This is a genomic window from Vibrio sp. CB1-5 (assembly GCF_059412285.1).
On sequence record NZ_JBJHPB010000035.1, the window covers coordinates 1 to 49,083 of the forward strand.

The 49,083-nt window shown below is 44.3% G+C and carries 42 protein-coding genes and 2 pseudogenes; 20 read left to right on the forward strand and 24 right to left on the reverse strand.

The window, feature by feature from the left end:
* The 4 genes from ACJB0T_RS19340 to ACJB0T_RS19355 form a co-directional block, all read left to right on the forward strand.
* Positions 1-1,391, forward strand: a 1,391-nt coding sequence (locus ACJB0T_RS19340; protein WP_495292924.1) for a site-specific integrase, incomplete at its 5' end; no start/stop codon positions are given.
* A gap of 32 nt (positions 1,392-1,423) precedes the next feature.
* Positions 1,424-1,672: a hypothetical protein gene (locus tag ACJB0T_RS19345; RefSeq protein ID WP_063345074.1), complete on the forward strand. Its 249-nt coding sequence runs from the start codon at positions 1,424-1,426 to the stop codon at positions 1,670-1,672.
* A gap of 197 nt (positions 1,673-1,869) precedes the next feature.
* Positions 1,870-4,872, forward strand: coding sequence for an RNA-directed DNA polymerase (locus ACJB0T_RS19350; protein WP_479289167.1), 3,003 nt, complete (start codon positions 1,870-1,872; stop codon positions 4,870-4,872).
* Between the two features lie 14 nt (positions 4,873-4,886).
* The gene (locus ACJB0T_RS19355) at positions 4,887-5,354 is read left to right on the forward strand and encodes a hypothetical protein (RefSeq protein WP_239910740.1); all 468 of its coding nucleotides are present in this window, start codon (positions 4,887-4,889) and stop codon (positions 5,352-5,354) included.
* A gap of 271 nt (positions 5,355-5,625) precedes the next feature.
* Here the strand turns inward: ACJB0T_RS19355 and ACJB0T_RS19360 are convergent, their stop codons facing one another.
* The 3 genes from ACJB0T_RS19360 to ACJB0T_RS19370 all read right to left on the reverse strand — a co-directional run bounded on the left by ACJB0T_RS19360 (position 5,626) and on the right by ACJB0T_RS19370 (position 8,060).
* The gene (locus tag ACJB0T_RS19360; protein WP_479289163.1) at positions 5,626-5,934 is read right to left on the reverse strand and encodes a hypothetical protein; all 309 of its coding nucleotides are present in this window, start codon (positions 5,932-5,934) and stop codon (positions 5,626-5,628) included.
* 124 nt (positions 5,935-6,058) lie between these two features.
* Positions 6,059-6,991, reverse strand: coding sequence for a MobV family relaxase (gene mobV, locus ACJB0T_RS19365; protein ID WP_479289162.1), 933 nt, complete (start codon positions 6,989-6,991; stop codon positions 6,059-6,061).
* 169 nt (positions 6,992-7,160) lie between these two features.
* Positions 7,161-8,060 carry a RepB family plasmid replication initiator protein gene (locus ACJB0T_RS19370; protein WP_479289160.1) on the reverse strand — a complete coding sequence of 300 codons (900 nt, stop codon included), beginning with the start codon at positions 8,058-8,060 and terminating at the stop codon, positions 7,161-7,163.
* Between the two features lie 637 nt (positions 8,061-8,697).
* Between ACJB0T_RS19370 and ACJB0T_RS19375 the strand changes: the two genes are divergently transcribed.
* On the forward strand, positions 8,698-9,720 hold the full coding sequence (locus ACJB0T_RS19375) for a tyrosine-type recombinase/integrase (protein WP_479289158.1): 1,023 nt from the start codon (positions 8,698-8,700) through the stop codon (positions 9,718-9,720).
* A 390-nt stretch (positions 9,721-10,110) separates the two neighbouring features.
* The gene (locus tag ACJB0T_RS19380; RefSeq protein WP_479289156.1) at positions 10,111-10,605 is read left to right on the forward strand and encodes a peptidylprolyl isomerase; all 495 of its coding nucleotides are present in this window, start codon (positions 10,111-10,113) and stop codon (positions 10,603-10,605) included.
* Positions 10,606-10,794: 189 nt separating this feature from the next.
* Here ACJB0T_RS19380 and ACJB0T_RS19385 read toward each other — a convergent pair whose 3' ends face one another.
* From ACJB0T_RS19385 to ACJB0T_RS19395, 3 genes are all read right to left on the reverse strand, one after another.
* The gene (locus tag ACJB0T_RS19385; protein WP_479289155.1) at positions 10,795-10,992 is read right to left on the reverse strand and encodes a DUF2986 domain-containing protein; all 198 of its coding nucleotides are present in this window, start codon (positions 10,990-10,992) and stop codon (positions 10,795-10,797) included.
* An 81-nt stretch (positions 10,993-11,073) separates the two neighbouring features.
* Positions 11,074-11,568 (reverse strand): NUDIX domain-containing protein, encoded by a 495-nt coding sequence (locus ACJB0T_RS19390; RefSeq protein WP_479289153.1) that lies wholly within the window; start codon positions 11,566-11,568, stop codon positions 11,074-11,076.
* Positions 11,565-12,476 carry a histone deacetylase family protein gene (locus tag ACJB0T_RS19395; protein WP_479289152.1) on the reverse strand — a complete coding sequence of 304 codons (912 nt, stop codon included), beginning with the start codon at positions 12,474-12,476 and terminating at the stop codon, positions 11,565-11,567. The genes ACJB0T_RS19390 and ACJB0T_RS19395 overlap by 4 nt, the downstream gene beginning before the upstream one ends.
* A 72-nt stretch (positions 12,477-12,548) precedes the next feature.
* On the opposite strand from ACJB0T_RS19395, the gene ACJB0T_RS19400 reads away from it, so the two are divergent.
* Positions 12,549-13,235, forward strand: coding sequence for an SDR family oxidoreductase (locus tag ACJB0T_RS19400; RefSeq protein WP_479289150.1), 687 nt, complete (start codon positions 12,549-12,551; stop codon positions 13,233-13,235).
* Positions 13,236-13,550: 315 nt separating this feature from the next.
* On the opposite strand, the gene ACJB0T_RS19405 is transcribed toward ACJB0T_RS19400, so the two are convergent.
* The 10 genes from ACJB0T_RS19405 to ACJB0T_RS19450 form a co-directional block, all read right to left on the reverse strand.
* On the reverse strand, positions 13,551-14,810 hold the full coding sequence (locus ACJB0T_RS19405; protein ID WP_479289148.1) for a tetratricopeptide repeat protein: 1,260 nt from the start codon (positions 14,808-14,810) through the stop codon (positions 13,551-13,553).
* A gap of 72 nt (positions 14,811-14,882) precedes the next feature.
* Positions 14,883-15,437: a hypothetical protein gene (locus ACJB0T_RS19410; RefSeq protein WP_479289146.1), complete on the reverse strand. Its 555-nt coding sequence runs from the start codon at positions 15,435-15,437 to the stop codon at positions 14,883-14,885.
* Positions 15,415-15,603 carry a hypothetical protein gene (locus ACJB0T_RS19415; protein WP_479289145.1) on the reverse strand — a complete coding sequence of 63 codons (189 nt, stop codon included), beginning with the start codon at positions 15,601-15,603 and terminating at the stop codon, positions 15,415-15,417. The genes ACJB0T_RS19410 and ACJB0T_RS19415 overlap by 23 nt, the downstream gene beginning before the upstream one ends.
* Before the next feature lie 3 nt (positions 15,604-15,606).
* Positions 15,607-16,002 carry a hypothetical protein gene (locus tag ACJB0T_RS19420; protein WP_479289144.1) on the reverse strand — a complete coding sequence of 132 codons (396 nt, stop codon included), beginning with the start codon at positions 16,000-16,002 and terminating at the stop codon, positions 15,607-15,609.
* A gap of 13 nt (positions 16,003-16,015) precedes the next feature.
* Positions 16,016-16,420, reverse strand: a complete 405-nt coding sequence (locus ACJB0T_RS19425) for a hypothetical protein (protein WP_479289142.1) — start codon at positions 16,418-16,420, stop codon at positions 16,016-16,018.
* A gap of 352 nt (positions 16,421-16,772) precedes the next feature.
* Entirely contained in the window at positions 16,773-17,369 is a 597-nt protein-coding gene (locus ACJB0T_RS19430; protein ID WP_479289140.1) for a recombinase family protein, read from the reverse strand.
* Positions 17,370-17,664: 295 nt separating this feature from the next.
* A complete protein-coding gene (locus ACJB0T_RS19435; protein WP_479289138.1) occupies positions 17,665-18,192 on the reverse strand; it encodes a hypothetical protein in 528 nt (175 codons plus the stop codon).
* Complete coding sequence (locus tag ACJB0T_RS19440; RefSeq protein ID WP_479289136.1) at positions 18,185-18,775, reverse strand: hypothetical protein; 591 nt, start codon at positions 18,773-18,775, stop codon at positions 18,185-18,187. The genes ACJB0T_RS19435 and ACJB0T_RS19440 overlap by 8 nt, the downstream gene beginning before the upstream one ends.
* A gap of 14 nt (positions 18,776-18,789) precedes the next feature.
* Positions 18,790-19,455, reverse strand: coding sequence for a hypothetical protein (locus ACJB0T_RS19445; RefSeq protein ID WP_479289134.1), 666 nt, complete (start codon positions 19,453-19,455; stop codon positions 18,790-18,792).
* 187 nt (positions 19,456-19,642) lie between these two features.
* On the reverse strand, positions 19,643-21,394 hold the full coding sequence (locus ACJB0T_RS19450; protein ID WP_479289131.1) for a recombinase family protein: 1,752 nt from the start codon (positions 21,392-21,394) through the stop codon (positions 19,643-19,645).
* 41 nt (positions 21,395-21,435) lie between these two features.
* Between ACJB0T_RS19450 and ACJB0T_RS19455 the strand changes: the two genes are divergently transcribed.
* On the forward strand, positions 21,436-21,594 hold the full coding sequence (locus ACJB0T_RS19455) for a hypothetical protein (RefSeq protein WP_479289130.1): 159 nt from the start codon (positions 21,436-21,438) through the stop codon (positions 21,592-21,594).
* A gap of 55 nt (positions 21,595-21,649) precedes the next feature.
* Here ACJB0T_RS19455 and ACJB0T_RS19460 read toward each other — a convergent pair whose 3' ends face one another.
* From ACJB0T_RS19460 to ACJB0T_RS19470, 3 genes are all read right to left on the reverse strand, one after another.
* Positions 21,650-23,614 (reverse strand): DNA topoisomerase III, encoded by a 1,965-nt coding sequence (locus tag ACJB0T_RS19460; RefSeq protein WP_479289128.1) that lies wholly within the window; start codon positions 23,612-23,614, stop codon positions 21,650-21,652.
* A 130-nt stretch (positions 23,615-23,744) separates the two neighbouring features.
* A complete protein-coding gene (locus ACJB0T_RS19465; protein ID WP_479289126.1) occupies positions 23,745-24,293 on the reverse strand; it encodes an NAD(P)H nitroreductase in 549 nt (182 codons plus the stop codon).
* 179 nt (positions 24,294-24,472) lie between these two features.
* Positions 24,473-26,476, reverse strand: coding sequence for a 2,4-dienoyl-CoA reductase FMN-binding domain-containing protein (locus ACJB0T_RS19470; RefSeq protein WP_479289123.1), 2,004 nt, complete (start codon positions 26,474-26,476; stop codon positions 24,473-24,475).
* Positions 26,477-26,764: 288 nt separating this feature from the next.
* Here ACJB0T_RS19470 and sppA point away from each other — a divergent pair, with 288 nt between their 5' ends.
* From sppA to ACJB0T_RS19485, 3 genes are all read left to right on the forward strand, one after another.
* Complete coding sequence (gene sppA / locus ACJB0T_RS19475) at positions 26,765-28,618, forward strand: signal peptide peptidase SppA (protein WP_479289121.1); 1,854 nt, start codon at positions 26,765-26,767, stop codon at positions 28,616-28,618.
* 106 nt (positions 28,619-28,724) lie between these two features.
* A complete protein-coding gene (gene ansA, locus ACJB0T_RS19480; RefSeq protein ID WP_479289119.1) occupies positions 28,725-29,738 on the forward strand; it encodes an asparaginase in 1,014 nt (337 codons plus the stop codon).
* Between the two features lie 416 nt (positions 29,739-30,154).
* Positions 30,155-31,363 (forward strand): NupC/NupG family nucleoside CNT transporter, encoded by a 1,209-nt coding sequence (locus tag ACJB0T_RS19485; RefSeq protein WP_479292206.1) that lies wholly within the window; start codon positions 30,155-30,157, stop codon positions 31,361-31,363.
* Between the two features lie 89 nt (positions 31,364-31,452).
* Here the strand turns inward: ACJB0T_RS19485 and ACJB0T_RS19490 are convergent, their stop codons facing one another.
* Positions 31,453-31,920 (reverse strand): low molecular weight protein-tyrosine-phosphatase, encoded by a 468-nt coding sequence (locus tag ACJB0T_RS19490; protein ID WP_479289117.1) that lies wholly within the window; start codon positions 31,918-31,920, stop codon positions 31,453-31,455.
* A 283-nt stretch (positions 31,921-32,203) separates the two neighbouring features.
* Between ACJB0T_RS19490 and ACJB0T_RS19495 the strand changes: the two are divergent.
* Both ACJB0T_RS19495 and ACJB0T_RS19500 read left to right on the forward strand, forming a co-directional pair.
* Positions 32,204-33,119, forward strand: a pseudogene (locus tag ACJB0T_RS19495) (IS5 family transposase).
* Positions 33,120-33,175: 56 nt separating this feature from the next.
* Positions 33,176-34,550, forward strand: a pseudogene (locus ACJB0T_RS19500) (IS1182 family transposase); the annotation flags it as partial.
* Positions 34,551-34,643: 93 nt separating this feature from the next.
* Here the strand turns inward: ACJB0T_RS19500 and ACJB0T_RS19505 are convergent.
* The 4 genes from ACJB0T_RS19505 to ACJB0T_RS19520 form a co-directional block, all read right to left on the reverse strand.
* Complete coding sequence (locus tag ACJB0T_RS19505; protein ID WP_418641635.1) at positions 34,644-36,911, reverse strand: glycoside hydrolase family 3 protein; 2,268 nt, start codon at positions 36,909-36,911, stop codon at positions 34,644-34,646.
* A gap of 561 nt (positions 36,912-37,472) precedes the next feature.
* Complete coding sequence (gene uxuA, locus ACJB0T_RS19510; protein WP_479289115.1) at positions 37,473-38,660, reverse strand: mannonate dehydratase; 1,188 nt, start codon at positions 38,658-38,660, stop codon at positions 37,473-37,475.
* A gap of 134 nt (positions 38,661-38,794) precedes the next feature.
* Positions 38,795-39,580, reverse strand: a complete 786-nt coding sequence (locus ACJB0T_RS19515; protein WP_446648048.1) for an FCD domain-containing protein — start codon at positions 39,578-39,580, stop codon at positions 38,795-38,797.
* A gap of 107 nt (positions 39,581-39,687) precedes the next feature.
* Complete coding sequence (locus ACJB0T_RS19520; protein ID WP_479289112.1) at positions 39,688-40,671, reverse strand: TRAP transporter substrate-binding protein; 984 nt, start codon at positions 40,669-40,671, stop codon at positions 39,688-39,690.
* 300 nt (positions 40,672-40,971) lie between these two features.
* Here ACJB0T_RS19520 and ACJB0T_RS19525 point away from each other — a divergent pair, with 300 nt between their 5' ends.
* The 7 genes from ACJB0T_RS19525 (at position 40,972) to ACJB0T_RS19555 (ending at position 48,962) form a co-directional block, all read left to right on the forward strand.
* Positions 40,972-41,484, forward strand: coding sequence for a TRAP transporter small permease (locus ACJB0T_RS19525; protein WP_112462242.1), 513 nt, complete (start codon positions 40,972-40,974; stop codon positions 41,482-41,484).
* Between the two features lie 16 nt (positions 41,485-41,500).
* On the forward strand, positions 41,501-42,802 hold the full coding sequence (locus tag ACJB0T_RS19530) for a TRAP transporter large permease (RefSeq protein ID WP_042474095.1): 1,302 nt from the start codon (positions 41,501-41,503) through the stop codon (positions 42,800-42,802).
* Positions 42,803-42,857: 55 nt separating this feature from the next.
* Positions 42,858-44,321: a fructuronate reductase gene (locus ACJB0T_RS19535; RefSeq protein WP_479289110.1), complete on the forward strand. Its 1,464-nt coding sequence runs from the start codon at positions 42,858-42,860 to the stop codon at positions 44,319-44,321.
* A 12-nt stretch (positions 44,322-44,333) separates the two neighbouring features.
* Complete coding sequence (gene uxaC / locus ACJB0T_RS19540; RefSeq protein ID WP_479289108.1) at positions 44,334-45,746, forward strand: glucuronate isomerase; 1,413 nt, start codon at positions 44,334-44,336, stop codon at positions 45,744-45,746.
* A 90-nt stretch (positions 45,747-45,836) separates the two neighbouring features.
* A complete protein-coding gene (locus ACJB0T_RS19545) occupies positions 45,837-46,352 on the forward strand; it encodes a YgjV family protein (protein ID WP_112462244.1) in 516 nt (171 codons plus the stop codon).
* 166 nt (positions 46,353-46,518) lie between these two features.
* Complete coding sequence (locus tag ACJB0T_RS19550) at positions 46,519-47,148, forward strand: glutathione S-transferase family protein (RefSeq protein ID WP_479289106.1); 630 nt, start codon at positions 46,519-46,521, stop codon at positions 47,146-47,148.
* A gap of 362 nt (positions 47,149-47,510) precedes the next feature.
* Complete coding sequence (locus tag ACJB0T_RS19555; protein WP_479289104.1) at positions 47,511-48,962, forward strand: YfcC family protein; 1,452 nt, start codon at positions 47,511-47,513, stop codon at positions 48,960-48,962.
* Positions 48,963-49,083: the final 121 nt, after the last annotated feature.

Below are 49,083 nucleotides of genomic sequence, written 5' to 3' on the forward strand. Positions count from 1 at the left end.
GGTGGGTCAATTTTAAATCGGCGTTAGTGGGTCATTTTTACATCGGCGCTGACATTTCTGAGATTGGCATGATCCAGACAGGTGATACGATCATGTTCTTACTCAGAGACAGAAACGCCACATACTACGCCCGCTATTATTTCCCTCAAAAACTTCAATCTATTGGTTATCCAAAAGAGCTAAGATTTTCTCTCTTGACTAAAACTCGCTCAGAAGCAATAGACAGGGGTTTGGCTGTTATAAGCATGATCAGACAGAACGTTAGGCATTTATCGCTCGACGAGTGTGTTGAGCATGTCCTGAGTCAATTGAGGGAGCAGATCACCTTCTATCGCAACAATCACTTTCCGACAGGTTTACCAAGAGTAACTGAGCTTTCAGTAGCACCTTTAGCCCACCTCGATAACCCAGCACCTAAAGCACAGGCAAAGGACACCAATTACCTTTCTGAATTTATCCAGTCAAAAAAGTTGGAAAAGTTACTCCCCCGCACTATTCAACAGCTTGAATCTAGAATCACTGCATTTCTTACCTCAAGCAGTCTGACAAAGTCACAACTGAAAGCTAGCTCGAAAGACGCTATGGCTTTTAGAGATAAATTGCTGATGTCGGGAAAATCCGAAAAAACTGTTTCTGAGTATCTTGCTGCGATAAAGCAGTTCTATGGATGGTTAAGTATACGAGGCGATATTGATGCTAATCCCATTGAAAAAGTGACTGTCAAACGTAAGAAATCAAGGGTATCTGATGAGCGATCACGATGGAGTACCACAGAATTATCAAAATTATTCCGACACAGTAATTTTTCAAGACTTAGTTCGGAAACACCGGATAGGCTCTATAGCCAAAAAGAACAAGAAGATTACTGGGTTCCACTCATCTTGCTTTACACGGGGGCTAGAGTCTCAGAAATTTGTCAGTTAAGCACCAGTGACGTAATAGAAAAAGAGGGTATTTGGAGCATATCGATCAATGAGGAAGGCAAGCACAAGCGACTAAAATCAGCAGCTGCAACACGAGTTGTTCCCATTCATGCCAAGTTAATGCAGCTAGGTTTTCTACAGTACGTTCAAATGCGTCAAGAACAAAAAGCGACTCAACTATTCTCTTTTACCCCATATGGCAGAGACAAAGACTGGTCTAAAGCCTTTATAGTCCGATTCTCGAAAGTTCTAGACGAAATAGGATTTACACGTGGTCTAAGGCCTACATTGCACAGCTTAAGGCACACTTTTATTGATGAGCTTCAACAAGCAGGAGTACAAGAGCATTATGTTGCTGACTTAGTCGGTCATAGTAAAAAGTCGATTACATACGCACGTTATGCTAAACAATTGAATCTCTCTGCATTGCATGACGTTGTTCAGGCAGTTGAGTATCGACTTGTTTAAAAGGGGGTGAAAATTGTACAGTTGTAATAAACATGAATTTATTACAAGAGCAAGAATTCAAGTCGCTTAGGAAGAGCGTCATAAAAGCAATGAATAAGCTTCATATTGCCCTCAGTAACGGGGAAGATAGAGCTGTGGTTCAAGCTGTTCAAAAAGAACTAAACAGGGCGATAGCAAGGTTGCAAGCTCTCATCCATGACGCACAAAATGACTATGAGATTAGCCCTGAATCACCGTTTATCGACAAAGTTCTTGTGGGAATAGCAAAGCGCTATCCATAAGAACAAAATATCGTTGAGCAGAGCAGATTTTATGCAAAAAATTGTCCAGTGTGGTGCCGTGTAACATAAATATGCACCATATTTGTTGCGCCTAGGTATGCAGCATGTGGCTACCCATATGGTTTGATATGTCTTACTTTACTAAATACCATAAATCTATACTATAAAAGGAAACAACACAGATACTTAGACTCAGTATGGCTAGGAAACAGTTTGCTAAAACCTTTATTACTCTTGCAGATATATACACTGCTTATAGGAAAGCTAAGTCTGAAGCTTTTTATGACAATTCTGCCCCAACATCATTAGATTTTGCGAAGTTTGAACAGAACATTAAGGAAAACATTGAGGCTTTATTTAAACAAGTCACTGAAGACACCTTTGCATGGTGGGAGAAAGAAAACTTCATTGGCGATCACTATTATGTTCCAAAAAGCCTTGATGACTCCGATTGGAGCAATGAACAACAAGTTCATTATCGCTCTGTTGACCCTTCAATAGACTGGCAATTAAGGTTCAGTGAAAGCGGCAACAAGAAGTTAGACGCAAAATACCGTTTAGTGATCAAACCAACGATTAACTATCAGATAGTGTCTGCGCTGTGGATACTTAAAGTTGGGCATGAATTCGAGTCAAAGCTAGATAAAAATTTATCTTACGGCAACAGACTTCGCAGAAAGCGCCATAGTCAACCCTATGATGATTCATTAAACGGAGAGTTAAACCTCGATTCTTCAGGGCTTTTTTCACCATATTTTTCAGCTTATAAGTCTTGGCGAGAGAAAGGTCTCTCTACGATGAGAAATCTTATTGAAAATGGGAAAAATGCTACAGCTGTAACAATGGATCTGGCTGGATTTTATCACAATGCTTCCCCTAATTTCCTATTGAAGCCCTCCTTCCTAACTGAAATTGGCATTCATTTAACTAAAGATCAAAGGAGGTTCACGCGACAATTACTAGCTTCAATGGGGCATTGGTATTCACTAACTCCTGATTTTATAAACAGACCTGAAGGTGCTCTACCAGTTGGTATATCAGCTTCAAAAGTAATTTCCAATGTACTCCTTTATCAACTTGATAAAGAGGTTCATTCTAGTCTCAAGCCAGCATATTACGGTCGATATGTTGACGATATATTTTTAGTTTTTGAGACACCAGAAGAAGCAAGTACTGGCAATGAAATTATTTCTCATATTAATAAGAAAGTAGATTGTATAAAGATATTTAGGCAGAAAGGAGAGCAACCAAGCCTAAGGCTTAGGTTTATATACGCGCAAGACTCTGATTTAACGTTTACAGCAAGTAAACAGAAAATATTTAGCTTATCTTCTGATCATGGTGAGGACTTCATCAATCAAATTGAAAGCCAAATTCGTGAACAATCTAGCGAGTATCGATTACTTCCAGAGGTTCCTCATTCTTCTGCTCTAATGGCAGAGAAGACACTACTTGCATCTCCTGATGCATCTTTGATAGCTGATGCGCTCAGAAAAGCTGATGTAGTTTCAGTAAAGAGAATGGGACTTTCCTTATTGCTTAGAGATATTGAAAGCTATACGTCTGATTTAGTATCAAAAGATTGGGTAGAGATCAGAAAAGAATTCTATGGTCTCGTAGAGCGTTATCTATTGACTCCTAAAGGGCTTTTTGACTTATCTGGTTACTTGCCTCGCGTATTCAGCTTGATGATTTCGAATCAAGATTTTGATGCAACAAAAGATTTTATTTCTGAGCTAAATGAATGCCTTGATCTTTTAGAGCGAACAACCAAGCCTAACTCAAAGAAACAGCTCACTTCGTGTCGCCAGTACTTATATTTATCACTGAAAGAAACTGCTTTGAAAGCTTCGACATCGAAAGGGTTTAATAGCTGGGAGTCGCTGTGTTCTAGTCTAGAAATGTTAGATGACATAACAACAAATTCAACAGGCAGGCATAGCTCTATTGAAGACATTAGAAGATATAATCGAATCTTACTTCTCTCTGATCTAGGAAGTCGACCATATAAAGACTATTGGTATTATGACCAAAACAGAGAATACAGAACTAAGCGTTTTCCTCGCGCTAAAAGTATTCAGAAAGTCTTGAGACTCAAGCTGATAAAGCGTTTTCGGGAAGAAGCTAATCTAAAGACACCACATTGGCCAGCGCTAGCATTCCCAACACGACCATTAAGTATTCAAGAGATAGCGATTGTATGCCCAACAGTGCTTAGCGACCCTAAGCTATTTAAAGATTCAATATTGGGGCTTAGAGGGGCTGGTACATATAGCCTCGATAATCTAGGGCTGAAGATGGATGAAGTAGATGGTGAATGCTACAACGTTCCTAAGCATAGCAAAAAAAAGACTATTGTAGCTCTTACAAACTTTGAGACTACTGACCAGCAATTTCTGAGTGCCTTAAAAGGAAATCCGGATAGGAGTGTAGGAAGATATGAGTCAGTAAATCATCTCATAAATAATATATTGAAAACCAACCCTAAGGCTGATTACATTGTATTTCCTGAATGTTCGATGCCGCGGCGTTGGGCCTTTAATATTGCCAGCCGTTTAGCTAGACAAAACATATCGTTTATCGCTGGTCTAGAGTACTACCAGCACAGGAATAAGAACAATATAGTTCGTAATGATTGCTTAATTTCTCTCACTACGCGTGTCACCGGATACTTAAGTAATTTAGTGTTTATGCAACCAAAAATCATGCCCGCTCATGAAGAGAAGATAACCCTAAGTAAAGAGCGAAAAAGGCTCTATGCGCCAAGTTGTAACGATGATGCACTGCCAATTTATAAGCATGGTCCCTACCAGTTTGGAGTTATTGTATGTAGCGATCTAACTAATCCACAAAACCGAGTCAGGTTTCAAGGAAAAGTGGATAGCCTGTTTGTCCTTGAATGGAACCCCGACGTAAAAACTTTTAGTTTTTTAGTTGAGGGAGCTGCACATGATGTCCATACATTCGTTGTTCAAGTCAACAACCGAAAATACGGAGATAGTAGAGTCAGAGCACCATATAGAATTGATTATAAGAGAGACTCTGTCCGCATAAAAGGAGGTATCGCTGACTACTTTGTTCTAGCTAAAATCGATTATGGCAGCTTACGAAATTTTCAAAATCAAACATCTCGTCGTACTAAAAACGACGAATTTAAGCCCCTACCTATTGGATTCAACATGTCGAAGAATCGCAAATAAAGAATGAGTAAACGATGATTAGCAATGAAGTTTGTATTAAGTTAACGGAGCATCCATTGGTTGATGCTGCATTATGGGATAGTATTCTTAGCGTACTTTCTGATGTCGCGACTATTACAGCAGTTATTATCGCAGGAGTCGCAGGGTATATTGCTTATCAACAGCTATTGGCGAGCCGAAAACAAAGTGCAGCAGCTCTTTACAAAGAATACTTGCAGTTATGTATCAATAACCCTGATTTCGCCGAGGGGAAGTACAGTACTAACAATAAAAGAGAGTATCTATGGTTTGTATCTCAAATTCTATTCACTTTTGAGCAGGTGGTAATAGCTAACCGAGGAGATAAACAGTGGTTTGATACAATAGAGAACCAATTAACTATCCACAAGACACACCTTACTACATCGAGAACAGCCAATAGTGGTGAGTGGGAAAAAGAATTAGCCAAAATCATCAAAAAAGTCATTACCAATACAAATTAAAGCTAGTACTATCATGTAGTTGCTAAACTTCTATCATGTGTAGTAGTAATGATAATTTTCCTATACTCAAATTAGTCAATGAGTTAGTGTATTCGTTGAATCACTAACTCACTTTTAACCAAAAAGTAACCCTCAACCGTAATCATATTAAAACTACAAAAGCATAACACTGTCGCTTACGTGGTTATGTATGCTAAAAAGCTTATCGCTATTCAAATATTCCCTAATCTAATCCCTTGAAATTGGAAGGGCGTAGCGTAATCATCAGCACTCATTGAAGCGCATCCTCTATCGTGTCACCCATGCAGTAAGCGAGAAACTGCACCATGTCATCTTGCATGTTTGCATGCAAAAACTCTTCCAACGCCTCTGCCTCATCAGGTCGCAGTTCAAACGCTTTACGATTACTATGCGCAGTCAAAATGCGCTGTGCTACCCCTTTAAGCATGGCACTATCCATGTCGTCGTACGCAGCACGATCTGAGAGCAACTTTAAGAGCATAGCCCGCTCACGTTGCTGCGCTTTGTGCATACGTTCTGCAAACTCAAAAGCTTTTTTTAATGTAAAATTACCTTTCATGATCATCCTATTTGTAAACTTGTAAACAACAGCTTTGAGTAAGCCGCTTATGGGGCATAGTTATACCGACAAAAAATAACATGTACAGCATTGGCGAGTGCAAAAGTCGATAAAATTCAGTGGTTTACATGTTTACTTTCAATTTTTTTGCTGCACCTTTGTTTACATGCTTACTTATATCGTCGACGATTTTTTGCTTTTTTTTAAATGCATTTTCCGCAAAATTTAGATCGTCATAGTTATATTCAAATGCATTATTCAAATCTATTTCTATTTTCTTTCTCTCCTCTCTCCACTTGTCACCATATTGCTTGGCTAAGTAACCAAATTGTTCTTTTAATATTTTTTCTTGTTTTTCGCAGTAAGCATCGAGAGGCGGTAACATACGTGCTAAACATTTATTAACAATACTACTTTGCTGTTCTTCTAGCTTATTAACTAAGGAGGATTTATATTCTTCTTTTAACTTTTCGTAGTCTTTATTTATTTCTTCATAAAACTGTTTAACTTTCTTGTGCGATGCTTTAGCACCATGTTTTGGTGGTACTAAATCAAAGAACTTAGACATGTGAGCATTAAAATCACGCTGAAGATCCGCAAGCTGCTTTGGTCCAAAAGCATCACGAGCAGAGAGCCTGACGCCTCCTTTCTCTCCGCTTTTCGATAGTAAAGGGACGATTTTTGCGTGAATATGAGGGGTTGATTCGTCAAGGTGTAACGTTATGTTACTGCACCTATTTCCAAATTTTGCATTTAAAAAGTCACTTGCTTTAGCTGCAAACAAGTTAATGTCTTTATTTGTTTTAAATGCATCACTCGACAAGCTTAATAGGGCATCCATGCATATAACCGCATTTTTCCGTGGCTTTATGTTGTATTTATCTAAAACCCTTTGAACGTCCTTGGATTCAACATTTGACCCTTTTAATATCCGATTGGAGTTGAATTTATTTGGATTAGCGTTAGGTGTTTCAGCAAATCGATGTACGTGAGAAGACGACTTATTTAAAGATGATTTAGATTTTATTTTTTCAAATCTAAGAATAGTTGTATTCATTTTTAATTTAAGAATATTAAAAATGAAGCTGAACTACAATTGCATTGTATACTCACTATACAAAGTACCTTTGTGTTCGCCCTTCGGGTAAATAAAAGCCTCCTTGCGGAGGCTTTTTTGTATAATCAATGAGACTGTCTAAGCTAACTAATTACCTTAACGTCAATCGTTAAAACTCAGGTAAGCAATCATACTCTTCACCTAGCGCAAACTCGTAGTTACTCTCAGAGATTTTCCTATTGATGAAGAATTTCACTTTTTCAATTGGCTTGCCTTTTTTGTAGCGGTTTTTAATTGCTTTAGCATCGACTTCCAGATCAGATTTTTCATTGACCTCATTAATACTCTTGATAACGATACGCTGCCAAAAGTGACGTGTACACGCCAGCTCATCCAATTCAAACCTATTCCTAAGCTCAGATATATTTATTTCAAATGATGCTGAAGGCTTAGAGCCAATTCGCAGAGAAAACCAGTGATAGTATCTAAGGGAGTACTTGTTTTTGAAGCTAATCAGAGTCGCTAAGTCAAGACTTGTATATCCTCTTAGGGATAACACATAGGGGATGAATTTTTGGCTAAATACCATGATCACATCATTGTTTTCAGCCTTTCCACAGTAATCCATAACTTTAATGTTCTGCTTTGACCTTTTCCCTGTGTAGTCGGGAACATCGATGTCCATTGTGAAGGTTCTCAGTTCCTCAATCGCTTTATCAAAGCATGCATAATTCCTTGAGCTAGTCTTAGTGTAATTCAACAGCATTTTCATTGGCAAAATTATGGTTCTGTATTCTTTGCACCAATAAAAATCTCTGTAGTCTTGATCAGTTAATCCTGAAAAATCTCTTTTACCATTAGTGTTGAGCAGGTTGTAGTTTTCACTTGAACTTAGAAAATCATTGATATCAAATAGTGACATTGAAATAAACAATAGTCTTTGCGTCTGAGTATTTAACGAAAAAGTTGCAAATGCAAATTCATTTCTCAATCTTAAGGCTTTTACCCCGTCTTCATGCGGCGGGTTGATCATATCAAAATCTAGTTCAAGTTTGGCAGTGTCAGTCATTCTATTCTCTTTTTCTTTCACAAATAACGTGCAGTAATGATCACAAATATTGTGTCATATCTTTTCTTTGCTTATCGAATGGTTATATTCTTAAAATCAACAAGTTAATTTGATTATTGATTTTTCTCTACTACACAATTTATGTGTCGTTAAATCACAAAACATGTATCGATAAGTTCATTATTAGTCCATCACATCAATGGCTTATGAATCGGTAATATATACCTTAATATATAAAGTAATATATAAATCATAATAGTTAGGTTTAGCCTAACGTTCGCTAATGCTCACTACTAGCCCTAACGGGCAATCGAAGTGTATGAGACTATAACAACGCTTAACATGTATATATGTTGTTGCTTGAGGCTTAAGTTATTAGAAGAACTAAAGATAGAGAAGATATTTATAGCAGTATGCTAATAATAGTCATGATTGGGAAGTTAATTCCTAAATGAGATGCAAATCTACGTGTTTATGAGATTAAAACCACCAGCGGCAAGCTATTTTTCTCAAATATAATAAGATGTGTTTTATTATTATTAACTTGCGTTACATTCTTAAGATGTAATTGCTATCCCAGTATTTCCTATGAAAAATGCATATCAGATTTTATGAATGTTTAATTAGGATTTAAGAAATGGTTCGTCAAACTCGTGTAACTATCGCAACAGCAATCAGAACAGCTCAAAAAGAACTTGAGAAAGACTACAATTCAGGCTTTATCAAAAAGTCTACTTACAAGGGAAACAAGAGTAGCTTTCGAACTCTATCGAAACTAATCGGTCGTTACAAGTTAACAGAGTTGAATGCTGCTGCACTTGAGAACTTTTTCAATGAGGAGTTGTTGGAAGTCGTGCATTCAAAAGGTGTTGGGTACAAAGATAAGACTCGGTTAAACATGCACACATCATTAAAGTATGTCTACGAACACTACTACAAGAGAGATATGATACGTGTAAACCCCTTCTTGAAAGGCGTTAAAGTCAAGAGAAAAAATGATGGCGAGCCAATACTGCCTTATCTTGCTAGCGAAATTAAAGCCCTGCTATCTGTCAGAGACGGAACTGGCATTGTTGAAGGGTTCTATTTCGCGTGTCGAGAAGGTCTTCGAGTTTCTGAGTTAATCGCGCTGACCGAGCAAAACAGTCAGATCTTTGATAAAGAGCCTTCAGTGCTTATCGACAAAGCACTGGTTCTGGATGAGTTCAATAATACAAAAACAAAACAATCAGAACGTAATATATGCATAACACGTAACTCTGCCAACATAATCGCAGATTTACTATCAAAGCCGATGGAGCTTGAAAGCTACACAATCCAAGGAGTTACATATCAGGATCGCTTTGTTTTCTGCAATCCCAAAAGCGGAAAGAACTGGGGTAAATCAAATAGCTATTATGAAGCTCTTAAGCCTTACTTTGAACGTGCAGGCATCGAGTTTAGAGGTATCCAGCCTACGCGTCACACTTATGCGACTGAATCCATTAACTCAGGTGTTGAGATCAGAGCTGTTTCAGAACAAATGGGTCACACCAATACTGAGACGACCCTTAAGCATTATTATTCACCTACCATTGCCAAAATCGGCAAAGGGGCTCTGTCTTATCGAGAGAAGCATGATCCATATGCAAATATGATTGACTTGCCTATGGCAGCATAACTGTCTAGATACGTAAAAACCGCCGAGAGGCGGTTTTTTTGTTTTTCGATAATCGAAATTTGGTATTCACAGTGATGCGAATATGTGTAACTATCGGGATAAAATGTACCATAAGCCTCTCTCAGAAGTGCCGTAACGTACCGTTTTTAAATGGTTTTACTGTTACATTGGAAGTTTAAGATAGTTTTCAAATCCCTATCTCTCCGCCACATTCTAAGAAGCCGCTGTATTTTACAGCGGCTTTTTTCGTCTCAGTTCCCTACGAATATATCTACAAACGAGCTTTGTCCATTCGCTCGATGTCGGCGTCCCCGATCGCTACTCAGCTTAAATCTGCTACAATCAGCGTAATTTCCGCCCATCACAACTTCAACCAACTAGAGTACCACCATGATTATCTTAACGACGACCTATGGCGACATTGAAATTGAACTTAATATGGACAAAGCGCCTGTCAGTTCAAAAAACTTTCTGCGCTATTGCCAAGAAGGCTTCTATGAAGACACCATTTTCCATCGTGTTATTGACGGTTTTATGATCCAAGGTGGTGGTCATACCGAAGACATGACCGAAAAAGAGACCCATGCACCTATCGTAAATGAAGCAAACCGTGGCCTTAAAAACCTAACCGGCACCGTTGCCTTTGCACGCACCGATGCGCCGCATTCCGCGACAGCGCAGTTTTTTATCAACTTAGATAACAACGATTTCTTAGATCATACCGGCAAGACAAACTCGGGTTGGGGTTATGCGGTGTTTGGCAAAGTCTCTGCGGGAATGGATGTGGTCAACAACATTGGAAAGGCTATGACTGGCATGAAAAAAGGTCATGATGATGTGCCGTTAGATACGATAAAAATCAACAAAGTCACCATTGTCGACTAAACCGTCACTCAAAAACGACATCTCTCAAAGCAAAACCATTGTCGTAAAATGAGAATCAGCTGTTGCGCGTGCTTTAGGGTAAAGCACGCGTTTGTTGAGCCATGTAGGTCGGGAGAACCACACTTTAGCGAGGATAGCGATTGTAAAATGAGGATGTAGATATGGGGTGTTAAGGACGAAATGAAACACCTACGAATCTGCTGTCCCTTCCGTAACTTCTACGGTTTCAACCACTTCAGCTTGATCAGAATTCGCCGCTTGCTCCGCTTCCATTTTGGCGCGTTCAGCTTTTGAGATATAGCGCGGCTTGTTACTCTTCTGCTGTTTAGCGTTGCCTTTTTTCGCTTTTGCTTTCAGGATCTGGATGACCTTCTTCTTTCTGTTCATAAACGGCTCTATTCTCTAGCGGGTTTTCATGGGCTGCGCATAATAGCGCTCTCTTGGGTGTTAATCCACTGCTAAGCACGATTATCCAGCATCGAGAACATTAATCTCATCCCCTTTACCTTGCACATAGCTGCCAAGATGCGTTGCAAAACGCTGCTCTTCAATGATGGATAGCACATCTTGCGCCAAGTTTGCCGGGAAGACTTTTAAGGTCGACAGCTCATCAATAGCAAGCCACTTCACTTCTTGAATATAGCTTTCATCATTAAGCCCTACGAGGTTCCCAAGACCGGGCTCACCTTGCCAATCACGAATATGATAAAACAGCTCAACATGGTAGCGCTCAGCCGAAGTCTCATAGAACTCACGCACGCAGATTAGTTCGCCAACATCGACATCCAGGTTGGTTTCCTCTTTGAACTCGCGTACCAAACTCTGCTTAGTACTGACATCTCCAGCTTCAAAGCCGCCACCTGGTGGGATCCAGTATTCTCCAGAGTAGGGATCTTTTACGCGCAGCATCAAAATGCGATTTTCGTTAACCGCTATCCCAGCGGCGCGAATGCGATGTTTCATGTTACCTCCTTTAACTTGGCCGCAGCTTCAATGAGCGACATGTGAATCGGCACTAGATCTGCGTGATTACTGCGATAACCTCCACCAATCACACACGCGATTGGAACGGCACGCTTCTGACAAGTAGAGAGCATCCAGCGGTCTCGCTCACGTATGCCATCCAGAGTGACATTTAAAAAACCAAGTTCATCGTCTTGGTGGATATCAACGCCGGCATCAAAGATCACCAAATCTGGTTGATGAATATCAAGGGCAAACTGCACAACCTGCTTAAAGCTTGGCAAAAAGTCGTCATCCTCAGCACCTTTAGTAAATGGCACGTCGAAATCAGAATCGGGTTTTCGTGCTGGGAAGTTTTTATCACAGTGCAGTGAAAGTGTGATGATTTGCGAGTTTTGTGCCATCAGAGATGCAGTCCCGTCACCGTGGTGAACATCACTATCGATAATCAGTACCTTGTCGACACCCTGCGAAATTGCGTGCTGCGCGGCGACCGCCAAATCATTAAACAGGCAAAAACCACTGCCATAATCAAAATGGGCATGGTGATAACCACCACTCAAGTGAATAGCTAAGCCATTTTCCAGTGCCTCTTTAACCGCTAGTACCGTGCCACCCGTTGAAGTCAACGTGCGTTCGATAAGACGCTCACTCCACGGAAAACCAATACGGCGCATCTTCGCAGCTGGTAGTTGTCCCAACACTAAATTATCCGTGTAGGTATGACAATGGGTCTGTTTAATATCATCCACGCTAAGCGCTTGGGGTTCGACAAATCGAAACAGCGACGAGTTGGAATAACGCTCAGCAACCGCCTCATAGAGCAGCTCATATTTACGAATTGGATAACGATGCCCATCAGGCAATGGCAGCGCGGAGTAAATAGGATGATAGATGAGTGGAATCAAAGTATTCTATTCTCAGTTAAATCAAAGACACAAAAACATGTTACAAAAACATAGTAGCGCTAGGAGAACAACATGAAAACCGTCTTCATAACCGGAGCCAATCGAGGTATCGGCCTCGCTTTGACGAAAAAGTACTTAGAGTCCGGCTTTAAGGTTCATGCCACCTACCGCAGCGCCAGCTCCGCTCATGAACTGCTTTCTCTGGAAGTAAGCGAATCGCACCTTGCCACACACTTGCTAGACGTGACTGATTACGGCTCGGTAGCGCAATTAGTGCAAACTCTGCCGGACATCGACATCTTCATAAATAACGCAGGTTACTACGGCCCGAAAGGCTACGGCTTCGGTAATACCGATGTCGATGAATGGCGCAAAGTATTTGAAATCAACAGTATCGCGCCCCTTACACTGACTGAACTGCTGTATCCAAAACTCATCAACTCGTCGGTGAAAATCATTGCTTGCTTGTCGTCAAAAGTCGGCAGCATGACAGAAAACACCTCTGGTGGTGGTTATATCTATCGCTCATCGAAAGCGGCACTAAATTCAGTCGTTAAGAGCTTAAGTAACGATCTCTCCTCACAAGGCTTTACCGTACTGGCGCTGCACCCTGGTTGGGTACAAACCGAGATGGGTGGACCAAATGCCACATTGTCTGCACCCGACAGTGCCAAAGGTCTTTTCAACGTTATCAAAAGGGCGGAATTGAAGGATTCAGGACGGTTTTTAAACTATGACGGTACCGAGATTCCGTGGTAAAGCTCGGTAAATTTAGTGTTTCACAATAGCCAATTGCTAATTGATTTAGTCATAAGCTTCGTTGAGCTTTGCCTAAATCAATCTCGGGCTCTAGAACATCTGTTCCTGAGCCCAACGCGGCTTTCTAAGCAATTTTCAAAATGCCCTTTTACTGGCTCTCCACTTTTCAACCAACTTATACCAAAAGCCGTGAGTTCTGTTCTTTAAGAGTAGGAAAAAGAAACCTCGAGCCTATCATCAGTTTTGACTCTTGCGCCAAGGGTTCGAAACTAGTTCGGAACTGGCTCCTCACACTCACAATAGAAACTTAGCACGTTATCCCTTTTTCAGTTTAGATCGGTCAGTCCGGTACTCTAAATAGGCTTCCTCTTCTATCGCCAGACTCTCTTCAGAACACTCCTCACGTTGCCCAATCAACTCTTTTAACTTAAGGGAGCCACCTATTTTCAAAATCGCTATAGAGGCTTCTCCGCAGTTCCCTACTATTGAGCTCTTTTTTTCTAGGACTTTGTCTTTTTCACACTCTTTTGCTGGTGTAACGGCAAGTTCCGCAGTCTCTTGCCCTATATCGTCTTTACTGGCAGACGATATTGCATCAGCCACAACTTTAGACCACGCAACAACAACTTCTCTGAATCTCGCACGGTTGTTATTCCAGTCGTTATCACTTCGCAAGTTCTTGAGCTCAGAATAAAACTTATCATTTAGCTCGTTTGCCTCTCCAGCAAGCTTTTTAGTACCGTATATCTTGTTTGATCGGTTACGTGCGCTGAGAATGTAGTGTGCCCATTTTTCTTGTGAGTAATCAGCACGGGCAGTACTGTCGATATAAGCCATATGCCCATATGGACGATTAGGGTTAGCTCTATCCTTGCCGCTGTTCCCTGTCATATTGGGTGAGGATATCGCAAACTTATACAATGCCTTCCGACGATCTCGTCGTGCTATCAACTCGCGATTCTCATCTGTAAGCCCACAAGAACGCTTCAACGCGTCGTAGACTGGTTTTGTTGCCGTTAGCTGGTCATAGTCGTAGAGTGCTTCTGAAATACGCATACAGCCATGAATATGCCGCTTACTGCCCTTTCCTGTGATGATATAGTAAAACTCGGGTTCTACTATGCCGAGAGCATTCCGCAGTTCCTTTCTGAATTGGTCAGTAAATTTCTTCGCCAGTTCAGCATTTGTTGTGTCGAAGAACGTCTTATTGATACGCAATGGTCTAACAGTAAACGGTAGTACCACATCGTTACTCTCTGAGGCTTGTATATTTACGTGCATCGAAAGATGACGCATTAAGCCCTTCTGATAGTGATTCGCTTTCTTTGCACTCTTGAAGTCAATCTCAGCTGTTGCTTCTATATCTCTCTTAGTCAGAAATTTATCAATGGCATCTATACCGAATATGTATCTTGGATTACAGACAGACTGCTTCACGCACCAAGTAAGGGCTGAACGGGTTAGGCTAGTATAAGTCTTTTCGGAATAATCCCCACGGCACTTAGCCGATATAGGGTCATTACTAACATTCGAAAGATGTGTGCTCTCATTATGGCGTGTGGTATAATCATTCATGTTTAGTGCTTAATTTGACAGTGGTACTAACGTATGAAAAGACCGTTGCGAGCGGTCTTTTTCATTTCTTGCTTATGCTGCTTCAGTCGATGCCAATCCCATCTTTACTGCATCTCGATTTTGCTTATCACGTATCGCTTTAACCTCTTCCGGCAGCATTTCTCGAACTTCAAGTACCGGAAGTTCATCAACTTCGATCTGTGGGGCAGCAAGTCCAATCACTTGTCGTAAATTGTCAGAGTTTAGCTTATTGGCAGTCGCTATTGCGGCGAGTGTTCGCGCTTTAGCACCAGCATCTTTTAGGTTACTAACTGGCAGCCCTTCTATTCGCTCTAATAGTGAACTTATGTGATCACGCAACCCTGCTGCGATCGCTAGATCATCTACCATAAGGCTTGCTAACTGCCGTTTTGCTGAGTCACTAGATAGAGCATTGTGCAAAGCTTCTGTTGCTTGGGCGACCAATTCTGCATGGTTCCTCCCGGGCTTTATCGTCGGGTCAGTTGAGATGCGCTTTACAGATGACAAGCTGATACCCACCTTACGTGCACTAGCGGACTTACTAAAGCCCGCCTCTACTAAAGCGATCACCTCTGCTTTCTGTCTAGGCGTGATCCGTTTGCTCATCAACACCCCCATTTATATTTCTTTGGTTGATACGCAACTGTAATCGCTCTAAACCAATGACGACCAAACCGCGCACAAGGTCTGCTTCAGATATATCCCCTGCCTTAGCAATAGCCTGAATATCAGCAAGAACTTGCCCTGATACTCTGAAGTTTTTACTAGCCATGCATTAACCTCTTGCTTGCTTATGAATACGGGAAAGCTCCGCGCTCTCTTCTGCTGCTGTCATTTTGTTAACGCCAAAGTATGGCAGCATCATCTGAACAGTTGTTAACATCCGCTCGTCCAAAACTTGCTTAAGAACGTCGAAGCTACTTCCCGATACAATTCTCCCTGCCTCATAAATCCCCATGAAGAGCAGTGCTTGCAGAGCATCTGGATCGCTTAGTCCCAACTGTTTTGCAGTATGTTGGATAACCTGAGTAACTCGAGGATCTGTAAATTTATGATGGTCAGCATACATATCAGCCAGTTCTATTTGCGCCAAAGCAGCCTTTTTGTCACTGCACTCAACACTATTTCGAGCATTGGCGAGAATTTTTTTAAGTTGTTCGTTATAGATCATGTTCGTCCCTTACCTAATTAGATGATCGTGCGTTCAACGCAGCTGCAATACGGTCTACGCCTTCCAGCTTTCCGTTTTGCAACATTTGCTTGTCTGTTGCGGCCAATATACTGCCCGTATTCCCGTTAGATTCGATATCCATGATCGCAGCAATACGCTGTGCTCCATTCATCTTACTGAGGCGTTCATAGTTTTCGTTGCGAATGGATTGCTTCAGGGCTTGTTCTTGTTCAATTTCAGCTTCAACTTCGGCTTTAGCAATCGCACCCTCATCGGCGGTAATGCCTAAAGCCTCGAAAACATCGTTATGATCAAGGTTATCAACGTAAGAGCGAATAGATTCTTCGCTTAGTACGTCTTCTCCTTCCAGATAAACCTCTACTAATTGGGCTCGATAGCCCGCCATTTCTTTAATCATTGTTGCTCCCTAGATTTCGATTCTCCAGAAGGAGATTTGTACTCAATGTGTAATTAACAACCAACTGTTACAGCATGTCATCCCAAACGTAAGATTGCAAGAAAAACAAAGACCAAGCCATTGAAATGTAAAGATTTTTATGGGAATTGATTTCTGTAAAATCTGTTCCATAAGTTCAATTTTATGGAAACAAAAAACCAGATCGTTGGAATCTGCAATTTAGAATTATGGGAATCTTTTTCTGCTAAATGAGAGCACAAACGAGGTAGGTAGGCATCGACAAAGCTAACTTGATTCGATGCCCTTAAAGTCAAAGAGTTAAGAGGACGTTTATTTCATGTTTATTGGCAAATTACATTTGCTCTTTGATACGGTATATAGTTTGCCGTGATAAGCCTGTTTCTTTTGATATGGTTGTAACGCTTTCACCAACTTGAAGTCGGTCTTTTATCACTTTTTCCTGTTCAGCAGAATAGGTACGTTTCCGACCGCCTTTGACCGATTGTTCTGTATGTTTGCCGGAACGAACGGCGGCAGCTTTGCCCTCATCCATTCTAGATTGAATCATAGAGCGCTCCATTTCAGCAAATACTGCAAGTAAATGAGTCATGGCTGTGGCGATAGGATCATTTGCCCTGCTGGTGTCTATACCTTGTTCAAGAGCTTTAATGCAGACACCTTTTACTTTCATGCGATCTAAGAAGGACACCACTTGCCCAACGCTTCTTCCTAAGCGGTCTAACTTAGTAACAACAACGGTATCCCCTTCACGTACATAGTCTTCAAGCTTCAATAGTGCTTCTGCATTTGAGTCTGCCTTACCCGAGTGCTTACCATCAAAAATTTTGGTACACCCTGCCTCGGTTAGTTTGTGCAGTTGATCTGCTAAATCTTGTCCCTGAGTTGATACTCTTGCGAATCCAACTAATGCGCCAGTTAATGAAGTCATGATTGCACCCTGTCCGATACTGTTAAGTTACGGACTTATGGTACACAAGATGTACGAAACTGTAAATACATAATTTCGGACACAGTCCGGTTTTTCGTAACAGTTACGGACATTTAGTCTATTGGTTTTTTTTTGATTGACAAATCCAACGGGCCAATTAGAAGTAACCGTAAGTTTCTAGGTACCGATATATGTGCGCAAGATTAGGAGAGTTAGCTCAGATATAATCCAACAAACAACGTTAGATTGAGGTGCTGGGGTTAAAACCTGAGCCAGTACAACTGTGAAGCTTTGCTTAGAGAGGCGGGTAGTTCACCGGGTCTATTGCCGTTTTCCATTTATCCTCGAGAGACCTTATGTCTATATCTCCGCTCTCTACTTTCGCCTTTACTAAGGATAAAACAGACTTTTTAGAAAAACGCTTAATATTGGTGTCATTGGATACTTGTTGAACTAAGTACTCACCGATATCACCCAACTTTTTGTAGTTTATATTTACAATATCGCAGTGCCTATCGTTAACTGCACCATAAGGCGTCTTTCCTTCAGAGTCTTTGACTTCTAGTCCCCTTTTTTCTAGCTCGTGCTTATCAAACCAGAGGACATCGATTACGTCTGGTCTTTGTGTAGTGGCCGCAAGTGCCGTTACCAACTCCTCAACATAGCTATCATTAAAGTCTATCGTAGGGCTTTTCCAGAGGGATAAAGTATTTTGCGAAGTGCGAATACATCCGGTTATAGAGTCCGCCGAGTAGTCACTAGGACTTAGTGGTATATTGTCCGTCCACTTTTTCTTTGAGACCTTTCTTAACAAATTATCCATCTAAAGCCTCAAGACTAGCTAATACTTCTTGTCGATAGAGCTCTAGCCAATTCGCTTCAAAAGGTCGGATCCCTTCTAGCATCTTAAGATGCCCCTTTTGCTCCCATGACTCTATAGCTCGTATAGCCGCATCGTTTATTGATTCATTATTCAAAGCCAGAGCTGCAAAAAGCAAGCAATCAGCTTCTTTTTCAATAAGTGAATACTCCACCGTTGAGGCTGCACATACAAAATTATAAAAATAGTTATATGATGCTTGCTTAGCTAAAGTTAGCCATGACTCCTGAAAGCTTTCCTTAAAAATACCAGGCTTCGTATATATCAGCGAATCAAACAATCGGTGAATCTGCCCTTCTTCACCATCTTCAAAATCTTCTAGTTGAATTAGCCTAATCATCTCTTTGCTGTAAAAGCTAACCTCTTCTTTGAACTGCAACTCCAGCTCAATCTGAGGTCTATCTCTTGAGATCGCACTTCTAAATAGAGAGCTATAATTCTTAAATTGAATCCCCGAAGTAAACGGTTGTTTAAACTCTGCTTTAGGTACAGCATTTTGATTTGAGACTACTACGTTAAATGGCATTAGGCTCCCTCCTTCTATGAGCGTGCATTCTCCAATAGCACATTTGCTTGACGCGATAGTTCTGCTAAAACAGGTTGCGCAGTTGAGAAATCAAACCTAAAGTTAGTTTCTTGAAAAACCGTATTACAGTCTACTTCGTAGACTATAGAGTCAAAGAATTCAGATGTCACTTGTGCTTCACAACGGCGAACAGTGGTAATTTTGTTGATATTTTCATCATTTGAAATCACATCTTTATATGCTCTTCGTGCATCCCATTCAAAAGGGCCATTTTCATCAGAGAATATCTGTTTATACTTACCTGCATATTCTTCTTCGGATCCTTTCCATATTTCCGTTGACAGAATTGAAAGTCGGTTAGATAGTTTGCTCTGAAGCATCGGGTGAAGCTTTTCCAGCACCTCATTCACTTTAGTTAAGAACTTATCTAACTCCAAGTCTTTACCTATGAACACCACCTCACTTTGAGGGAACTGAACCTGAAAACTCTCAGTAGTGCTAACCATGATAATGAATTTATTTTGCTGGCCTGTCTTTGCGTTAAACTCGGTACCTGTATTTGGAATTAACCCTAACGGACCTAGTACTGTAAGAAGCTTTCCTATTAGCTCCGGAGAAGCTGACATATCGTTATTGTTACAAAAGTAGTGAGCTTGCTGCTGAATGGTTAGGCGTTGCATGGTAGAGCCCTTCATTGACGTTGATATACGTTTTAGTAAATGATTATAGCTACAAATGGTACTATGTATACCTTTGTTTTCACAAAAAATTGCAATTAATGAACAAAGAAAGTTACCCCTCCCAAACATAGCCTGAGACCTACATTAATACTGTTTGCAAAAGGCAACTTAAGTGTCTTCAACACAGCTATAGTCCTAAACAAAGGGCACTCGCATCACGAAGCACCATTCCTGCAGCCTTCCCGATTTCAGTTCCTTTCGGAAATTCATGTTTAATATAATGTTCCGTTTTTGCTAAGGGCATACCGATCGAAGCATATGACAGAACATCACCACCGCGGGAGCAAATAATCCTTTCATCCCCATCAATAAATGAGATATAGGTCGTCAGAATCTCAGAGTTCCTATTGCGACCTATAAGAATTGCTTCTACCGACTTTTGTAACAAATCCCTAACTTGTTGCCGGGCTTCATGGTCGCCTTCGTCTAGTGCTCTAGCGGTAACTTCCTCCCACTCATTTTCGAGGTCTTCAAGGGGAATGCTCTTTCTAGTAGCAAGGCGGGATTGCTCTGCATCATTAAGTGCCATTTGCTTTTGCTGTTCAGCTCTAAGCTCTTTAATCCTTTCCGTAATTTCGTATATATCGTCATCGTCGGCAATTTCTAGAGACAGAACCAATTTTCGTATTTTCTTTGTTAACTCCTCAACCTTCGACAGCCCTGCCAAGTACTCTGTACTGTCAACTTCAGGGGCGCGCCATAGCTTGTCCTTACATAAGTCTAGTAGCGGCTTCTCAATCCACTTTGCCTGCGTACTCCAGCCTGTGCATACATTGTCTCCCTTGCGAGAACCATAGATACAATATATACGGCGATACCCTTTCTGTGTTTTAAGAGTCCCCAATGGATGTGGGTGCTCGTCCTCACAGTTCAAGCAATACGACATCCGCATCCCAGTAAGGAGGCTGACATATGGATCCTTTGTACCCTTTTTAGGTGTCCTTTGCCTTCGAGCTTCTTTGATTGCCAGATATTCATCCTTAGTGATTACTGCAGGATAATAGTTATCTAGAATAAACTCTGTCGGCTTAAGCTTGTTCCTTTGCTTATCCTCACGGCCATCAACATAAATATTGAACCTCTTCTGGCCGAACAGTGCCCCTGTTTTATGAATTTTTTGGATATTGGAATGTGACCACGGGCTACTATCGACGTTCTTGTTTCTTCGCTTAGGAGGCTCATGTGTGGCATTCAACCAGTCGACAATTCGGTTTGTTCCCTGCCCTTCTTGGATGCGCTTACAGATCTCTTGCGCGATAGGAAACAAGCGCTTGTGCGGTCTAACAAAGCCGCTAGATTCATCCACCCACCATACACTCCTACCTGAAACTTTAATGGCTTTCCGATACCCATTTTCATCCTTTTCATCGGTATCGTTTTTAAAGTCTTCGATTTGCTTGACCGTCGCTTTCGTAGTCATTCTCGATTTATTGTCTGATTCAAACCATGCTCGCTGAAACACAAGTGCAGACGTTATTGAGTCCATCAGCTCATTTTCAGAATCACTTCCAAATAAACGGTCATCAAACTCACTGAAGATTCGTATGCCTAAATCGACCAACGTCCCGTATATACGTTCACCCGCTCGGACTCCCTGCCTAGTGATTCTGTCAAGACTTCGAATAGCCAGTATTGAGCCCTTAGCTACCTTTCCTGCCTTAACATCATCAATGAAAAGCCCCAACTCTCCATTTTCTACGTTCTTTCCTCGGAACGATGACACGCCAAGGTCGTCATAAAATCGATCAGAAACCTCCATCTGATATTTTTCAGAAAGACTTTTGAGAAGTTGTTCATCGTTCTGGATCTCCATACCAGAGCCGTCTTCTTGTTTTAAAGTCGATACTCGTCTGTAGCTGTAGATCATTGGGGTAGTCATTAGAATCACCATGTTTTGGGTTAACTAAGTGTCTAATATTAATGAAATATTCAGGTACATACAAACTAACTTTTGGCGGGCCGAATGCGCTAATTTCCACCTCAGCATCTGCAAGCGGTCTATACAGAGTGATCCGCGATGCTTCTCTGGATGATTCTGGTAAGTTTTTGAACTTTGAAGGTGAAGAGCTACCCTGGTAACTCTCCACTTTGGTAGCGCTATTAATAACTAAAAATACTAGCAGCTAGCGATCAATTAGCTCGCTTTAGGTTTACTGCGGCGCTTTCCTGTTGAGCTACCTGCGGCGCGGCGCTTTTTGTACTTTTTGAAAGCTGGCTTTTCCACTTTCGGTAGGTTACGCAGCGAGTCTGGAATCGGGCCAGTTTTCACTTGCCCCATCAACTGATCCAGCTTTACATTCAAATCCGACATAAAAGGCCCATACGACTGGGTCTTTTCCGTCATACCTTGTAGCTGAAACTCCCAATGCGCTGTCATATCTGGATAGGTTGATTCATCAGGCAGCGCATGGATAAGACCTCGACCTGCGGGTGTCGACATCACAGACTTGCCCTGACGGCTTAGTAGCTGGCGTTTAAATAGCGTATCTAGAATGCCTGCGCGAGTCGCTTCTGTGCCGATACCATCGGTATCACGCAAGATCTTTTTCAGTGATTTATCTTCAACGAAACGGCTGATGCCGGTCATCGCTTGCAGCAAAGTGGCTTCAGTAAAGTGGCGCGGTGGCTCGGTTTTCTTCTCACCAATTTGCCCCTCACGACACGTGAGAACGGTGCCGACCTCAAGCGGTGGAACGGCATCCACACCTTCTTCTTGATCATTAGCGCTATTACCTAGCAATACTCGCCACCCAGGCGCTTGCAGACGCTTGCCCTTTGCGACGAACTGACCACCCTGAATATCGAACTCCAACATGGCTTCGGCATACACGGCGGCCGGATAAAACTGCATCACATACTGTCGTGCAATTAAGCCATAGACTTTCTCTTCAAATCCAGAGAGCACCATGCTGGTCTTTTTAGGTGTTGGAATAATCGCGTGGTGGGCATCGACTTTACTGTCATTCCACGCTTTAGACTTGCGACTGCTGTCTGCACCATCGACGGCGGCAGAATACTCTTGGCTGTTGTTTTTAATTGCCGCCAGCACGTCATTCGCTTGGTAGAAGTGATCTTTGGGCAAATAGCGGTTGTCTGAACGCGGATAAGTAATCAGCTTGTGCTTCTCATACAACGCCTGACACACATCCAGCACCTGTTGCGCACTCATGTTGTAGCGTTTTGCGGCATCAATTTGCAGCGCCGACAGAGAATAAGGCAGTGGCGCGTTTTGTTTGGTCGACTTGTGCTCGGACTTAACGACTTTGGCCGGCTGCCCTTGAATACGCTGCGCGACATTCTCAACCAGTTTGCGATTAAGAACGCGTCCTTCTTCATCTTGCCATGGTTTGCAGGCTTCGCTCGGTCGCCATTTGGCGCGAATATCGAATGCGGGGCCGTTGTCTTGGTATGGGATCAAGGCATGCAACGTAAAATAGTCACGGGGAACAAAGTTCTCAATCTCTTCATCACGGCGAACGACCAATCCCAATACTGGCGTTTGTACTCGTCCAACTGACAGTACGCCTTGATAACCGGCCTTTTGACCAAGCAAGGTGTACGCTCGCGACATGTTCATGCCATAGAGCCAATCGGCACGTGAACGCGCCAATGCAGAGACTGACAAAGGCACAAACTCGCGGTTCATACGCATATTACTGAGCGCTTTTTTCACCGCAGGTAAGTTAAGGTCGCTGATCAGCAAGCGCTGGGCAGTCTCCTTCTTAGATTTAGGGACTTTGCAGTAATCGATGACTTCATCCACCAGCAGTTGCCCTTCTCTATCTGGGTCACCAGCGTTGACGATTTGCGTTGCGGTTTTAAGTAACTTCTTAACGGCAGTAAGCTGCTTAGAGGCACTTTTTCTCGGCCTTAACTGCCACTGGTCAGGCACAATCGGAAGATCGGCGAGATTCCATTTTTTGTAGCGTTCGTCATAAGCATCTGGCTCTACTTGCTCTAGCAAGTGACCAATACACCAAGTGACGACATCGCCGTTACCACATTGAATAAACCCATCCCCTTTTTTCTGGGGGTTAGGTAAGGCGGCGGCAATCGCTCTGCCAAGACTGGGTTTTTCTGCAATGAAGAGACGCGTCATAAAAATGAAATGAGTCGAAAAAATAAAGGTAAGCTTAACTAAGCTTACCTTTGCGAATCAAGAAAAAACTGTATAAATAGCCAGTTAATCACTATCTGTTATAAAAAGCGGCTGCTACAACAAGCCGTTGCTATAAAAAGTGAACATACTTCCCGAGCTCGCGTTCTGGCACTTTCATTGGTGTACAACCGGGGGTTCCCACGTAGAGAAAGCCTACAATCTGATCATCACCTTCAAGCTCAAAAGCCTGACGGACATTGTCATCAAACATCCATTTTCCTGAGCGCCAAAACGCTTGAAAACCTTGTGCTACCGCGGCCATTTGCATCGCTTGTACCGCGCAGCCTGCTGACAAGTGCTGCTCAAAAGCAGGCACTTTTTCATGCGGCGTTACCTTAGCGATAACCGTGATCACCAATGGGGCGCGAAACGGCGCTTTCTGTGCTTTTTCGATAACAGCGGGTTCACTGCCTGCAAGAGTGGCAGCGTTAGCAAGTATATCGGCGAGTTTCTGGCGACCCTCTCCTTGCGCGAGAACAAACCTCCAAGGCGTCAATCCAGCATGATCGGGGGCTCGTAGTCCCGCTTTAATGATGTTTTCTAGTGCAACCCCTTCTGGTGCGGGGTCGGAAAGTTTGGCTATTGAGCGTCGGTTGAGCAACAGGTCTAAAGCATCCATAACACATACCTCTTATTATCGTTTCGCTATAATAACAAAACGCTAACCTTTACGCACCAACAATGAGAACCGATCTCATTTAGTGGCTCTGGATTGACGTGCCCGTTGTGGAACGACTAGCACGTCAGTCCGGTTTTTCGGTTTAGACTCTACCTAAATCTCAGTGTATATATTCGACCCTATAGCTTGGCGGCCAACTCAACACCTTGTCGAATCGCTCGTACGGCATCAAGTTCACCCGCATAGTCCGCACCGCCAATCACATGCAGCTTGTCGCCAAACTCTGGCCATTGGTCTTCAAACGGCTTCACCGATTCTTGACCGGCACAAATCACCACTTTGTCTGCTGGGATGAGTTTTGATTCGCCCTTCACCGTGATGTGGAGACCTTCAGCATCAATTTTGTCATAAGTGACGCCGCCAAGTAGATGAACACCGCGCTTCTCAAGCGTCTTTTTGTGGATCCAACCCGTAGTTTTACCTGGGCCTTTGCCAACGCGACCTTCTTTACGCTGCATTACCCAGACATTGGTGTCCGTCGTCGAATCAGGGAACGGATACAAGCCACCGGGATGGTCGATGTTTTTATCAATGCCCCAATCGTGCAGCCAATCATCGAGTGTTTGCCCGTGCGGCTCAGTAATCATGCTTGCGATATCAATTCCGATGCCGCCGGCGCCCATGATAGCAACGTTCTCACCGAGGTAAGTCTTGTCACGAATCACCGTTTGGTAATCGATGACTTTATCTGCATTGTCGATGCCTTCTAGTTTCGGCATACGTGGCTTAACACCTGTTGCCATCACAACTTCATCGTATTCTTTTAGTAAATCAGCCGTCGCTTCGGTTTCGAGATGCAGCTTAACGCCAGTCTGAGCAATACGGTTGGCGAAATAGCGGATCGTTTCTCTAAATTCTTCTTTACCGGGGATCTGCATAGCAAGTCGGAACTGACCACCAATACGATCGTTCTTCTCAAACAAATCAACCGAGTGCCCTTTCTCTGCCAGCATAGTGGCACAAGCCAGTCCGGCTGGTCCTGCGCCAACCACGGCGATATTTTTGCTGTTCACCGTCTTCTTGATGATCAAATCCGTTTCATAACACGCCTGCGGATTCACCAGACATGTCGCACGCTTGCCTTTGAATGCGTTATCCAGACACGCTTGGTTACAGCCGATACAAGTGTTGATGAAGTGAGCTTCACCCTGCTCAGCTTTGGCAACAAAGTTAGGATCCGCCAAGAAAGGTCGCGCCATAGAGACCATATCGGCATGCCCAGATGAAAGAATGCGCTCCGCCTCATCCGGGGTATTAATTCTGTTCGTCGTGATGACCGGAATAGAAAGATGTGGGCGAATCTTCTCGGTTACCCAAGTAAATGCGCCGCGTGGCACTTGCGTTGCGATAGTGGGTACTTTTGCTTCGTGCCAGCCAATACCGGTATTGATAATGGTCACGCCGGCTTCCTCTAGCGCTTTACCTAACTGAATCACTTCTTCAAAGGTGCTGCCCTGCTCAACCAAATCCAGCATTGAAAGACGGAAGATAATGATGAAGTCTTCTCCGACAGCCGCGCGAACCGCTTTGACAATTTCTAACGGTAAACGAATGCGATTGTCATAACTGCCCCCCCACTCATCGTATCGTACATTGGTACGCTTACAGATGAATTGGTTAATGAAGTAACCTTCAGAGCCCATGATTTCAACGCCATCATAACCTGCTTCACGCGCCAAAGAAGCACTGTTGGCGTAGGCGTCGATGGTTTTCCAAATCTGACGACTGCTCATCTCACTCGGTGCAAATGGCGTGATCGGTGATTTGATTTTGGAAGCACTTTGAGAGAATGGATGATAGCCATATCGTCCTGCGTGAAGAATTTGCAGTGCGATTTTACCGCCATGTTTATGAACTGCCTCTGTGACCACTTTGTGTGCCTTCGCATGCTTTGGCTTACTAAACTCTGCAGCAAATGGGGCGAGGCGACCACGAAGGTTAGGCGCGAAACCGCCTGTTACTATTAACCCAACTCCACCTTTTGCACGCTCCTCGTAGAACGCAGCAAGCTTATGTAAACCTTCTTTATGTTCTTCAAGACCAGTGTGCATTGATCCCATCAGCACTCGGTTTCTAAGTTGAGTAAATCCTAAATCCAGTGGCTTAAGTAAATTCGGGTACATGGCAGATCCATTTATTGTTGTTGTGGTCTGACCAGAATATTATGGAAAGGTTAAAAAATCAAACTAGTGTTTACATTCTTACAACATAAACAGAAAAACTTTCTGATTCTTTGAACTTCATCTAGTATGGTAAGTCTCTAATTTATATTCAGTTAACCCCAAGCTGATAGAAGTCAGCGTCACATACGTACAATTACACAATCGATACTGCGAATTGTTAACCTCAGCGCTACACTAGTAATTGATGTTAAAGGACATAAACACTCACATTTGTGATGTGGAGAGATGATGAAAAAAGTATTTCGTTTTATAGGTATGATTTTCAAAGGCATTTGGAAGCTGATTAACTTCACTCGCCTCGCCATTGTGAATCTGTTTTTCTTTGCGGTGCTCGCCACACTGTACTTTGCGCTTACTCAAAGCGATGCGCCACCAGCGGTCGAGAAAAAAGCCACAGCACTGGTGATGAACCTGTCTGGTCCTATTGTTGAACAAAGCACCTACGTTAATCCAATGGACTCGTTCACTGGATCTTTGTTTGGCCAAGAGCTGCCAAAAGAGAACGTTGTCTTTGATATTGTCGACACCATCCGCCATGCCTCTCAAGATGACAAAGTCACAGGACTGGTACTCTCGCTGCGAGAAATGCCGGAAACCAGCCTAACCAAACTTCGTTACATCGCTAAAGCCATCAATGAGTTCAAGGCAACGGGCAAACCGGTTTATGCTTATGGCGCGTTTTACAATCAAAGCCAGTACTACCTAGCGAGCTACGCCGACAAGGTCTACCTTGCCCCTGATGGCGCGGTGTTGATCCGTGGCTACAGTGCCTACTCAATGTACTTCAAAACTTTGCTTGAAAAACTCGATGTCACTACACACGTATTCCGCGTGGGTACCTACAAATCTGCGGTCGAGCCATTCCTTCGTGACGACATGTCTGAAGACGCAAAAGCTAACGCGACTCGCTGGGTAACTCAGCTGTGGGGCGCGTATGTCGATGATGTGGCAACAAACCGCGAAATCGAGCCAAGCGTGCTCACACCAAGCATGGATGATTTCTTGGCATCGCTGAAAAACGTTGATGGCGACCTTGCTGCTCTATCCAAAGAGCTAGGGCTAGTTGACGAGCTAGTGACCAAACCACAAGTTAACGAAGCCATGATTGAAGCCTTTGGCAGCGATGGCGATGGTGGCTTTAATGCCGTTAGCTATTACGAGTATCTAGCGAGCGTACCATTTGATTTGCCAATAGAGCCTGACAACCAAATTGCCGTTGTTGTTGCAAGTGGTTCAATCATGGATGGCGAACAGCCACGAGGCACTATTGGTGGTGACACCATTGCATCGTTGCTTAAACAAGCTCGCGAAGATGACAGCGTAAAATCGGTTGTGCTGCGTGTAGATAGCCCGGGCGGTAGCGCTTTCGCTTCTGAAGTGATTCGCAATGAAGTTCAAGCACTCAAAGATGCGGGCAAACCTGTTGTGGTATCGATGTCGAGCGTTGCTGCATCTGGCGGCTATTGGATCTCAATGAGCGCGAATGAAATCATGGCTCAGCCAACAACCATCACCGGCTCAATTGGTATCTTTAGCGTCATCACTACATTTGAAAAAGGGCTCAACAACATTGGCGTCAATACGGATGGCGTTGGCACTTCACCGTTCTCAGGTGTTGGCGTAACGCGTGGCATCAACGAAGGTGCGTCAGCCGCATTCCAGATGGGTATTGAGCACGGTTATAAACGCTTTATCACTCTAGTGTCTGATAACCGTAACATGAGCCAAACAGAAGTAGACAACGTGGCTCAAGGCCGCGTATGGACAGGCCAAGATGCGCTAGACCACGGTCTTGTTGACCGAATTGGTGACTTTGATGATGCTATCGCTCGCGCCGCAGAGCTGGCTAACTTAGAAACGTACGATGTGTACTGGGTAGAAGAGCCACTGAGTCCTGCACAGCAGTTTATACAGGATTTGATGAAGCAAGTGAAAGTCAGCCTAGGGCTTGATATTTCAGCTTGGGTTCCACAAAGCCTATTGCCTGTTGCAACAGAGCTTCAGCAGCATGCAAGCCTCATGGAAAGCTTTAACGATCCAAAAGGCCACTACGTGCTCTGTTTGACCTGTAATGTGCAATAGCGGATAGCTCTGCAAAACCTGACTTTAGAGCCACCAATCGGTGGCTCTTTTGTTTGATTTGGTTATAATCGCCCCACCTGTTCCCAGTTTCAAAGTAATGTCTGTCATGACGCGTAAACACATCTATATCGCCTATACTGGCGGCACCATCGGCATGCAAAAGTCCGATCATGGTTACATTCCCGTCGCGGGCTTTATGGAAAAGCAACTGGCGAGCATGCCAGAATTCCATCGCCCAGAGATGCCAGAGTTCACTATTCATGAATACGAGCCGCTCATCGACTCTTCAGACATGACGCCTGCCGACTGGCAACAGATCGCCGACGACATTCGTGACAACTACGATAAATACGATGGTTTTGTGATCCTCCACGGCACAGATACGATGGCGTACACCGCTTCGGCATTGTCATTCATGCTGGAAAATCTTGGCAAACCTGTGATTGTCACTGGCTCGCAGATCCCACTGGCAGAATTGCGCTCAGATGGTCAAGCAAACCTACTGAATGCGCTTCACATCGCAGCCAACTACCCAATCAACGAAGTGACGCTGTTTTTCAACAATCAGCTGATGCGCGGTAACCGCAGCACCAAGTCACACGCGGATGGCTTTAATGCCTTTACCTCACCGAACCTACAACCTCTGCTAGAAGCGGGTATCAATATCCAGCTGAGCAGCGGTGTGGAAATCAATCAGCAGCCGGAAGGTAACTTCAAGGTACATGACATCACGCCACAGCCTATTGGCGTTATCACTATGTACCCGGGTATTTCACACGAAGTGATCCGCAATACCTTGCTGCAACCTGTTAATGCAATGATTTTGCTGACGTTTGGAGTGGGCAATGCACCGCAAAATCCAGAGCTTTTGGCGCACCTGAAAGAAGCGTCAGAGCGTGGCGTATTAGTAGTCAACTTAACTCAGTGTTTGGCGGGTAAAGTGAACATGGGCGGTTATGCGACTGGCTGTGCGCTGGCTGATGCAGGTGTTATTAGTGGTTATGATATGACACCAGAAGCGGCGCTCGCCAAGCTGCACTATCTGCTTAGTCAGAACCTCAGCTATGAGCAGGTTAAGGCGCAAATGCTGGAAGTACTGCGCGGTGAAATGAGCAAGTAGCCCCTCTTTCATCAAGTGCACCCTAACTTCTTTATAGCCGCAGTGAAATATCACTGCGGCTTTTCTATACACTTCAATCTATAATCTCACCATTACTAAAAGCCGGCCGACTGGTGATCTTTTAGCCAAATAGACACGCAAGTCTCGCATAGCACGTGCATTCTTCATTTTTTTCTATATACTCCCGCGCCGTTTGTCAGGTGAAAGCCTGAACACAACCAATACAAGCCGTCACCACGGATCTGTGAATGACCCCAAGGAATCGGACCAGCTTATTTCACAGCTTGTAAAGGTTACTCAATGACAACTTTATTCAATTCCTACCACGCTATGTGGTTTCCGCGTCCATCACTGGCGGCTTCTTGGTATCACTTTGGCACTTCTACCATTCAACTGTTTGGAGGTGCTGCTCAATGATCGCTATCCTCTCTAGCTTACTTGGCATCGTTTCGCTTATTGCTATCGCGTACCTATTCTCTGAAAAACGTTCCGCAATTAATTGGAACACCGTACTTCGCGCCCTACTTTTGCAATCACTGGTCGCCGCGTTTGTTCTCGCCTTCCCACTTGGCAAAGACATCCTTGGCGCCATGAGCAGCGGCGTAGCAACGATTCTTAGCTTCTCTGACCGTGGTATTCAGTTCTTATTTGGCGACTTAGCCACAAACGGCTTCGTATTCGCCATTCGCGTACTACCAATCATTGTGGTCATCAGTGCGCTGATTGCGGCTCTCTATCACCTTGGCATCATGCAACTGGCGATTCGCATTATTGGTGGCGGCCTGCAAAAGTTCCTTGGTACCAGCAAAGCTGAATCATTAGTTGCGACGGGCAACATTTTCTTATCGCAAAGTGAATCACCACTGCTTATTCGCCCATTTTTAGGCACGATGACACGCTCAGAGCTATTTGCCGTAATGGCCGGCGGTATGGCATCGGTCGCAGGAAGCGTGCTTGGCGGTTACGCAGGGCTTGGCGTTGAACTTAAGTACCTCATCGCCGCAAGCTTCATGGCCGCGCCAGGCTCGTTGATGATGGCTAAGCTGCTTGTACCAGAGCAGCAAACACCGTCTGACTATAGCGATATCGAACTCGATGACAGCAAACAAAGCAACATCATTGACGCGCTCGCTGCTGGTGCAATGAACGGCATGAGAGTCGCCGTTGCCGTTGGTACGATGCTTGTTGCTTTCATCAGTGTGATTGCAATGCTAAACGCCGCTATTGAATCTATCACTGGCTGGTTTGGTGGCGAAGGTATGACGTTGGAGCTACTGTTTGGATTCGTATTTGCGCCTGTTGCATGGCTAATTGGCGTGGACTCTAGTGAAGTACTAACAGCAGGTTCATTTATCGGTCAGAAAGTGATTTTGAATGAGTTTGTTGCGTTCATCGATTTTGTGGAAGCAAAAGCCATGCTGTCTGACAAAACTCAGGTCATCATCACTTTTGCTCTTTGTGGCTTTGCCAACATCGCCTCTATCGCGATTCAAATTGGCGCGATCGCGTCCATGGCACCAGAACGCCGCTCTGATGTGGCAAGCCTTGGCATTAAAGCCGTTCTAGCCGGAACACTCGCTAACCTAATGAGTGCTTGCCTTGCTGGTCTGTTCTTTGTGTTGTAAAGCTTAGCTAACGTACAACCAGGGGAGCTGATACCTCAGGCTCAAATAAGGTGTCAGTTCCCCGCTTGGTATTGCGTAATGTGCAAACGTTATGCAAACTTCGCCAATACGCTATCCGACGCGTCCTCAATCAAATCCAACACCAGTTCAAACCCTTGGTCACCGCCATAATAAGGGTCAGGTATCTCAGTGTGACTCGATGAACCATGGCTAAGAAAAAGCGACAGCTTGTACTGCAAATGCGCCGGGCAACGCTGTTTAAGATCAGCCAAATTATCTTTATCCGCCGCCAAAATCATATCAAACGCTTCAAAGTCATCATCCGTGACCTGCCGAGCTCGAATACCAGCAAACGAGTAGCCCCTCGCCTCTCCCGCTTTTCTAGACCTCGGGTCTGGTGTGTTTCCTTGGTGATAACCAATCGTACCCGCAGAGTCTATCGTCACCGATACGCCGCTTTGCTCAGCGCGCGCACGAAGCACGGCTTCTCCAGTGGGCGAGCGGCAAATGTTGCCCATGCATACAACTAGAATCGATGGTTTCTTTTTATTATTCATAGAGTTAACACCTAATTTCGGCCAATTTTCACGTCAAAGATACAAAAAATTTTAGTCGATAAATCAGGTGCTTGTGAATAGTTTTGGAGGAATTTTGCCCTCAAAACTACCACTTCGTATCAAAGTAAAAGTTATCCCCGTAAACTCAATTTCAAATAACCAATTGAAAAATAGATATATTATAACTTTCGATGCGTTCAAAGGGGCTTTGTTGCGTAATTCGATGGAACTAAATCAGGAAGTTACGATCTGATCGGCTACATCAGTTAATCATCGTAGCCTTATGCCGAAACCTCATTACAAAACAACTAACTGGAAACAGTACAACAAAGCCCTAATCAACCGTGGTTCACTCACTTTCTGGATTGATGAAGAAGCAATACGCGAGTGGAAGCAAAGCAAACAGAGTAAGCGCGGCAGGCCTCGTCGATTCAGCGATCTAGCCATTACTACCGCATTGATGGTAAAACGTGTTTTCTCTATGCCATTGAGAGCGCTGCAAGGCTTTCTAGACTCTGTATTTAAGCTGGCTAACATACCGCTTGTTTGTCCACATTACACCTGTATAAGCCGTCGAGCTAAGGAAGTTGAGGTTTCATTTAAAACTAAAACCAGAGGTGCGATACAGCATCTGGCCATCGATGCTACTGGTCTCAAGGTTTATGGCGAAGGTGAATGGAAGGTCAAAAAGCATGGTACTGACGGGAAGCGTAGAGTCTGGAGAAAACTGCATTTAGCAGTTGACACAAGCACTCACGAGATAGTAGCAGCTGAGCTTATCTAATGTCACTGATGCAGAAGTCCTTCCTAATTTGCTCAAGCAAACACGTCGACGAATCGTCGAGATATCTGGAGATGGTGCTTACGACACAATGAGTTGCCATGATGCTATACGGATTAAGCGAGCTGTTCCGCTTATCCCACCAAGAGAAGGGGCTGCCTTCTGGGAACAAGGACATCCTCGCAATTTAGCCGTGGATTGCCAAAAACTCTACGGCTCCAACAAGAAGTGGAAAAAGCGGTATGGTTATCATAAGCGTTCGCTCTCTGAAACAGCCATGTATCGTGTGAAGCAGTTGCTAGGTGGAAGGTTAAGACTAAGAAACTACAATGCTCAGGTTGGTGAAACCTACGCCATGATTAAAGCGCTGAACAAGCTGACAGGGCTTGGTATGCCTGAAACTCAGTATGTTGTTTAATAATCACTCAATTTCAGGCGGTTAAGTTTTCTGTCCGAATTACGCAACAAGGCCCCATCGACTTCGAATTCATTCGAAGCGAAGTGGCACATCTCTACTGCAAAGACAGCGGTCGACCGCCCGTAGACCCTGTTCATATATTCAAAATCATTCTGCTTGCCTACCTATTCGGCATCAAAAGTGAGCGCCAATTGGTCAAAGAAATTGAAGTGAATGTCGCTTATCGTTGGTTCTTGCGCATGTCACTAACAGAGAAAGTCATCCATGCGTCGACACTCAGCCAAAACCGTATTCGCCGCTTTAATCGTACAGATGTGTTTGAACGTATCTTTATCAATATCGTAGAGCAAGCTATGCCGAAAGGTTTGGTCGCAGGCCAAGAGCTATTTACCGATAGCACGCACCTAAAGGCGAACGCCAATAAGAATAAGCATACGAACAAAGTGACGGAAGTTCGCGCCAGTGCCTATCTTGAGATGCTCGATGAAGATGTCGCGCTAGACCGAGAAAAACAGAATAAGCCCCCTTTAAAAGCACAAGTCTCTAAGCCTAAAACTAAGAATACTAAAACTAGCACAACCGACCCAGTAAGTAGCTTTATGACTCGAGACAATAAGCCTCTAGGCTTCTTCTATCTCGACCATCGTACTGTGGATGGAAAGCATGGCATTATTTTAGATACTCATGTCACGGCAGGTAATATCAATGACTCTCAGCCTTATGTGAAACGCCTAGATTATACCCTAGAGCAATTTAACCTTATCCCAATAGCAGCGGGACTTGATGCGGGCTACTTCACCGCGCCAGTCGCAGAGTCATTAGAGCGTCGAGACATCTTAGGCATATTCGGTTATCGCAGACCATCCAGAATAAAGAATACGTTCAAGAGAAAGCACTTTATCTATAGTAAAGAGCGAGACACTTACCGCTGTCCTAATGGGCAAGAGCTCATCTACAAAACGACGTCTAGAGAGGCTTATCGGGAGTATCACTCCGACCCGAAGAAGTGTGCGTTCTGCCAATGCGAGATGACTGTACGCAGAGTAAAAACATGAAGAAAGTTGTCACAAGACATATCTATACGGACGCAATGGATAGAGCAAATCAAATGCGGCTCTCAACCTATGGAAAGAAAACGTATAGGCGAAGAAGTGAAACGGTAGAAAGAAGCTTCGCTGATGCCAAGCAGCACCATGGTCACCGTTATGCCCGCTTCCGCGGACTCACCAAAGTGCAAATGCAGTGTTAGTTGGCTGCCGCAGCGCAAAATATCAAGAAGATAGCCTTGGTGGTGAATTATCTTCGAAAAATAGGGCTAAATATGCCCCAAATACGTCAAATTATTTTTTATAGAGACCAATGTTAGAGTTGGTTACTTCCAGACTTCACCAATTAAAAAATATCGCGATCGCGGCCTACGGCCGCGCATAAAAGAGAACCTCACTTAAAAAAAGTGAGGTTCGTCAGCAATCCAAGGCCTGATAAATATCAGACCCTTTTTCGTATTATCTATTATGCTAAATTTTACTTATAGCTTAAGCCATGACCCAGTGGGTATAACGTATCATTTTCTTTGTATTCCGGATCATCGGAGTCTTGTCTAACAATCGCTTCAGCGCTGTTAGCCAAAGCAAATGGCAGTTTACCCTGCGGGTTAAACTTACCACTGATAACATCCATCACAGCACGGTCATCAGAACCAAAGGTTGCGAGAATAGCACCAGCGTTTTTTAGGCCACTTGCGTTATCAAGTACATATGGTTGACGGAAGTAAACTGAAAGTACGGTATTCTCTGCACCAACTTCTGTCATGACTCGTTTAATATCATCAAGCGAAGGACTAACTACCCAAGAGTTAGACTCAGCCATACCAGTGAAATCAAGCACTGATAACTCATCAAAATCGGCACCACCAAACACCAAAGCACGATTTATTGAAGGGTCGCTACCTATAACAGCCGGAACATTGTCAACACGTACACGAATAAGTGCATGATCATTGCCGGTCGCATCAGCAATTTTGTTACCGTCATCATCATCACCAATCGTTACATCAAAACCGTACTCCTCAGCAATCTCTCCGTCCATCCCCATAGTGAACAAACTCGAGTTTGTACGAAGTGGTAAGGTTTTATCTTGGTTATCAAGCAGTACAACCGCTTTTCGTTGAGCTAGCTGCGCTTTTTCTTGGAACTCAGCGCTACCTACGATTTCATTTGCTTTATCAGCATCAACATAGGCATTTTCAAACAGCCCCAAGTCGAACTGGACTTTCAGCAGGCGTTTAACTGATTCATCAATACGTGATTCTGGCACCAAACCTCGCTCAACCACTTCACGGATCTCATCGTTCTGGTTAAAGCCCGAGAACACGTCAGTACCCGCTTCGATAGCAATGACAAATTGCTCAGTCTTATCTTTACCTTGAAGGCCCCATGCACGATTACTGTGCATCATCTGGTAATCAGTGTGGTCTCCATTCTTATCATTGATAATACCCGTGTCAGAGTTGATGACTCCTCTATAACCTAACTTCTGGCGAAGTAAGTCATCCAAAATGCCTTTAGAGAAGGCAACACCGACATTACCAGCAGGCTCCCCCACTTCTGTTGAATAATCATTATTAGCCACCCGTACCGTATCATGATCCCTTTCATCTAAAAGATCGATTAAGTATTGGCCATCTCCTACATAATGATCAGTCTCATCCGGTTGTAACATCGACCAATCACCACCACCAACAATTCCGTAATACGGCATAATTGCAGCGACACCAGCATCGATAGCCGTTATAAATGGTTTGAGGTGATATTCGAATTTATCAGCTGGATAACTTTGATGTTGGCCTGCCATGTAGTGGGGATCAGCACCTAGAAATTGTGGGCCACCGCCAGGGAAATGCTTCATTGTCAATACAATACTCTCGTTATCAACCTCTTCACCTTGCAAGGTCTCAACCAAAGTTTGAATAATATCGGAAGTCAAATCAGCATCAGAACTGAATGTTTCATGAACACGATACCAACGAGGCTCGGTCGCCAAGTCAGCCATATATCCATACATACCACGCAAGCCAATAGCATTCCATTCAGAGCGCATGACTTTACCGAATTCGGCAATTAGACTCATATCACCAATTGCCGCTAACCCGCCTTCTTTTGGCCAGCCAGTAAATGCGCCTGAATCAACGTTGATACCTGCTTTTGCATTAGGGTCAATATGGTTGCGTGCGTTTGACTTAAATAGTGCAGGGATACCCAAACGAGTGCGCTCAGTCAACTCCTGCACAGTATTCATATATTGAGCAGCTTCCCTAGGGCTAATTACATAATTGGGACCTCCTGGCCCACCAGCTGCACCTCCATCTTGACGCTCTTCATCAGACAGACCATCGATTTCTTCTTGCGTCAGTATATTGTTTCTGAAAATAAAGCGGTTCATCTTTTGACGGTTAACGAAATCTTGATGTTTTGTCCCAATATAGCCGTACGCTTCAGCGTTCAATGTATCAATCAACATCATGCCGACTTTTTCTTCCAGAGTCATTCGGCTGACCAAATCAGCAGCACGTTCTTCAGAAGTTAATCGCCAATTTTCATAAGGCGCTAACTCGCCATCTCCATTCGCATCCCGGAATTGGTAACCATCTATTTCAAGGATGTCATGAACTCGAGATTGGACGATTGGTTGTACAACTTTGTCTTTATCATCTGAGTCACTTGATGATGAATTACAACCTGCAAGAATGAGCGCCACAGCTACAGGCGCTAGGGTAAACAGTTTTTTTCTCATGGTTCGCCTTTTAATTTATTGTCATTGGAAACATAGTCATATTACTCCACACTGAAACTTTGGTTAACCAATAAGTTTAATCAACTCGATCTAGATCAACCAATTCTTTATTTGGTGAACCAATATCACACTACGTTAGATATGATGGAATAAATCAAAATTTTTACTACCAGTGCACAGGATCGGCTAAACAAAGCTGTTACTGCAGAAACAACATTTCGAATGTAATATCAAAAATAAAAGGAAAGTCTGTAATAGAAACAAGGAGGGTTTGTAATTGCTATCAAGCCAGCACAATCTGAAGTGGCTTTGCTGTATAATTAGGACAGGAAAACAAACCACCTGCAATTGAGCTATTCCTAAACAACGTACTGAGTTTCAGGAACACCAAGCCCTGTAAGCTTGCTCAGCGCTTTAATCATGGCGGAGGCAAAGCTTAAGAAACTCATAAGCTGTATCGTTATTACGTTTATGGAAGAACTAAAAGTCTAGTGCCCCGCTTTGCTTGTTGATTGCAAAAGAGCCAGCATAAAACATACTGGCTCTTTAAAACAACTTAACTTACTTCGTATAGAAGGCGCGCTTGAGCGCCATTTCAAGGCCTCGGACTTCGGCAAGACCTTTCAATCGCCCAATAGCGGAGTAACCTGGATTTGTTTTCTTGTTTAGATCGTCCAACATCTGATGACCATGGTCTGGTCGCATTGGGATCAGGCGGTTATCACCTTTTTCCGAGCGGCGATGCTCCTCATCCAAGATAGCCATGACGACATTGTACATGTCTACGTCACCATCTAAGTGCGCCGCCTCATGGAACGTCATTGGATTACTTTCTTCACGTTTAGTTGAACGCAAATGAGTGAAATACACACGATCACCGTGCTTCTTAATCATCTTCACTAGGTCGTTGTCACCACGCACACCATAAGAGCCCGTGCACATGGTGAGCCCGTTCATTTTGCTTGGCACGTTTTCAGTCAACCAATCGATATCTTCGATGGTCGAGACGATTCTTGGTAAGCCAAGAATTGGACGCGGTGGATCGTCTGGGTGCACCGCAAGTTTCAATCCATGCGCTTCACATACTGGCATGAGTTCTGACAGGAAGTGCGCCATATGTTCGCGCAGTTTGTCTTTAGTAATATCAGCATAGCGATCCAGTTGCGCTTGGAACTCTTCTAATGTGTAGCCCTCTTCCGCACCCGGTAAACCCGCGATGATGTTACTGGTTAAGCGCTGAACTTGTTCCTCAGTCATGTTCTGGAAATAGTCCGCCGCTTGTTGCTGCTCCGCTTCGGTATAGTCAGCATTAGCACCTGGTCGTTTTAGGATGTGTAGCTCAAATGCTGCAAAAGCGATCTGGTCAAAACGCAATGCTCGAGAGCCATCAGGCATCTCAAACTCAAGATCCGTTCGAGTCCAATCAAGCACTGGCATAAAGTTGTAGCAAACGGTATCAACGCCACACTCTGCTAGATTACGCAGTGTTTGCTTGTAGTTATCGATCCACTGTTGGAAATCACCCGTTTGTGTTTTGATTTCCTCGTGAACCGGGACACTTTCAACAACCGACCAAGTGAGCCCCTTGCTCTCGATAATCGCTTTGCGCTCTAGTATCTCTTCTTTTGACCACACCTCACCATTTGGGATGTGATGTAATGCATTTACGATTCCGGTTGCTCCTGCCTGACGAATATCATCTAGAGATACCGAATCGTTTGGGCCATACCAACGCCAAGTTTGTTCCATGACACTTCACCTTCTTTTAAGCGCACTTAACCCGCCCGTAAAAACAAGCTAAGTGCAAAAAACGACTTCCAAAGACAGCTGCGACAGCAGCTGTAACGAACGACTACGACGACATGTCGAGCCAGTTGTGAGGTTTAATCGTTGCCCAGCAACACCACAGGGTTGGAGCTGAACAAGTAACCATCAAAGTTAGGATCATCGATATCAGACAGCTCAAGTAGACGCTGTTTGACGTTTTCAAGGTGTTGCCACATTGCGTTTTTGGCGGCAATTGGATCTTTACGTTGAAGGGCGGCAAGAATCTTTGCATGATCTTGCAACCACTCTTCGCGGTAATCTTGACCATTGATATGAGAATGGAGCTTCTTCCACATTGGGCTGCTTTCACGTCGCTTCCAAGACTGTCTTAACATATCCACTAAGACAGAGTTTTGGGTTGCTTGGGCGATACATAGATGGAAAGTTTCGTCTCCACTACAATCCTTAGTACCACTCGCAAGCTCTTGACGTTCAAGCTCCAATGCTGTTCTCATTTGAATGATGTCGCTCGGAGTCACTTGCATCGCCGCAAACTCAGCAATGTTACTTTCTAGTAACTGGCGAGCTTGTAGCATTTCAAATGGTCCAGCATCATCTCCAACAATATTTGAGCGAGAATTAGCATTAGATGGTATGTTCAGTACATACACACCCGAGCCCTTTTTCACTTCCACTAAGTTTTCAAGTTCAAGCATAATCAGGGCTTCACGAACCACCGTTCGACTGACGTCTAGGCGCTCCGCGATATCGCGCTCTGGTGGTAGGCGATCGCCGACATTATAGCGACCGTCTATTAGCTCTTGTCTTAGTTTCAGACCGATTTCCTGATAAGGTCTTTTCGGCTCGAAGGGCATCATGATGATATTGTCACTGTATTGCATCTAATATAATTATCTCAATATAATATAGGCTATGATCAATTGGTCAACCTTTTCATCACACTCTGTGATAACACCTTTTTATTTAGTTTTATCGATGATTCAATCGATTACTGAACCGCTTTAATGCGTTCAACTAGCTGATTAAGATCAGGTTTTGTTTGTTCGATATCCGCATACATAGGTTGTACCGCGCTAACAAATGCCGCTTTGTTTGGTTTAACAAACGTCACGCCCATTTTCTCGGCTTTTTCACGCTCTTTCGCTTCTGATGCAGCCCACAGCTCTTTCATATATTCAGAAGAGTCTTCCGCTGCTTTCATCAGTGCTTGCTTCTGCTCTTCTGTCAGCTTGTCATACGTACTAGTAGAAATAACCAGCACATCAGGAACCATGGTGTGCTCGTCTAGACTGAAGTACTTAGACACTTCACTGTGGCGACTCAAGCTGAATGAAGGTATGTTGTTTTCTGCTGCATCAACAACACCCTGCTGGAGCGCGGTATAAAGTTCGCCGTACGCAAGCGGTGTTGGATTACCACCTAATGCTTTAACCATCGCAATTGCCGATGGGCTTGGCTGAACTCGGATCTTCATTCCTTTCAAATCTTCAGGTGTTTCGATTGGCTTACTGGTATAGAAACTACGTGCACCTGCATCATAGTAAGTGACACCAATGAAGCCACTATCTGAGGAAGAATCTAGGATCTCTCTACCAACTTCACCACCAGTTACGCTGTAGTAGTGGTCTTTATCACGGAAAAGATAAGGCAGGTTAAATGCCGAATACGCTGGAGAGAAAGCTTCAAGCTCTGCCGCGTTACTCTTCACCATATCTAGAGCGCCGTTTTGCATCAGCTCCATTGACTCTCGCTGCGTACCAAGCTGGGCATCTGGGTAAATACGAATACGTACTTCACCATCTGTCGCTTGACGAACTTCCTTCGCTAAGAAGTCCATTGCTTTGTGTACTGCATGATCACGAGGGTGGTTGTGGCTTAGCTTTAATGTCGTTGTTGCGTATGCCGATGCCACAGCACCAAACGTTAAAGCAGTACCAACCATTGCACTTACAAGCGTTCTTTTCATTGTCATCTGTCTTCTCCGTGGATTGGTTATCCAATATGTAGGGTATTGGCTGTTTCGAATGCAATATTGGCGCTACCCATCGATACCGTCAAACCTAAATGATCAATTGATTGACCAATATCACAATAAAACCCAAATGATTGGTCAACCAATTTGAATGTGAGAAGGGTCACATGAACATTTTTGGTGTACCGCTATAATCAAAATCGAAAATCAGTGTGTTTATTATGCAACTGAGGACCTAAAACCCCCAATTGGTCGTCCAAAAGCACTTATAGGCGCACATTTACGCTGAAGGAAAATAGAATGAATAAAATGGTCACCTACATAAATAGAGGCTTAGCGGGCTTTACCGTGTCCCTCTCGACCTTTCTTGTTTTTTGCGTGATTTGGCAGGTGATATCACGCTATGTGATCGGCAAACCCAGCACAGTCACAGACGAACTTGCTCGCTATCTGTTTATGTGGGTTGCTCTTATTGGCGCTGCCTATACCACAGGTCAGAAGCGTCATCTCGCTATCGATCTTCTCACTATGAAGTTAACGGGTACTAGAAAAGCCATTAACGAAATTGTCATTCAACTCGCGATCGCACTCTTCGCCTTTGTGGTTCTTGTATATGGCGGCACTAAGCTCGCCTTAAAAACACTGGCTATGGGTCAGGTAACACCCGCTTTAGGATTAGAAATGGGTTTCATTTATTTCTGTCTGCCGATCAGTGGGGCTTTGATGATCTTCTACTCGATCGTTTTTGCTATTGAACGAATCAAACAGTTAGCAAGTGGCAGCGCCTCTTATGCTGGCTCTCAACTGGATTAAATAGAGGTATTCCAACATGGAGTGGCAAGTAATTTTGACCCTTTTCGGTACGTTTGCGTTTTTGCTCGCAATTGGCGTTCCGGTTTCTTTTGCTATTGGCTTGTCGTCATTAGCAACTATTCTAATGAGTTTACCTCTTGAGCCCGCTATTGCGGTTGTTGCTCAGCGCATGGCTGCTGGCCTTGATAACTTTGCTCTGCTGGCAATTCCGTTCTTTATCTTGGCGGGTAACATCATGAACCAAGGCGGTATTGCCGTTCGATTGATCAACTTTGCCAAAGTACTTGGTGGGCGCCTGCCTGGTTCACTCGCCCACGTTAACGTTATGGCAAACATGATGTTCGGCTCTATCTCAGGTTCGGCTGTGGCGTCAGCGGCCGCTGTGGGTGGCACCATGTCACCACTGCAAAAGAAAGATGGCTATGACGAGAACTTTTCCGCCGCAGTGAACATTACCTCTTGCCCGACAGGTTTGCTGATTCCACCAAGTAATACGCTGATCGTGTTTTCACTAGTCTCTGGCGGTACTTCTATTGCTGCACTGTTTCTTGCTGGGTACATTCCAGGGCTTATCATGGGTTTGAGCCTAATGATGGTGGCAGGATTCATTGCTAAACGCCGCGGCTACCCGGTTGCTGAGCGCCCTAGCCTAGCAATGGTGTGGGATACCTTTTTGAAGGCAGCACCGTCACTTATGCTTATCGTCATTATTATGGGCGGTATCATTGGCGGCATCTTTACCGCAACGGAAGCATCGGCAATAGCGGTCATGTACACCTTTATTCTTGCGGTGCTTATCTATCGTGAAGTGAGATGGCGTGACCTGCCTAAGATTGTTCTGGAGTCTGCGGTAACAACATCGATCGTGCTACTGCTGGTTGGCGCTTCGATGGGAATGTCGTGGGCCATGGCGAATGCTGATATCCCATACATGATCTCAGATGCTCTACTGGCTATTTCAGAGAACCCGCTGATGATCTTGCTCATCATCAACGTCATTCTGCTGATCGTCGGTATCTTTATGGATATGACGCCTGCTGTTCTTATCTTTACACCTATCTTCTTACCGATCGCCCTTGACCTTGGTATCGACCCAGTGCACTTCGGCATCATGATGACATTTAACCTTGCTATTGGTATCTGTACTCCTCCAGTAGGTAGTGCACTCTTTATCGGTTGCTCGGTGGCGAATATCTCCATCGATAAGGTAATTAAACCACTACTGCCTTTCTACGCCGCACTGATTTTCGCGCTGTTGGCAGTGACCTTCATTCCTCAATTAAGCCTATTCCTTCCGAACTTGGTTCTAGGCTACTAATCGACATAAGCAATTAATCACCCGCTGGCATGCCAGCGGGTACAAGGAAACAATAATGAAATCAATTGTCAACACAAAACTGAATGACGGCGTAAACACTCCTCTGTACCCAAGAAACCAACTTAAAAGCCGCATAGTCCACCTTGGATTTGGGGCATTTCATCGTGCCCATCAAGGTCTGTTTACTGACGAAGTAGCAAGAAAATCAGACAGCGATTGGGGTATTTGTGAGGTCAACCTTTTTGGAGGTGAAGACCTTATTAAATCACTTCGCGAGCAAGACCACCTATACTCAGTGGCTGAAAAAGGCGCGACTTCCACCGAGATCAAGGTGATTGGTGCCGTGACCGAATCTCTGCATCCAAATTTAGACGGTATCCAAGCCGTCATCGAAAAAATGGCTGAGCCGCAAGTCGCCATCGTTTCTATGACTATCACAGAAAAAGGTTACTGCGCAGACCCTGCAACCGGTCTGCTAGATAAACACAACCCTCTTGTGATCGCAGATCTGGAAAACCCGACCGCACCAAAAACAGCTCTTGGATATATCGTGCAGGCATTGAAAGTCCGCCGAGAGCGAGACCTGCCTCCATTCACTGTAATGTCTTGCGACAACGTGCAAGAAAACGGCCACGTTGCAAAAGCTGCGATTCTAGAGTTTGCTCAATTGCTCGACTCTGATCTTGGTTCTTGGATTGAAGCTAATGTGACTTTCCCTTGCACTATGGTCGACCGAATTGTCCCAGCCGCAACGCCTGAAACCTTGACTGAAATTACCGAGCTTCTTGGTGTAGAAGACCCTTGTGGCATTGCCTGTGAGCCTTTCCGTCAATGGGTAATCGAAGATAACTTCGTTGCTGGTCGCCCTAATTGGGATATTGCTGGCGCAGAGCTTGTTGCGGATGTGGTGCCTTATGAAGAGATGAAGCTTCGCATGCTTAACGGAAGTCACTCGTTCCTGGCCTATCTTGGTTATCTTGGGGGCTATGCACATATCTCTGACACTATGACTGACCCTGGCTACCGCAAAGCTGCATTTGACATGATGCTGCTGGCACAAGCTCCTTCATTAGCCATGCCTGAAGGCACAAATCTGGAAGCGTACGCCAAGCTTCTCATCGACCGATTTACCAACCCAAGCCTTAAGCACAAGACATGGCAAATCGCTATGGATGGAAGCCAAAAAATCCCGCAACGCATGGGAGGCAGCCTTAAATATCACCTCGACAATGGTTCAGACTTTAAGTGGTTGGCTACAGGTATCGCGGGATGGATGCGATACGTCGCCGGTAACGATGAGCAAGGTAATGCCATTGATGTTCGCGACCCAATGGCAGAAACCCTAAAACACATCTGTGAACAACATGGTTTAAACGTTTCTGTGGTTCCAGCACTACTTGGGCTTGAAGCAATCTTTCCTACCGAGCTTGGACAAAACCCCATTGTTATCGATGCCGTAAGCACGGCCTATCTATCACTGGTTGAGCATGGTGCAAAGCACACGGTTTCGGCTTTATAAGAGGAAATAACAATGAAGCACTTTTTATGTGAAGACTTTTTGCTGTCGAACGAGACTGCACGCCGCTTATATCATGAACATGCGAGTTCACAGCCGATCTACGATTATCATTGCCACTTAAACCCTGCAGAAGTGGCGACAAATCGCCAGTTCGATAACCTAGCCCAGATTTGGCTAGAGGGCGATCACTACAAATGGCGTGGTATGCGCTCTGCTGGCATTGAAGAGCACTTGATTACTGGCGGTGCTAGCGATCATGAAAAATTCTTAGCGTGGGCAAAAGCCGTTCCGCAAACACTTGGTAATCCACTGTATCATTGGACCCACCTTGAGCTACGCCGCCCATTCGGTATCACTGGTACTCTACTCAGCCCAAAAACGGCTGAGCAAATTTGGCATCAGTGTAACGAGATGCTTGCAACGCCGGAGTTTAGCGCTCGGGGCATTATGCAGCAGATGAATGTGGTCATGGCGGGTACGACTGATGACCCAATCGATACCTTAGAACATCACAAGGCTATCGCTGATGACGCGTCCTTCACGACCCAAGTCTTGCCTAGCTGGCGTCCAGATAAAGCGTTTAAGATTGAGCTCGATAGCTTTGCAGACTATATGCACGCACTAGGGCAAGCGTCCGACATCAACATCCAGCGCTTTAGTGATTTGACCGCTGCGCTTGATAAGCGTCTAGCGCACTTCGACGCGCATGGCTGTCGCGCCGCCGATCATGGCATCGAGATAGTACGCTATGCGCCTATCCCGACAGAATCAGATTTAGACACCTTGCTCACCAAACGCTTAAACGGCGAAAGTTTGACTGAGCATGAGTGTGCTCAGTTCTCTACTGCTGTTCAGGTATGGCTTGGGAAGCGTTATGCGCAATTAGGCTGGGTGATGCAGCTACATATTGGTGCTCAGCGCAACAACAATACTCGTATGTTCCAGTTGTTAGGCGCTGATGCAGGCTTTGACTCGATTGGCGATCGTCCATTCGCATTTGAGCTAGCACATCTGCTTGACGATATGGATAAAACTAATGAGCTGCCACGCACTATTTTGTACTGCTTGAACCCACGTGATAACGAGATGATGGCCACCATGATTGGTAACTATCAAGGGGGAGGCATTGCGGGCAAGATACAGTTTGGTTCGGGTTGGTGGTTCAACGACCAAAAAGACGGCATGCAGCGCCAAATGGAGCAGCTGTCGCAACTTGGTCTACTCAGCCAGTTCGTTGGTATGTTGACCGACTCTCGTAGCTTCCTTTCTTACACTCGTCATGAATATTTTAGGCGCATACTGTGTGACATGATTGGGCGTTGGGCAGAGAATGGCGAGGTGCCTAATGATTTGTCATTGCTAGGACCTATGGTTGAAGATATCTGCTTTGGTAACGCAAAACGTTACTTCGAGCTTAGGGGCTAACTCTCCCTTTTCGCTATAAAAATGAGCTGGGTGGCCTGCCACTCAGCTCATTATTTCGTTTTTGTCGGTTCATTTTAATAGGGACGCTCGTTGGACAATCTCATTGCACAAGCTATTGGAGGCATCGCATTTATCTTCGGTGTGATGGCATTCTGGCAAAAAGACGATATTCGCTTTCGTTATCACATGACCACGTTCTGCTTCATTATGGCGATTCATTTCGTCTTAATGGGCGCCACAGTTGCGGCTATCGGTGTGACATTAAATGCCATAAGAAGCTATTTATCGATAAAAACACAATCTCGCGTCGTGATGTGGTGTTTCATCACGACCATGTGGACAATGACAGTCCCAAACATCTCTAGCATGTTCGAACTTATGACAGTCATCGGGTCGTCGGTGGGCACTTGGGCTCTGTTTACCAAAAAGGGCATTACCCTTCGCTGCCTCATTTTGTTTAACTCGTTCTGCTGGGTAACTCACAACATTTGGCTTGGTTCCATTGGAGGATCCTTAGTTGAGATCACCTTTATTCTGACCAATTTAATGACCATCTATCGCCTTTACGCGATCCGCAATCAAAAATTAGAGAACAAACCACTATGAGAGAAACCGTGAGACATCGTTGACTGGCTTAACGATGACTTATAAAAGACTGTGATTAAACAAATAAATTGTACGCAACTATATTTATTGCAATTTAAATTCCAGCTTGCTAGTGTGCTACGTAAACAATCGGAAGAAAACACCCTACACAAAAGGCTAGCGACTCATGATTACCCTGCATCACCTCAACAAATCACGCTCTAAGCGCATTATCTGGCTGCTTGAAGAGCTTAACGTTCCCTATCAAGTCAAAGCGTACCAACGTGACGCGGTGACCAATTTAGCACCAGCAGAACTCAAAGCGATTCATCCGCTGGGTAAGTCACCGGTTATCGAAGAAAATGGCCAAGTGTTGGCGGAATCCGGTGCCATTACCGAGTATTTGGCGCAGCGTTTTTCTTTCGCCTCTCTTGCACCAGCGCAAGATTCAGCGGAGTATCCGCTTTACTTACAGTGGCTGCACTTCGCAGAAAGCTCAGCTGCGTTGCCGCTTTTACTCCACTACTTCCTAAAGATTGACGGCACTGAAACACGCTTTCTTGATGGTTACAGCAAACAAGAGTTGGCGCTGATCTTGGGTTACCTCAACGATCACTTAACAGCCAATACATGGTTGGTTGGCGAGCAATTTACCGCGGCCGATATTTTATTGTCTTGGATTGTTGAGGTGGCTGCTCAGCTAGAGCTTCTTGGCGACTACCCTGCATTGCAGGTTTATCTTACGAAACTTAAACAGCGTCCTGCCGCGCAAAAAGCCGCAGAGCTTGAAGCCCAATACGACAAATCAAGCGCTTAAATGCATTTACGGTCGATATAGCGAATATTCTATATCGAGTTATTAATTGACCAACATCAATAAATTAACAATTTGCATAAATATCTGTTTTTTGCATAAATATCCGTAATAAAGGGTGACTTAACAGTCTATCAATTACGTCACCCCATATTTTTTCATCCCGTTGAGTTTAATATCCCCGTAAAAAACACTCGCTATTTTCATCAATAATTTTTTGTGAGCAAGTCTAAAGTTATTCTCGCCTATCCATAGTACATTTTAGCCACAATTTAGATTAGTAATTCTTATGGCTTCAATGTGGTAATTGAACGTTAAACGTACAGCTAAGCGGGAAGAACGCACTTCCTGCTAAGGAGAATGCTATGACCGCCCACGTCGTCCAAGAACCAAAAAAGTCTGGCGGCTTTTTTACTCGTTTCAAGTTTCCTTCTGCCTACACCATATTATTTGCTCTGATCGCCATTGTGGCGTTGATGACCTGGATCATTCCTGCTGGCCAATATGAGCGGGAAATGAATGAAGACCTAGGTCGAGAAGTCCCAGTTGCGGGTACCTACGCCAGTGTCGAAAGCAATCCACAAACCCCTATTGATGTGCTACTCGCTCCGATAGACGGCTTTTACGATCACAATAGTTATGAAGCTGGCGCCATCGATGTATCGTTGTTCGTACTTGTGATTGGTGGCTTCTTAGGTCTGGTTACCGCAACCGGCGCCATTGATGCTGGTATTGAACGGGTGACTCGCCGCCTTGAAGGACGAGAAGAGTTAATGATCCCCATCCTCATGGCACTGTTTGCCGCTGGCGGTACTGTGTATGGTATGGCGGAAGAGTCATTGCCATTTTATACGCTGCTGGTGCCTGTCATGATGGCTGCGCGGTTCGACCCGCTTGTTGCTGCAGCGACTATTTTGCTTGGTGCCGGTATAGGCGTTTTGGGCTCTACCATTAACCCATTCGCAACGGTCATCGCTGCCAATGCTTCTGGTATCCCTTTTACTGACGGCATTATGCTGCGTTTGGCAATGTTGGTTGTTGGCTGGGTGATTTGCGTTGCTTATGTGATGCGGTATGCCAAGATGGTCAAAGCCGATCCGACCAAATCAATTGTTTACGATAAGTACGAAGAAAACAAAGCGCACTTCCTTGGTAATAAAGGCGATGAATCTCTAGAGTTCACCGCTACCCGTAAAGTCATTCTCACCATTTTCGGTGGCTCATTTGCCGTGATGATTTATGGCGTGTCAGTTGCTGGATGGTGGATGGCCGAGATCTCCGCCATGTTCCTGGCCGCATCAATATTGGTGGGTCTCGTCGCTAAAATGAGTGAGGAATCCTTTATCGATAACTTCATTGAAGGGGCGCGCGATTTGTTGGGCGTGGCACTGATTATCGGTATTGCGCGCGGTATCGTGGTGGTAATGGATAGAGGCATGATCACCGATACCATATTGAACTCCGCCGAACATATCGTTACCGGGCTCTCATCCGTGGTGTTTATTAACGTCATGTTCTTCTTAGAAATTCTATTGTCCTTCTTAGTGCCGTCAACGTCTGGGCTCGCGGTACTCACCATGCCAATTATGGCGCCATTAGGCGACTTTGCCGGTGTGGGACGAGATCTGGTTATTACCGCCTATCAATCGGCATCTGGGCTGGTCAATCTGATTACCCCAACCTCGGCAGTGGTAATGGGAGGCCTCGCGATAGCGCGGGTGCCGTATGCCCGATGGCTCAAATGGGTTGCACCGCTTATGGCGATTCTAACCGTGTTCTGCGTTGTTATGCTTAGCCTAGGTACTTTACTCAGCTAACTTAGCTCAATTACCCCACTCTTTTGCCCGCTGCTTGTCAGCGGGCTTTTTGGTTTAAAAAGCGGTCCTTGGTTCTTGGTTCTTGGTTCTTGGTTCTTGGTTCTTGGTTCTTGGTTCTTGG

Excerpts from the sequence above, each read along its gene's own strand:
- ACJB0T_RS19345 (WP_063345074.1), top strand. The coding sequence starts at position 1,424 with ATGAATTTATTACAAGAGCAAGAATTCAAGTCGCTTAGGAAGAGCGTC.
- ACJB0T_RS19350 (WP_479289167.1), top strand. The coding sequence starts at position 1,870 with ATGGCTAGGAAACAGTTTGCTAAAACCTTTATTACTCTTGCAGATATA.
- ACJB0T_RS19355 (WP_239910740.1), top strand. The coding sequence starts at position 4,887 with ATGATTAGCAATGAAGTTTGTATTAAGTTAACGGAGCATCCATTGGTT.
- ACJB0T_RS19360 (WP_479289163.1), bottom strand. The coding sequence starts at position 5,934 with ATGAAAGGTAATTTTACATTAAAAAAAGCTTTTGAGTTTGCAGAACGT.
- mobV (WP_479289162.1), bottom strand. The coding sequence starts at position 6,991 with ATGAATACAACTATTCTTAGATTTGAAAAAATAAAATCTAAATCATCT.
- ACJB0T_RS19370 (WP_479289160.1), bottom strand. The coding sequence starts at position 8,060 with ATGACTGACACTGCCAAACTTGAACTAGATTTTGATATGATCAACCCG.
- ACJB0T_RS19375 (WP_479289158.1), top strand. The coding sequence starts at position 8,698 with ATGGTTCGTCAAACTCGTGTAACTATCGCAACAGCAATCAGAACAGCT.
- ACJB0T_RS19380 (WP_479289156.1), top strand. The coding sequence starts at position 10,111 with ATGATTATCTTAACGACGACCTATGGCGACATTGAAATTGAACTTAAT.
- ACJB0T_RS19385 (WP_479289155.1), bottom strand. The coding sequence starts at position 10,992 with ATGAACAGAAAGAAGAAGGTCATCCAGATCCTGAAAGCAAAAGCGAAA.
- ACJB0T_RS19390 (WP_479289153.1), bottom strand. The coding sequence starts at position 11,568 with ATGAAACATCGCATTCGCGCCGCTGGGATAGCGGTTAACGAAAATCGC.
- ACJB0T_RS19400 (WP_479289150.1), top strand. The coding sequence starts at position 12,549 with ATGAAAACCGTCTTCATAACCGGAGCCAATCGAGGTATCGGCCTCGCT.
- ACJB0T_RS19405 (WP_479289148.1), bottom strand. The coding sequence starts at position 14,810 with ATGAATGATTATACCACACGCCATAATGAGAGCACACATCTTTCGAAT.
- ACJB0T_RS19410 (WP_479289146.1), bottom strand. The coding sequence starts at position 15,437 with ATGAGCAAACGGATCACGCCTAGACAGAAAGCAGAGGTGATCGCTTTA.
- ACJB0T_RS19415 (WP_479289145.1), bottom strand. The coding sequence starts at position 15,603 with ATGGCTAGTAAAAACTTCAGAGTATCAGGGCAAGTTCTTGCTGATATT.
- ACJB0T_RS19420 (WP_479289144.1), bottom strand. The coding sequence starts at position 16,002 with ATGATCTATAACGAACAACTTAAAAAAATTCTCGCCAATGCTCGAAAT.
- ACJB0T_RS19425 (WP_479289142.1), bottom strand. The coding sequence starts at position 16,420 with ATGATTAAAGAAATGGCGGGCTATCGAGCCCAATTAGTAGAGGTTTAT.
- ACJB0T_RS19430 (WP_479289140.1), bottom strand. The coding sequence starts at position 17,369 with ATGACTTCATTAACTGGCGCATTAGTTGGATTCGCAAGAGTATCAACT.
- ACJB0T_RS19435 (WP_479289138.1), bottom strand. The coding sequence starts at position 18,192 with ATGGATAATTTGTTAAGAAAGGTCTCAAAGAAAAAGTGGACGGACAAT.
- ACJB0T_RS19440 (WP_479289136.1), bottom strand. The coding sequence starts at position 18,775 with ATGCCATTTAACGTAGTAGTCTCAAATCAAAATGCTGTACCTAAAGCA.
- ACJB0T_RS19445 (WP_479289134.1), bottom strand. The coding sequence starts at position 19,455 with ATGCAACGCCTAACCATTCAGCAGCAAGCTCACTACTTTTGTAACAAT.
- ACJB0T_RS19450 (WP_479289131.1), bottom strand. The coding sequence starts at position 21,394 with ATGACTACCCCAATGATCTACAGCTACAGACGAGTATCGACTTTAAAA.
- ACJB0T_RS19455 (WP_479289130.1), top strand. The coding sequence starts at position 21,436 with ATGAAATATTCAGGTACATACAAACTAACTTTTGGCGGGCCGAATGCG.
- ACJB0T_RS19460 (WP_479289128.1), bottom strand. The coding sequence starts at position 23,614 with ATGACGCGTCTCTTCATTGCAGAAAAACCCAGTCTTGGCAGAGCGATT.
- ACJB0T_RS19465 (WP_479289126.1), bottom strand. The coding sequence starts at position 24,293 with ATGGATGCTTTAGACCTGTTGCTCAACCGACGCTCAATAGCCAAACTT.
- ACJB0T_RS19470 (WP_479289123.1), bottom strand. The coding sequence starts at position 26,476 with ATGTACCCGAATTTACTTAAGCCACTGGATTTAGGATTTACTCAACTT.
- sppA (WP_479289121.1), top strand. The coding sequence starts at position 26,765 with ATGAAAAAAGTATTTCGTTTTATAGGTATGATTTTCAAAGGCATTTGG.
- ansA (WP_479289119.1), top strand. The coding sequence starts at position 28,725 with ATGACGCGTAAACACATCTATATCGCCTATACTGGCGGCACCATCGGC.
- ACJB0T_RS19490 (WP_479289117.1), bottom strand. The coding sequence starts at position 31,920 with ATGAATAATAAAAAGAAACCATCGATTCTAGTTGTATGCATGGGCAAC.
- ACJB0T_RS19505 (WP_418641635.1), bottom strand. The coding sequence starts at position 36,911 with ATGAGAAAAAAACTGTTTACCCTAGCGCCTGTAGCTGTGGCGCTCATT.
- uxuA (WP_479289115.1), bottom strand. The coding sequence starts at position 38,660 with ATGGAACAAACTTGGCGTTGGTATGGCCCAAACGATTCGGTATCTCTA.
- ACJB0T_RS19515 (WP_446648048.1), bottom strand. The coding sequence starts at position 39,580 with ATGCAATACAGTGACAATATCATCATGATGCCCTTCGAGCCGAAAAGA.
- ACJB0T_RS19520 (WP_479289112.1), bottom strand. The coding sequence starts at position 40,671 with ATGACAATGAAAAGAACGCTTGTAAGTGCAATGGTTGGTACTGCTTTA.
- ACJB0T_RS19525 (WP_112462242.1), top strand. The coding sequence starts at position 40,972 with ATGAATAAAATGGTCACCTACATAAATAGAGGCTTAGCGGGCTTTACC.
- ACJB0T_RS19530 (WP_042474095.1), top strand. The coding sequence starts at position 41,501 with ATGGAGTGGCAAGTAATTTTGACCCTTTTCGGTACGTTTGCGTTTTTG.
- ACJB0T_RS19535 (WP_479289110.1), top strand. The coding sequence starts at position 42,858 with ATGAAATCAATTGTCAACACAAAACTGAATGACGGCGTAAACACTCCT.
- uxaC (WP_479289108.1), top strand. The coding sequence starts at position 44,334 with ATGAAGCACTTTTTATGTGAAGACTTTTTGCTGTCGAACGAGACTGCA.
- ACJB0T_RS19550 (WP_479289106.1), top strand. The coding sequence starts at position 46,519 with ATGATTACCCTGCATCACCTCAACAAATCACGCTCTAAGCGCATTATC.
- ACJB0T_RS19555 (WP_479289104.1), top strand. The coding sequence starts at position 47,511 with ATGACCGCCCACGTCGTCCAAGAACCAAAAAAGTCTGGCGGCTTTTTT.